At 68.5% G+C, this 42476-nt stretch carries 39 protein-coding genes; 24 read left to right on the top strand and 15 right to left on the bottom strand.

The genetic code is table 11. The features are described 5' to 3' along the window. The first annotated feature begins 138 nt into the window (after positions 1–138). The 4 genes from A9G05_RS22560 to A9G05_RS22545 are packed head-to-tail and all read left to right on the top strand — an operon-like array spanning position 139 to position 4871. Positions 139–1749: an acyl-CoA synthetase gene (locus A9G05_RS22560; protein WP_069563073.1), complete on the top strand. Its 1611-nt coding sequence runs from the start codon at positions 139–141 to the stop codon at positions 1747–1749. A 17-nt stretch (positions 1750–1766) separates the two neighbouring features. Beyond that, positions 1767–2534 carry a 3-hydroxyacyl-CoA dehydrogenase gene (locus A9G05_RS22555; protein WP_069563072.1) on the top strand — a complete coding sequence of 256 codons (768 nt, stop codon included), beginning with the start codon at positions 1767–1769 and terminating at the stop codon, positions 2532–2534. Positions 2535–2544: 10 nt separating this feature from the next. Then, positions 2545–3732, top strand: a complete 1188-nt coding sequence (locus A9G05_RS22550) for an acetyl-CoA C-acyltransferase (RefSeq protein ID WP_069563071.1) — start codon at positions 2545–2547, stop codon at positions 3730–3732. A gap of 11 nt (positions 3733–3743) precedes the next feature. Continuing rightward, on the top strand, positions 3744–4871 hold the full coding sequence (locus A9G05_RS22545; protein ID WP_069563070.1) for an acyl-CoA dehydrogenase family protein: 1128 nt from the start codon (positions 3744–3746) through the stop codon (positions 4869–4871). A 26-nt stretch (positions 4872–4897) separates the two neighbouring features. Here A9G05_RS22545 and A9G05_RS22540 read toward each other — a convergent pair whose 3' ends face one another. Both A9G05_RS22540 and A9G05_RS22535 read right to left on the bottom strand, forming a co-directional pair. Next, on the bottom strand, positions 4898–5266 hold the full coding sequence (locus A9G05_RS22540; RefSeq protein ID WP_069563069.1) for a hypothetical protein: 369 nt from the start codon (positions 5264–5266) through the stop codon (positions 4898–4900). Between the two features lie 328 nt (positions 5267–5594). Continuing rightward, a complete protein-coding gene (locus tag A9G05_RS22535; protein ID WP_069563068.1) occupies positions 5595–6173 on the bottom strand; it encodes a GNAT family N-acetyltransferase in 579 nt (192 codons plus the stop codon). Positions 6174–6818: 645 nt separating this feature from the next. Here A9G05_RS22535 and A9G05_RS22530 point away from each other — a divergent pair. Further along, entirely contained in the window at positions 6819–7688 is an 870-nt protein-coding gene (locus tag A9G05_RS22530; protein WP_069563067.1) for a LysR family transcriptional regulator, read from the top strand. Between the two features lie 44 nt (positions 7689–7732). On the opposite strand, the gene A9G05_RS22525 is transcribed toward A9G05_RS22530, so the two are convergent. Both A9G05_RS22525 and A9G05_RS22520 read right to left on the bottom strand, forming a co-directional pair. Next, positions 7733–9568, bottom strand: a complete 1836-nt coding sequence (locus A9G05_RS22525; protein ID WP_069563066.1) for a zinc-dependent metalloprotease family protein — start codon at positions 9566–9568, stop codon at positions 7733–7735. Positions 9569–9589: 21 nt separating this feature from the next. Further along, positions 9590–10261, bottom strand: coding sequence for a hypothetical protein (locus tag A9G05_RS22520; RefSeq protein ID WP_069563065.1), 672 nt, complete (start codon positions 10259–10261; stop codon positions 9590–9592). Positions 10262–10594: 333 nt separating this feature from the next. Here A9G05_RS22520 and A9G05_RS27455 point away from each other — a divergent pair, with 333 nt between their 5' ends. From A9G05_RS27455 to A9G05_RS22480, 9 genes are all read left to right on the top strand, one after another. Then, positions 10595–10867, top strand: a complete 273-nt coding sequence (locus tag A9G05_RS27455; RefSeq protein WP_139131227.1) for a hypothetical protein — start codon at positions 10595–10597, stop codon at positions 10865–10867. A gap of 195 nt (positions 10868–11062) precedes the next feature. Further along, positions 11063–11752 (top strand): hypothetical protein, encoded by a 690-nt coding sequence (locus tag A9G05_RS22515; RefSeq protein ID WP_139131226.1) that lies wholly within the window; start codon positions 11063–11065, stop codon positions 11750–11752. A gap of 20 nt (positions 11753–11772) precedes the next feature. After that, positions 11773–13620, top strand: a complete 1848-nt coding sequence (locus tag A9G05_RS22510; protein ID WP_069563063.1) for a zinc-dependent metalloprotease family protein — start codon at positions 11773–11775, stop codon at positions 13618–13620. A 544-nt stretch (positions 13621–14164) separates the two neighbouring features. Continuing rightward, positions 14165–15214 (top strand): putative 2-aminoethylphosphonate ABC transporter ATP-binding protein, encoded by a 1050-nt coding sequence (locus A9G05_RS22505; RefSeq protein ID WP_069563062.1) that lies wholly within the window; start codon positions 14165–14167, stop codon positions 15212–15214. Then, positions 15214–16926: a putative 2-aminoethylphosphonate ABC transporter permease subunit gene (locus tag A9G05_RS22500; protein WP_069563061.1), complete on the top strand. Its 1713-nt coding sequence runs from the start codon at positions 15214–15216 to the stop codon at positions 16924–16926. Before A9G05_RS22505 ends, A9G05_RS22500 begins: the two co-directional genes overlap by 1 nt. A 15-nt stretch (positions 16927–16941) precedes the next feature. Continuing rightward, positions 16942–17769 carry a phosphonoacetaldehyde hydrolase gene (gene phnX / locus A9G05_RS22495; RefSeq protein WP_069563060.1) on the top strand — a complete coding sequence of 276 codons (828 nt, stop codon included), beginning with the start codon at positions 16942–16944 and terminating at the stop codon, positions 17767–17769. Between the two features lie 49 nt (positions 17770–17818). After that, positions 17819–18838, top strand: coding sequence for a putative 2-aminoethylphosphonate ABC transporter substrate-binding protein (locus A9G05_RS22490; protein WP_069563059.1), 1020 nt, complete (start codon positions 17819–17821; stop codon positions 18836–18838). 32 nt (positions 18839–18870) lie between these two features. Then, a complete protein-coding gene (locus A9G05_RS22485) occupies positions 18871–19326 on the top strand; it encodes a lysozyme inhibitor LprI family protein (RefSeq protein ID WP_069563058.1) in 456 nt (151 codons plus the stop codon). A gap of 104 nt (positions 19327–19430) precedes the next feature. Beyond that, positions 19431–20561 carry a TIGR03364 family FAD-dependent oxidoreductase gene (locus A9G05_RS22480; protein WP_069563057.1) on the top strand — a complete coding sequence of 377 codons (1131 nt, stop codon included), beginning with the start codon at positions 19431–19433 and terminating at the stop codon, positions 20559–20561. Between the two features lie 98 nt (positions 20562–20659). Here the strand turns inward: A9G05_RS22480 and A9G05_RS28565 are convergent, their stop codons facing one another. From A9G05_RS28565 to A9G05_RS22455, 5 genes are all read right to left on the bottom strand, one after another. Beyond that, entirely contained in the window at positions 20660–21364 is a 705-nt protein-coding gene (locus A9G05_RS28565; protein ID WP_371850582.1) for a methyl-accepting chemotaxis protein, read from the bottom strand. A gap of 1284 nt (positions 21365–22648) precedes the next feature. Then, positions 22649–23728: an ABC transporter permease gene (locus A9G05_RS22470; protein WP_069563056.1), complete on the bottom strand. Its 1080-nt coding sequence runs from the start codon at positions 23726–23728 to the stop codon at positions 22649–22651. Then, the gene (locus tag A9G05_RS22465; protein ID WP_218187206.1) at positions 23725–24672 is read right to left on the bottom strand and encodes an ABC transporter ATP-binding protein; all 948 of its coding nucleotides are present in this window, start codon (positions 24670–24672) and stop codon (positions 23725–23727) included. The genes A9G05_RS22470 and A9G05_RS22465 overlap by 4 nt, the downstream gene beginning before the upstream one ends. Continuing rightward, positions 24669–25619, bottom strand: a complete 951-nt coding sequence (locus A9G05_RS22460) for an HlyD family secretion protein (RefSeq protein ID WP_069563055.1) — start codon at positions 25617–25619, stop codon at positions 24669–24671. The genes A9G05_RS22465 and A9G05_RS22460 overlap by 4 nt, the downstream gene beginning before the upstream one ends. Then, a complete protein-coding gene (locus tag A9G05_RS22455; RefSeq protein WP_069563054.1) occupies positions 25616–26254 on the bottom strand; it encodes a TetR/AcrR family transcriptional regulator in 639 nt (212 codons plus the stop codon). The genes A9G05_RS22460 and A9G05_RS22455 overlap by 4 nt, the downstream gene beginning before the upstream one ends. Before the next feature lie 145 nt (positions 26255–26399). On the opposite strand from A9G05_RS22455, the gene A9G05_RS22450 reads away from it, so the two are divergent. Then, on the top strand, positions 26400–26627 hold the full coding sequence (locus A9G05_RS22450; protein ID WP_069563053.1) for a hypothetical protein: 228 nt from the start codon (positions 26400–26402) through the stop codon (positions 26625–26627). Positions 26628–26761: 134 nt separating this feature from the next. On the opposite strand, the gene A9G05_RS22445 is transcribed toward A9G05_RS22450, so the two are convergent. After that, positions 26762–26980, bottom strand: coding sequence for a DUF2188 domain-containing protein (locus A9G05_RS22445; RefSeq protein WP_044403112.1), 219 nt, complete (start codon positions 26978–26980; stop codon positions 26762–26764). Positions 26981–27449: 469 nt separating this feature from the next. On the opposite strand from A9G05_RS22445, the gene A9G05_RS22440 reads away from it, so the two are divergent. Then, positions 27450–28148 (top strand): hypothetical protein, encoded by a 699-nt coding sequence (locus tag A9G05_RS22440; protein WP_069563052.1) that lies wholly within the window; start codon positions 27450–27452, stop codon positions 28146–28148. 42 nt (positions 28149–28190) lie between these two features. Here the strand turns inward: A9G05_RS22440 and A9G05_RS27450 are convergent, their stop codons facing one another. The 4 genes from A9G05_RS27450 to A9G05_RS22420 form a co-directional block, all read right to left on the bottom strand. Further along, on the bottom strand, positions 28191–29639 hold the full coding sequence (locus A9G05_RS27450; protein WP_139131225.1) for a hypothetical protein: 1449 nt from the start codon (positions 29637–29639) through the stop codon (positions 28191–28193). Positions 29640–29938: 299 nt separating this feature from the next. After that, entirely contained in the window at positions 29939–32050 is a 2112-nt protein-coding gene (gene egtB / locus A9G05_RS22430; RefSeq protein ID WP_069563050.1) for an ergothioneine biosynthesis protein EgtB, read from the bottom strand. Positions 32051–32662: 612 nt separating this feature from the next. After that, the gene (locus A9G05_RS22425) at positions 32663–33271 is read right to left on the bottom strand and encodes a prepilin-type N-terminal cleavage/methylation domain-containing protein (protein WP_069563075.1); all 609 of its coding nucleotides are present in this window, start codon (positions 33269–33271) and stop codon (positions 32663–32665) included. Beyond that, complete coding sequence (locus A9G05_RS22420; RefSeq protein ID WP_069563049.1) at positions 33271–33708, bottom strand: GspH/FimT family pseudopilin; 438 nt, start codon at positions 33706–33708, stop codon at positions 33271–33273. Before A9G05_RS22420 ends, A9G05_RS22425 begins: the two co-directional genes overlap by 1 nt. A 57-nt stretch (positions 33709–33765) precedes the next feature. Here A9G05_RS22420 and A9G05_RS22415 point away from each other — a divergent pair, with 57 nt between their 5' ends. Further along, positions 33766–34191 carry a type II secretion system protein N gene (locus A9G05_RS22415; RefSeq protein ID WP_069563048.1) on the top strand — a complete coding sequence of 142 codons (426 nt, stop codon included), beginning with the start codon at positions 33766–33768 and terminating at the stop codon, positions 34189–34191. A gap of 5 nt (positions 34192–34196) precedes the next feature. On the opposite strand, the gene gspI is transcribed toward A9G05_RS22415, so the two are convergent. Then, a complete protein-coding gene (gene gspI / locus A9G05_RS22410) occupies positions 34197–34589 on the bottom strand; it encodes a type II secretion system minor pseudopilin GspI (protein ID WP_069563047.1) in 393 nt (130 codons plus the stop codon). 245 nt (positions 34590–34834) lie between these two features. Here gspI and gspG point away from each other — a divergent pair, with 245 nt between their 5' ends. The 7 genes from gspG to A9G05_RS22375 form a co-directional block, all read left to right on the top strand. Then, entirely contained in the window at positions 34835–35263 is a 429-nt protein-coding gene (gene gspG / locus A9G05_RS22405; RefSeq protein WP_069563046.1) for a type II secretion system major pseudopilin GspG, read from the top strand. Between the two features lie 20 nt (positions 35264–35283). Further along, on the top strand, positions 35284–36129 hold the full coding sequence (gene gspK / locus A9G05_RS22400) for a type II secretion system minor pseudopilin GspK (protein ID WP_069563045.1): 846 nt from the start codon (positions 35284–35286) through the stop codon (positions 36127–36129). Further along, positions 36126–37262 carry a type II secretion system protein GspL gene (gene gspL / locus A9G05_RS22395; protein ID WP_069563044.1) on the top strand — a complete coding sequence of 379 codons (1137 nt, stop codon included), beginning with the start codon at positions 36126–36128 and terminating at the stop codon, positions 37260–37262. Before gspK ends, gspL begins: the two co-directional genes overlap by 4 nt. Continuing rightward, entirely contained in the window at positions 37252–37782 is a 531-nt protein-coding gene (gspM, locus tag A9G05_RS22390; RefSeq protein ID WP_069563043.1) for a type II secretion system protein GspM, read from the top strand. The genes gspL and gspM overlap by 11 nt, the downstream gene beginning before the upstream one ends. Next, positions 37779–40115, top strand: a complete 2337-nt coding sequence (gene gspD, locus A9G05_RS22385) for a type II secretion system secretin GspD (RefSeq protein WP_069563042.1) — start codon at positions 37779–37781, stop codon at positions 40113–40115. The genes gspM and gspD overlap by 4 nt, the downstream gene beginning before the upstream one ends. Next, the gene (gspE, locus tag A9G05_RS22380) at positions 40112–41530 is read left to right on the top strand and encodes a type II secretion system ATPase GspE (protein WP_069563041.1); all 1419 of its coding nucleotides are present in this window, start codon (positions 40112–40114) and stop codon (positions 41528–41530) included. The genes gspD and gspE overlap by 4 nt, the downstream gene beginning before the upstream one ends. Positions 41531–41538: 8 nt before the next feature. After that, positions 41539–42476, top strand: a 938-nt coding sequence (locus A9G05_RS22375; protein WP_069563074.1) for a type II secretion system F family protein, incomplete at its 3' end; no start/stop codon positions are given.

Below are 42476 nucleotides of genomic sequence, written 5' to 3'. Positions count from 1 at the left end.
GGTAGCGCTGTAGGGGATTCCTGCAGTGCGGGCTGTCAAAAACGCTCGCCCTGATCGGTGGCTTTCGACATTGCCCGTGCTGCGGGTGCGCCGGATCATCCGCCCACGCTCCCCCACAAGAACAAGACGGAGTTACCCATGCGCGACTATTTCTCGGCTGCCTGTTCCTTCGACCTCGACGCCGCCTGGGCCGGTCTGGCCGGTGATCCGGCGGCGCTCAACGCCTGCATCGAATGCTGCGACCGCCACCCGCCGGAGGCCCTGGCGCTGGTGTGGGAGGGCCGTGATGGACAGCGGGCGCGCTGGACCTTCGGCGAGCTGCGCGCGGCCTCCGCCCGTTTCGCCAACCTGCTGGCCAGCCGGGGCATCGGCGCGGGTGACTGTGTGTCGGGCATGCTGCCGCGCACGCCGGAGCTGCTCATCACCGTCCTCGGCACCTGGCGCGCGGGGGCCGTCTATCAGCCGCTGTTCACCGCCTTCGGGCCCAAGGCCATCGAGCACCGGGTGCACAGCGCCGGGTCGAAGCTGGTGGTTACCGACCTGGGCAACCGCAGCAAGTTGGATGAGGTGGAGAACGCGCCGCCGGTGCTGACCGTGGGCGATGACTTCTGGCCGGAGCTGGAACGCCAGGCGACTGCCTTCGAGCCGGTGCTGCGCCGGGCCGAGGACCCCTTTCTGCTGATGTTCACTTCCGGCACCACCGGCCTGGCCAAACCGCTGGAGGTGCCGCTGAAGGCGATTCCCGCCTTCGTCAGCTACATGCGTGACGCGGTGGACCTGCGCGCCGAGGACCGCTTCTGGAACCTCGCCGACCCCGGTTGGGCTTACGGCCTGTATTACGCCGTGACCGGTCCGTTGGCCATGGGACAGGCCACGACCTTCTTCGAGGGCGGTTTCACGGTGGAGAGCACCTGCCGGGTGATCCGCGAGTACGGCATCACCAACCTGGCGGGCTCGCCCACCGCCTTCCGCCTGCTGCTGGCCGCCCGTAACGAAGTGGAAGCCGCCCTGAAGGGACGCCTGCGGGCGGTGAGCAGCGCCGGCGAGCCGCTGACGCCGGAGGTGATCCGCTGGTTCGCCGAGGGCCTGGGTTGCACCATCCATGACCACTACGGGCAGACCGAGCTGGGCATGGTGCTGTGCAACCACCACGCCCTGGAGCACCCGGTGCGCCTGGGGGCCGCCGGCTTCGCCATGCCCGGCCACCGCGTGGTGGTGCTGGACGAGCAGCACCGCGAGCTGCCGGCCGGCCAGCCGGGCATCCTCGCGTTGGACCGGGCGCGCTCGCCGCTGTTCTGGTTCCCCGGCTACCGCGCCATGCAGACCCGCGCCTTCGTTGGCGACTACTACCTGAGCGGCGATACGGTGGAGCTGAACGAGGACGGCAGCATCAGTTTCGTCGGCCGTGCCGATGATGTGATCACCACTTCCGGCTACCGGGTCGGCCCCTTCGATGTGGAGAGCGCGCTGATCGAGCACCCGGCGGTGATCGAGGCGGCGGTGATCGGCAAGCCCGACCCGGAACGCACGGAGGTGGTGAAGGCCTTCGTGGTGCTGCACGCCGGCCACGCGCCGGACCAACCTCTGGCCGAGGCGCTGCAGCAGTACGTGCGCAAGCGCCTCTCGGCCCATGCCTACCCCCGCGAGATCGAATTCGTCGCGGAACTGCCCAAGACCCCGAGCGGCAAGATCCAGCGCTTCCTTCTGCGCAACCAGGAGATCGCCAAGGCCCAGGCCGCCGCCCACTGATTCGAGGAGAACACAACGTGCGTATCGAACAATCCGTATTCCTGGTGACCGGTGGCAGCTCCGGCCTCGGCCTGGCCACCGCCCGTGAGCTGGTGGGGCAGGGCGGCCGCGTGGTGCTGGTGGACATCAATGCCGATGCCGGTGCAGCGGCCGCCGAGGCACTGGGGGCGAGCGCGCGCTTCGTGCGTGCCGACATCACCCGCGAGGACGACGCCCGCCAGGCCGTTGCCAGCGCCAAGGAGGCGTTCGGCGGCCTGCACGGGCTGATCAACTGCGCCGGCATCGCCCCGGCGGAGAAGGTGGTGGGCCGCAACGGCGCCCACGGCCTGGAGAGCTTCCGCCGGGTGATCGAGGTAAACCTGATCGGCAGCTTCAACATGCTGCGCCTGGTGGCCGAGGCCATGGCGGCTGCCGAACCCAATGCCGAGGGCGAGCGCGGGGTGATCATCAACACCGCCTCGGTGGCGGCCTTCGACGGGCAGATGGGCCAGGCGGCCTATTCCGCCTCCAAGGGCGGTGTGGCCGCCATGACCCTGCCCATCGCCCGTGACCTGGCGCGCTCGGGCATCCGTGTGATGTGCATTGCCCCCGGCATCTTCGAGACGCCGATGATGGCCGCCATGCCCCAGGAGGTGCGCGATTCCCTGGGCGCTTCTGTGCCGTTCCCGCCGCGCCTGGGGCGCCCGGCGGAGTACGCGGCGCTGGTGCGCCACATCATCGAGAACGTGATGCTCAACGGCGAGGTGATCCGCCTCGACGGTGCCATCCGCATGGCAGCCAAGTAAGGAGAACCCCATGAACCATGACCCCATCGTGATCGTCAGCGCCGCCCGCACCCCCATGGGCGGCTTCCTCGGTGACTTCAAGGACATGACCGCCGCCCAGCTCGGCGCCGCAGCCAACCGCGCCGCTCTGGAGCGTGCCGGGCTGGCTGCCGACGCGGTGGACGAAGTCATCACCGGTTGCGTGCTGCAGGCCGGCCAGGGCCAGGCACCGGCCCGCCAGGCCGCGCTCGGTGCCGGGCTGCCGGCTGGCGTGGTCTGCTCCACGGTCAACAAGATGTGCGGCTCGGGCATGAAGGCGGTGATGCTCGGCCACGACCTGCTGGCCGCCGGCAGCGCCGAGGTGGTGCTGGCCGGCGGCATGGAGAGCATGTCCAACGCGCCGTACCTGCTGGAGCGCGCCCGTTCCGGCTACCGCATGGGCCACGGCAAGGTGCTCGACCACATGTTCCTCGACGGCCTGGAGGACGCCTACGACAAGGGCCGCCTGATGGGCACCTTCGCCGAGGACTGCGCCCAGGCCTACGGTTTCACCCGCGAGCAGCAGGACGCCTTCGCCATCGCCTCCCTGACCCGTGCGCAGAAGGCCATGAGCGAGGGGCGCTTCGCCGCCGAGATCGTCGCCGTGGAGGCCAAGGCCGGCCGCGAGACCCGTACCGTCGATCAGGACGAGCAGCCGCCCAAGGCGCGCCTGGAGAAGATCCCGACCCTGAAGCCGGCCTTCCGCGACGGCGGCACGGTGACGGCGGCCAATGCCAGCTCCATCTCCGACGGCGCCGCCGCGCTGCTGCTGATGCGCCAGTCCGAAGCGGAGAAACGCGGCCTCAGGCCCCTGGCCCGGGTTGCCGGCCATGCGTCCTTCGCCCATGCGCCCAACCTGTTCACCACCGCGCCGGTGGGCGCCATCCAGCGGCTGCTGACGCGCACCGGCTGGAGCCTGGCGGATGTCGACCTGTTCGAGGTCAACGAAGCCTTCGCCGTGGTGCCCATGGTGGCCATGCGTGATCTGGACATCGCCCACGAGCGCATCAACGTCCACGGCGGCGCCTGCGCCCTGGGGCACCCCATCGGGGCGTCCGGCGCGCGGGTGCTGGTGACCCTGCTCAATGCGCTGGGCCAGTACGGCCTGAAGCGCGGCGTGGCCTCGGTGTGCATCGGCGGCGGTGAAGCCACCGCCGTGGCCCTCGAACTCATCGGCTGAAGGAGCCCGTCATGATTCCCTCCGAAGACGACATCCAGATCCGCGACGTGGCCCGCCAGTTCGCCCAGGAGCGGCTGAAGCCCTTCGCGGCCGACTGGGACCGCGAGCACCGCTTCCCCGCCGAGGCCATCCGCGAGATGGCCGAGCTGGGCTTCCTCGGCATGCTGGTGCCGGACGAATGGGGCGGGGCGGCTACCGGCCACCTGGCCTACGCCATGGCCCTGGAGGAGATCGCCGCCGGTGACGGCGCCTGCTCCACCATCATGAGCGTGCACAACTCGGTGGGCTGCATGCCCATCCTCAAGTTCGGCAGCGAGGCGCAGAAGGCCCGCTTCCTGCGGCCACTGGCGGAGGGGCGGATGATCGGCGCCTTCGCCCTCACCGAGCCCCAGGCCGGCTCCGACGCCAGTGACCTGCGCACCCGCGCCCGGCGCGATGGTGACCACTACGTGCTGAACGGCGCCAAGCAGTTCATCACCTCCGGCAGCCAGGCCGGGGTGGTGATCGTCTTTGCCGTGACCGACCCGCAGGCCGGCAAGAAGGGCATCAGTGCCTTCATCGTCCCTACCGACACCCCCGGCTACCAGGTGGTGCGGGTGGAGGAGAAGCTCGGCCAGCACGCTTCGGACACCTGCCAGATCCAACTGGATGACGTGCGCATCCCCGCCGACCTGCGCCTGGGCGAGGAGGGCGAGGGCTACCGCATCGCGCTGTCGAACCTGGAAGGCGGGCGCATCGGCATTGCCGCGCAGGCGGTGGGCATGGCGCGGGCAGCCTTCGAGGCGGCGCGGGACTATGCCCACGAGCGCAAGACCTTCGGCAAGCCGATCATCGAGCACCAGGCAGTGGCCTTCCGCCTGGCGGACATGGCCACGAGGATTGCCGTGGCGCGGCAGATGGTCCATCACGCCGCCAGCCTTCGGGAAGCGGGTATGCCCTGCTTGACGGAAGCCTCCATGGCCAAGCTGTTCGCTTCGGAAATGGCGGAAGAAGTGTGCTCGGCGGCCATCCAGACCCTGGGGGGCTACGGCTACCTGAAGGACTTCCCGGTGGAGCGCATCTACCGCGACGTGCGGGTGTGCCAGATCTACGAGGGGACGTCGGATGTGCAGCGGATGGTGATAGCGCGGAGCCTGTAACGGGCTCCTCAGGCTCCGCGCGGGGCTCAGACGGTGGGTTCTTCCGCTGAGCCTCTGTCGATCTGGCTGCGGGCGAACATCAGGTAGGCGTCTACCAGCAGGGCCTCCAGCCCTGAGAGTAGGCGCTCGGCGTGCGGTTCGCCGGCCGCTTCGAACTCATCGCGGATGCGTTGCACCAGGTGAGTGGCCTGTACCAGGCGGTAGTTGCCGAGGTCTCGGCAGGCTTCCGGCGGAGAGCCCCGGTGTACGTCCAGCACCTCGTCGGGGAAGTCCTCCAGGCTGGGGAAGCGGATGCTGTCGTTGACCGGCGCACCGTCGAGTGCGGGGTGTGCGGAGGGGCGCAGGCCACCCGGCAGCAGGGCCAGGCCAGGGGCCCGTGACGCAGTGTCAGGCATGAGCGGGCTCCGGCAAGCGGTCAGCCGCTGTGGCTGAAAGGATCCAGTGGGTACGCATGGCAGGGTGTCCTGTCCGGGCCCTTGGGTGGGCCTCTGGGGTTTGTGGGCGTTGACAGACGGTCAGGGGCGGTGGTCGCTCGGTGAAGGTGGGGGGCGCAAAAATGCGAACCCGATCACGAATGACCACAGGGCGAGCGACTCTAGCGAGGGCCCAGGCGGACGCTCAAGAAGGGCAGGGCGTTTTCAGATTTATCTGATCGATAGGGCGCCGAGGGCCGCGTTCTGCAATGAAAAGCCCCGGCAGGTGCCGGGGCTTCTGTGGCTGTAATCAGAGCGCGAGCGTATGCACCACCTGGGTGGGGTCGTCCTCGTCACGGCGGCGCTGCATGCCGAAGCGGCGGGCCAGCCCGCGCATGCCGGCATTGCTGGCCGAGTCGATGGAATAGAGGCTGCGAATGCCGTTGCGCTTGGCGGCTTCGACCAGGTGGCGCAGCAGCACGCTGCCCAGTCCACGGCGCAGCCATTCATCCGCCACGGTGACAGCGAACTCGCCCTTCTCATCGCCGACCCGTGCATACCGGCTGATGCCGACTTCCAGCAACTCGCCGTCCACATGGGCCAGGGCCACCAGGGCCACGCGGTCGTGGTCGTCCACGTCCATCAACTGTTCCAGCAGGGCGGGGGCCACCTCGCGGAATTCGCCGAGAAAGCGGTTGTGGCGAGCCTCCGGCGACAGGCGGTTGATGAAGGTACGCTCGCGCTCGCGGTCATCCTCGCGCAGCGGGCGGACCAGGACGTGAGTGCCGTCTTCCAGGGGCTCGATCCAGTACTCGCCACGGGGTGTGGCGTGGAGCGGCAGCTCGGGGTGGGGCTGGGCGATGGCGGTATTGAGCGCGGACATGGGCATGTCTCCCTGCAGGTTCGAAAACGGTGCGCGCGTCGGGCGCGGCGAATGGCTCCTGTTTACGCCCCTGGCAGCGCCCGTGCTTGACCAGGATCAATCCCGGCAGGAAGCGCGCTGCGCCGGGTTGTCGCAGGCGCGGCGACGGCGGAAATGATCCAGATCAAGGGAAGGCGCGATGGGAGGTTCAGCATGGCTCCATCGGATTGAATGACTCCTGGAGAACGACCATGGCTACGCCTCGTGACTGCTCTTCCGCACTGGCCCTGCTGGACCTCCTTCTGCTGGGCTGCGACGGGCCCGAACTGCCGGAATCCAATAGCGTCCATTCCAGTCCGTCGGTTCGCCGGCCGTTGGCCGGGGGTGTGCTTGGTGTGTCCGGTGACGCTCCGATGCCGGGGCATCGCCCCGGGTTGCTGGCCTCGCGGGCCGGGCTGAGCAAGCGTCACTGACGAAGGACCGGGGCGGGCCTGGACGCCGTGGCCGGAAAGTCTGCGCGGGCGTGCTAGCCGCGGTGGCCGGGTTGGCATTCCCGGTGCGTCCCTGCACGTTCCTCCGGGAACAACCTGTACCTGCTGCGCTCGAACGGCGGTGAATCCCGCGTTCTTCGTGCCTATAATCGGCGCCTTCCCGCAGTCCGGAACCTTCCCCATGCTCTGTGCCGAGCTCAAGGCCTTCCACATGGTTGCCCGCCTGGGCAGCATCACCCAGGCTGCCAAGAAGCTTGGGCTGAGCCAGCCCACCGTCACCACCCAGATCCGCAACCTGGAGAGCCGCTACGCCGTGGAACTGTTCCATCGCGGTGGCCGGCGGTTGACCCTGAGCGAGGAGGGCGTGCGGCTGCTGCCGATGGTGCGCGAGCTGCTGCAACAGGAAGCGGACATCGAGTTCTTCCTGCGCAACAGCGGGCAGATGCAGGGCACCCTGCGCATCGGCGCCACCTCGCCTTACTACGTGCTGGGGTTGGTGCGTCGCTTCCGCGAGCGTTTCCCGCAGATCGAGGTATCGGTGGAGATCGGCAATTCCCAGCAGGTGCTGGAGGCACTGGACGAGTACCGGGTGGACCTGGCGGCCTCATCGCAGCCGGTAGAAGACGCGCGCCTCACGCGCCTGCTGCTCGGCCGTGATCCGCTGGTGCTGGCGGTGCACCGCAGCCATCCCCTGGCCGGTGCAGGTCATGTGCAGGTGGCGGCGCTGCGGGGTCATGACCTGCTGATGCGTGAGCGCGGTTCCATCACCCGGCAGATCACCGAGCGCCTGCTGGCGGAGGCGGGCGTCGACGCGGGGCCGCTGCTGGAGATCGGCAGCCGCGAGTCCATCCGCGAGGCGGTGATCCGCAACATCGGCATCAGCATCATTGCGCGGCACGAAGTGCCGGATAACCCGGAGCTGCGGGTGGTGGAGCTGGAAGGCGCGCCGGTGATCGACGAATACCTCTATTGCCTCAAGGACCGCCGCCAGGCGCGTCTGCCGGCCGCGTTCATGGCCCTGGCGCGTGAGGCCTGCGAAGAGGGCCGCTGACGGGCCCCAGGAGGGATGCCCCCGGCAGTGCCGGGGGCGGTGGCTCAGAGCCGGTTGAAGCTGACGTTGTCCAGGTACAGGGACTGGTCCTTGCGGGTGCCCAGTATCAGCAGTTCCACGCGGCGGTAGGTGCCGGCGGGTATCTGCACGTCCTGCTGCAGGCGGCTCCAGGTGCCGCCCACGGTGCCGCTCATGCCCAGGGGCAGGTAGCGACCCTGGCCGCTGGTGTCCTCCAGGTACAGGTAGCCGTAGGTGAGGCCCTTGATGGCGGCGTTGCGGCCGATCATCACGTTGGCTGCCAGGCGATAGCCGAAGCCGCCCTGCACCTTGCCCTGCAGCGGGATGCTGGCGCCGCTGCCTTCATACAGGCGTGCGTAGCTTTCCAGCGAAGTACCGGTGTTGCCGCCCAGGCTGACGAGGCGGGTGCGACCGTGGAAGCCGGCCCAGCCAGCCACGCCGTTCTCGAAGTTCCACGCCAGCGTCGAGGGGACGGTGGGGGTGGTCGGGGTGGTGGGCTTCGGCTCGCTCACTTCGGTCAGTTCCACTTCATCCACCAGCACGCTCAGACCGTCGCGGCTGATCAGGCCGACGTAGGTGGTGCGCGGCGGGGTCTGGGCGCGGGTGTAGGTGAAGGTGCGCTCCAGGGTGGTGAATTCGCTGCTGGTCACCGACTGGGTCACGCCCGAGGCGCTGCCGTAGCTGATGCGGTCATTGGCTTCGTGGAGGATGCCCAGGTAGAGGTTGCCGCGGGCATTGGCGCCCTTGAGCATGACCTTGGCGCGCAGGCGGTAGCGCGTGCCTTCGCGCAGCGCGGTGACCGGGGTGGCGAGGATGTCGCTGCCGCCGTTGGCCAGGTCGAGCAGCAGGGCGTTGTCGCGGCAGGTCTTGCCGACGTTCACCAGGCTCGTCGTGGCGTTGCCCAGCAGGGCCTGCCAGCCGTCCTCGGTGCGGAACTCGCCATTGGCCACCAGCCCCTTGAGCGCCGGCTTGTTGCACCAGGCCGGGGTCGGCGTGGGGGTGGTGGGTGGCGTGGTCGGCGGGGTGGTGGGGGTGCCCGGGTTGGTGGGGTTCTGGGTCTCCGGCACCTTGGTGGTGCGCAGGGAGGCGATCTGTGCCGCCATGGCGTTCAGCGCACGCGCGGCGTCGGCGTGTTCTGCCTGGCCACAGGCCTGGTTGGCGCAGGTGCGGTCGACCACGCGCGGCGAGGAGAACAGCGGCGCCTGGACGCGGGCGTTGAACACATGGGGGTAGCCCATGATGGTGGAGAACTGGCCCTGCACGCCGTAGCCACGGCTCCACTCGAAGGTGCCCTGGTGCCAGTCGGACTGGTAGTAGCCCCCGGTCTGGTCCTGCTCGTAGGAGTGGCGCAGGCCCATGTTGTGGCCGATCTCGTGGGCCATGGTGCTCAGGCTGCAGTCGACGCCTGTGATGGCGTAGGCGCTGTTGGCGGAACCGTAGTTGAAGGTTCCGCTGTTCTTCGGCCCGGAGAGCACGTAGCCGATGCCGCACACGCCGTAGCCCTGGCCTTCCTGGGTGCGGCCGATCAGGTGGACCATGTCGGCGCCGTAGGTTTCGCGCAACTGCTGCACACGACTGTCGGCGGCGAAGGCGGCAAGGTCCTTGCTGGAAACGGTGGGGTAGCTGGCCCAGTCCAGCAGCTGGCGATGCACCAGGCGCAGGCGCAGGTCGACGTTGCTTTTCTTGAAGGCGTTGTTGGCGTACTCGATGTAACTGGCGATGCGTGCATCCATGTCACGGCCGTTGGGCAGTGCCTGGGCATCTCGGGTGTAGAGCACCAGCAGGTCGACGGTACGGGGTTCGGCGGCGTGGGCGGCCTGTACGGCGACGGCCAGCAGGGTGCCGATGAAGAGTCTTTTCATGGTGGGACGTTCCTTGTGGGATCAGCCTTGGGCGGGCGGCGGCAGGGGAGGCAGTTGCTTGGCGTCGGGGGTGACGATCGGGTCCGGCGTGGCGCGCATCAGCAGCTCGTTCTGGTCGGTCACCTGGGTGGCGCCGGTGGCGTTGTCCACCACGAAGGACAGGGTCTGTTCGGTGGTGGCGAGGGTGATGTGGGTTTCCAACTGACCCTTGACCACGGTCAGGGTGTCGGCATCGTTGCCGCCTTCCACCGGGCCACTCCACACGGCGGTGCTGCCGGTGTTGTGGGTCTCGTCCAGTGTGGCGCGCAGCGGTTCCTGGCGACCCGGTACGCCCAGTTGCAAGGTGCGGCCCACGGCCAGCGCCCCCAGCAGGTCGGGGGAGGTCTGGGTGTGGTAGACGGTCATGCCGTCCTGGTCGTTGGCTTGCAGGGTCTCAGGCGCCCATAGGGCCAGGGTGGCGGCGTGGTGGGCGTCCTGCGGGGCGGCTGTCGAGACCTTGGCCGCGGCCGGAGCACCGGCCAGCGGCAGGCTGCCGGCGTCCGCCGAGAGCGACGACGGGGCAGGGCGGGTGTCGGACGGTGCCGAGGCCACCGGCGCCTGATCGCTTTGTGCCGGTGTGTCCTTGAGCAGGACGGCAAGGGTCGTGCCGGCCGTCACCAGGGCGACGGCCGAGTAGAGCCAGGTTTTCCGCATGGGGTTCTCCTTCTTCACCCGGTCTGGGCCGGGTATCTCGTGATCCGCCGGGGCACGTCCGTGATGCACAGGCGGGGTCAATCAACGGGCAGGCAGAGGCCGGCCATTGAATTCAATGACGACGCAAGGGAAGTTCGGTTGAACAGGTGAAGTAGCGCCGGAATCAGGTGCGTATTACTTATTCAGAAGCGAGGTATTTGTTTGAAATTGAACGTTCGGTTCAGCCATCAGTTTGCCCGTGTCCGAAGGTGTGGAAGTTGAACTAATGAATTATGAAAAAGTGAAGTTGCAAGTGATTTGAGCTGCTTCACAAGCTCTTGTAACCAAAGGGTTTTGTCGAACAATTCGGTTGATGATGGCGACGTGTTATCAGCTGTTTGCGACCAGAAGTCGCCGGACTTGGCAATTACCCATGATTGGCGCCTGGGCTGTCAAACCAGCAATGTGCGAGAAATCCCAATTATCCCGATGGCCATTGAAGAACTGTTTAAGGTGGTGGGTGGTTCACTGGTGGAAGTTGAACGTGTTCAACTTTCCTGGCGCCACACAACTTGCTTCGGTAAGCCAGGGGGCGGCAGCGGACGGGGCAGTAGCGCAATGGTGTGATCCAGCGCTTTGCTAATAGCGAAAGCGTATTTATGCCGCATGCAGGCACCGTGATATCAATTTTCCGGCGTCAAAAAATCGAACGACTGGCCGTCATGCCCCGCGACGGTCGAACCTGTTCCACGGGTCGTCAGGGATGCTCTTCCGTGGTTTCGCTGCCACCCGTTCATTCGGGTGAAACATGGGAAGGTGGTCATGCCCCGAACGCTCCTCTACCTGGCGGTTGCCCTGGCCACATCAGGTGTCACCCTCGCCGTTCTTCTGCGCGATGCCCCATCGGCTCCGGCCGTTACTCAGCACACCCCGTTGCCAACAGAGCCGGCTGCACAGCTTGCTGTTCCGGTCATGGCCGCCGCGCCCCAGGCCCTGAGCTCCGTGCCGGTTGCCGTGAACGTGGTTGCGCCACCCCAGGTTGTCACACAGTCACTGGCGAGCACCTCGGCCGATACCGTGGTCGAGCTTTGGGACAGCCATTCGCTGGTGCCCGAGCAGCAGCAGGAGATGACCCTCTACCGCACCGAGGTGGCGATCACCTCCCTGGGTGAGCTGGCCGTCGGCAAGACCCTGCAGCTGGGCGTGCCCGGCCGCCAGGCACCGCTGCGCGCCACGCTGGACGAGACCCACAACACCGGCGGTGCTGCCGTCTGGAGCGGCCCGGTGGAAGGTGGCCAGCCGGAAGACACCCTCACCGTGGTGCAAGGCCAGTTGGAGACCCACATCACCCTCGCCACCCGCGAGCAGACCCTCTCCATGGTGGTGGACAACGCCACCGGCGCCACCCTGGTAACCGACCAGAACCAGTTGCTGATGCGTGCCACCCCGGACGTGATCATCACCCCCGACTCCACGCCGCTGCAGCCCCTCCCGCCGCCGGCCCGCGGCTGAGCGTTACAGGAACGAAGACCATGAAGAAACTGCTCGCCTGCCTGGCCGTGATCCTGCTGGCCCCGTTTGCCCAGGCCGCCACCGAACCACGCACCGTCGACCTGTTGGTGCTCTACACCAAGGACGCCCAGGCCCTGCCCAACGGCCGCGACATGAACGCTCGCATCGCCAGCTACATCGAGTACGCCAACAACGCCTTCAAGAAGAGCAACGTCAATTTGCGCCTGCGCCTGGTCAACAGCCAGCCGCTCACCTGGGCCAGCTATCCGACCATCTCCTCCAAGGACCTGGCCGCCTTCGCCGCCGATCCGCGCGTGCAGCAACTGCGTGAAACCTACGGCGCCGACGTGGTGCAGCTCATCAGCCGCACCCAGGTGGGGCAGGGCTATGGCGTTTGCGGCATCGGCTACGTGCTCTCCGGTGCGAAGAACAGTGGCACCTTCCAGAACGGCTCCTGGGCCAGTGCCTATGGCATCACCGGGGTGGACTGCAGCCTGAGCACCATGGCCCACGAGATCGGCCACAACCTGGGCCTGCGCCACTCCTACGAGCAGGACCAGACCGAGGGCTATTACGCCTACCTGGCCCGGGGCATCCACCAGGGCACCTACGAATGGGGCCGGGGCTACGGCGTGCAGGGGCGTTACTCCACCATCATGGCCTACCCCCAGGTGTTCAACGCCACCGCGCAGGCGCCGCTGTTCTCCACGCCGGCAGTGGTGGACAGCACCTGCGCCAACCAGGCCTGCGGCCGAACCGGCTTCGCCGACGCGGCCCGGGCACTGAACGACATGGCGGCGCAGATCGCCACCTTGCGGCCGACCAAGGTGCCGGAGACGGTCAACCCGACCTCGACGCCCAAGACTCCGGCCACACCTGCCACGCCGACCAAACCCGTTACGCCGAAACCCCCAGTGACGCCGGCCTGGTGCAGCAAGCCGGCGCTGAGCAGCCTGGTGGCCAACGGTGAGTTCCGCACCCTGGACGGCTGGAGGGCACTGCTCAACCTGGCCAAGCTCAGCACGCTCAACGTCGGCAAGACCTGCCGTGACGACGCCCTGCAGTTCGAGCTGCCGGCCGGCCGCGATGACGTGCTGGCCACCTCCGTGGGCGCACTGAAGGTCGGTGCCAGCTACCGACTCAAGGCCAAGGTGATGCTCAAGGGCACCAACGTGCGCGGCAACGTCTACCTGGGCATGCTTCACGAGCAGAACGCCGGCATCAGCTACAGCACCGCCAATGGTGTGATCAAGTCGGTGACCAGCAGTGAGTTCACCCCCATCGACGTCACCTTCGTCTACCAGCCGCCGGCCAGCGTCATCCGCAACACCTACCTGGGCCTGGTCAGCGTCAATCGCCTGGCCGTGCTGCTGGATGAAGTCGAACTCCGCGAGGTGACGCCCACCAAGCCGGTGGCCCCGACGACTCCGGCTGCTTTCGGCTGGAACTTCAACAGCGCCATCGGCGAGTGGAGGGGCTTCTACGGCAGCACCCGGCTGACCGCACTGGCAACCACTGGCAAGTCCCTGGAGGTCTATGCCCGCCGGGCCGACGGCACCGGCGCCAGCCTGCTCCTGGCCGGCAAGGTGCAGCCAGGGCTGTCCTACCGCTTCGCCGCCGACGTGATGGTGAGCCGCACCACCAGCGTCGCCGCGCTGGCTTATGCCTACCTCTACCTGGAAGACACCGCCGGCCGCGGGCGCCTGCTGTCCCTGGGTGTGGTCAATACCAAGGGCGGCGCCTGGGGCAAGCTGCAGCAGAGCTTCCAGGTGCCGGCCGGGACCTACCGGCGCATGGAGCTGTTGGTGCTCAGCACCCGTGCCGACCAGTCGCTGTACCTGGACAACGTCAGCCTCAACCGGCTTTAAGCGCTAAAGCCCGGTCCCTGCTGCAGGGGCCGGGCTGTACGCGCGCAGCAACGCCCAGACGTTTATTGAGTACTGCGGATGGCCCTCCCGGGCGAGTCCCTTTTCCAATCGCTGGATCGCCAGCCCGGTGAAAAGGAACCAGAAAACTTGCCCCTGCATCCGAACTAGGCGTCTCCGCCCGACTGCGTCGGGTTCCCTCACTTCATCGTCGTTACTCGCTTCGCTCGCCCTTCGGGCCAGCCTTCGGCTGTTACTCGGCTGCGCTGCGTTTCACGACGATCCCGCTCGGCCTTCCGAAGAGGCGTTATCTGCTGCCTCACCCTCTTGGATAGGTGACTGCTTTCGAGCAGAAGAATTGCCCTCAGGCCCTTCACGACGCCGCTGCGCACACGACCCGAGCGCTGGCCTATACCAAATCCGCCAATGCCACTATCGGTGGGCTTGGGGTTATCGCCACATGGATTTCGCATTTGCTCCCTAGCATCAGCCTCGTCGAGCCGTACCGCGCTTCCTGCGGTGCGCCAGTGTTCTGCGAGGTCCTGTCATGTCCGCCACCCCCTATCTGCAGGCTTGCGAAGTGCGCAAGCGCTTCGGCAGCTTCACCGCCCTGGACGGGGTGTCCCTGGACATCGCCGAAGGCGAGCTGGTGTGCCTGCTGGGCCCCTCCGGCTGTGGCAAGACCACGCTGCTGCGCTGCATCGCCGGGCTGGAGCGCCAGGACAGCGGCGTTCTGTACATGGGCGGGCGGGACATCTCCCACCTGCCGCCCCAGGCCCGTGACTACGGCATTCTGTTCCAGTCCTATGCGCTGTTCCCCAACCTCAGCGTCGAGCAGAACATCGCCTACGGCCTCACCGGCGCCAGCCGTGAAGAGGCCCGCCAGCGCGTGGCGCAGATGCTCGAACTGGTGGGCCTGACCGGCAGCGAGAAGAAGTACCCCGGCCAGCTTTCCGGCGGCCAGCAGCAGCGCGTGGCCCTGGCCCGCGCCCTGGCGCCGTCGCCGTCGCTGCTGTTGCTGGACGAGCCCATGTCGGCGCTGGACGCCCGCGTGCGCGAGCACCTGTGCACCGAGCTGCGCCAACTGCAGAAGCGCCTGGGCATCACCACCCTGATGGTCACCCACAACCAGGACGAGGCCATGCTCATGGCCGACCGCATCGCGGTGATGAACCACGGCCGGGTCGAGCAGTACGACACCCCCGAGACCATCTACCGGCGCCCGGCCACGCCTTTCGTCGCCAGCTTCGTCGGCCAGGGCAACTGGCTGCCCTTCGAGGGTCGCGAGGGGTGCCATGCCCGGGTCGGCGACCTGCGCCTGTGCCTGCCCGAGCAGGCGGGCGAGGGTGCCAGTGGCCAGTTGTTCTGCCGCCCCGAGGCCATCGCCGTGGAGCCTGGCCAGGACGACGACAACCGCTTCCGCGCCCAGGTGCGCGAGATCACCTTCCTCGGCAACCGCTGCCGGGTGAGCTTCGAGCTGGACGCCTTGCCCGGCCACCCGCTGCTGGCCGAGCTGGACCCGGCGCAGATGCCGCGCCTCGGCGGGCCGGACATCTGGGTGGCGCTGCCGTCCCGCAGCCTGCAGGTGTTCGCTTGATGGAGCGCACCCTGGCCCTGCCGCAGAGCGCCCGCCGTCGCTCCGGCAACCTGGGCGACCGCCTGTTCATCCAGGGCGGCAAGTGCCTGTTCCTGGCCTTCCTCGCTGTCGCCGTGGTGCTGCCCCTGGCGGCCATCTTCTGGCGTGGCTTCAGCGGTGAAGCCGGGCAGGGCGGTGGCCTGGTGGCGGCCCGTGAGCTGCTGGCCAGCGCCAACTTCCACTGGCTGCTGGGCAACAGCCTCAAGGTCTCCCTCAGCGTCGCCGCCCTGGTGGTGCCGGTGGCCTACCTGTTCGCCTACGCCCTGACCCGCACGCTGATCCCGGCCAAGGGCCTGTGGCGCGGCATTTCCCTGCTGCCGCTGCTGGCGCCCTCGATGCTGCCGGGGATCGCGCTGATCTACCTGTTCGGCAACCAGGGCCTGTTGCGCGGCTGGCTGCCGGACAACATCTACGGCTTCTGGGGCATCGTCCTGGGCGAGGCCATCTACACCTTCCCCCATGCGCTGATGATCCTCATCTCGGCGCTGTCCCTGGCCGATGGCCGCCTGTTCGACGCCGCCTCCAGCATGGGCGCCGGGCCCTGGAAGGCCTTCCGCAGCATCACCTGGCCGGCCACGCGCCAGGCCGTGTTCGCCGCTTTCTGCCTGGTGTTCACCCTGACCATCACCGACTTCGGCGTGCCGGTGGTGGTGGGCGGCGACTACCAGGTCCTGGCCCTGGAGGCCTACAAGGCGGTGGTGGGGCAGCAGCAGTTCGGTCGTGGCGCGCTGATCGGCATGGTGCTGCTGCTGCCGGCCCTGCTCAGCTTCGGTGTCGATGCCTGGCTGCGCCGGCGCCAGGGCGATGCCATGAGCGGTCGCGCCCAGGTCCACCAGCCCAAGCCCTCGCGCCTGCGCGATGCCGGCTTCCTCGCCCTGGTGCTGCTGGTCTGCGCCGTGCTGCTGGGGGTGCTGGGCATGGCGGTGTACTCCTCGCTGGTGAAGTTCTGGCCCTACAACCTGTCGCTGTCCCTGCGTCACTACGCCTTCGAGGAGGGCGCCGGCGGCGGCTGGCTGGCGTACCGCAACAGCCTGACCCTGGCGACCTGCACCGCGCTGTTCGGCGGCGCGCTGATCTTCACCGGCGCCTGGCTGATGGAGAAGACCCACGGCCAGCGCGCCCTGAACCAGGTGCTGCGCCTGCTCAGCTTCGTGCCCATGGCGGTGCCCGGCCTGGTGCTGGGCCTGGGCTACGTCTTCTTCTTCAACCTGCCGGCCAACCCGCTGCACGGCCTCTACGGCAGCATGACGCTGCTGGTGGTGTGCTCCATCGCGCACTTCCTCACCACCGCGCAGATGACCGCCAGCACCGCGCTGCGCCAGCTCGACGGCGAGTTCGAGGCCGCTGCGCTGTCGCTGAAGATGCCGCTGTACCGCCACTACCTGAAGGTGACGCTGCCCATCTGCCTGCCGGCGCTGCTGGACATCGTCCGCTACCTGTTCGTCTCGGCCATGACCACCGTGTCCGCCGCGATCTTCCTCTACAGCCCGAGCAGCGTGCTGGCCGCCGTCGCCGTGCTGAACATGGACGACGCCGGCAACGTCGGCGGCGCGGCCGCCATGTCCACCCTCATCCTGCTCACCTCGGCGGCCGTCTCGCTGCTGCTGGCCGGGGCCTCGCGCGGCCTGCTGCGCCGCTCCCAGGCCTGGCGCCAGACCGCGCCCGGCCACTGATCCACGGAGATCCCCATGCATTACCAGACCCCCACGCACCTGCAGGCCGCCATCCTCGACTGGGCCGGCACCGTGGTCGACTTCGGCTCCTTCGCCCCCACGCGGATCTTCGTCGAGGCCTTCGCCAGCTTCGACGTCGAGCTCAGCCTGGAGGAAGCGCGCGGCCCCATGGGCATGGGCAAGTGGGACCACATCCGTACCCTGTGCGACGTGCCGGCCATCGCCGCGCGCTTCGAGCGCCGCTTCGGCCGGCTGCCCACGGACGCGGACGTGACCGCGATCTACGAGCGCTTCATGCCGCTGCAGATCGCCAAGGTCGGCGAGCACTCGGCGCTGATCCCCGGCGCCCTGGACGCCATCGCCGCCCTGCGCCAGCGCGGGCTGAAGATCGGCACCTGCTCCGGCTACCCCAGGGTGGTGATGGACAAGGTGGTGGAGCTGGCCGCCGAGGCCGGCTACCGCCCGGACCACGTGGTCGCCACCGACGAGGTGCCCAGGGGCCGCCCGAGCCCGGCCCAGGCCCTGGCCAACGTCATCGCCCTGGGGCTGGACGACGTGGCCGCCTGCGTGAAGGTGGACGACACCGAGCCCGGCATCCTCGAAGGCCGCAGCGCCGGCATGTGGACCGTGGCGCTGCGCTTCTCCGGCAACTTCCTCGGGCTGGACTTCGCCACCTACCAGGCCCTGCCGGCCGCGCGCCTGGCCGAGGAGCGTGCCCGTATCGACGCACTGTTCGCGCCGAGCCGCCCGCATTACCTGATCGACACCATCGCCGACCTGCCGGAGGTGATCGACCTGATCAACGCCCGCCTGGCACGAGGCGAAACCCCTGCCAACGCCTAACCACAGCAAGCCAAACCCGACCCCAGCACACCAACCCAAGGAGCTTCACATGTTCAAGCGTCTCGCCTTCGCTGCCGCCGTTGTCGCAGGCTTCGCCCTGCAGGCCCAGGCCGCCACCGAGCTGACCGTCTACACCGCCCTGGAGGCCGAGCAGCTGGCGGCCTACAAGAAGGCCTTCGAGAAGGAAAACCCGGACATCGAGATCAAGTGGGTGCGTGACTCCACCGGCATCATCACCGCCAAGCTGCTGGCCGAGAAGGAACGCCCCCAGGCCGACGCTGTGTGGGGCCTGGCCGCCTCCAGCCTGGCCATCCTCGACACTCAGGGCATGCTGGAGCACTACGCGCCCAAGCACCTGGACAGCATCGGCGCCAACTACCGTGACGCTGCCAATCCGCCGGCCTGGGTCGGCATGGACGTGTGGGCCGCCACCATCTGCTTCAACACCGTCGAAGCCGAGAAGCAGGGCCTGACCAAGCCCGGTAGCTGGGAAGACCTGACCAAGCCCGAGTACAAGGGCAAGATCGTCATGCCCAACCCGGCGTCCTCCGGCACCGGTTTCCTCGACGTCAGCGCCTGGCTGCAGACCTTCGGCGAGAAGCAGGGCTGGGCCTACATGGATGCGCTGCACCAGAACATCGGCCAGTACGTCCATTCCGGCTCCAAGCCGTGCAAGCTGGCCGCCGCCGGTGAGTTCCCCATCGGCATCTCCTTCGAATACCCGGCCGTGCAGCTCAAGCGCCAGGGCGCGCCGCTGGACATCGTCCTGCCGAAGGAAGGCCTGGGCTGGGAGATCGAAGCCACCGGCATCGTCAAGGGCACCGACAAGCTCGACGCCGCCAAGAAGCTCGCCGACTTCTCCGCCAGCCCCGCCGCGATGGACCTGTACAAGGAGAACTTCGCCGTCCTCGCAGCCCCCGGCATCGCCAAGCCGCAGACCGAACTGCCCGCCGACTACGAGCAGCGCCTGATCAAGAACGACTTCGCCTGGGCTTCGAAGAACCGCGATAGCATCCTCGCCGAATGGCGCAAGCGGTATGACGGCAAGTCGGAGAAGCTGCCGCAATAAACGCTCGTCCACCCAGCAAGGAGTCACCTGCGATGCGCCCGGTCATGCTGTTCGGCTTCACCTCACTGTTGGTCCTGACGCTGCCCTGCGGGGCGGCTGACGAGGGCCTCGTGCCCAGCCAGCGCCAGTTGCGTGAAGCCTGCAGCATGAGCGGTTCGCAAGCGGCCCTGAACGCCTGCCTGCACGAGAAGCTGGGCGACAGCCAGCACGCCGTCGAGCGAGCCGAGTCGGCCCTGTTCGCAGCGTTCGAGCGGTGGGACGAGGACGCTGAACAGGTCCGCACCGGCCAAGGCCGCGCACGTGCTGCCCGCCAATCATTCATCGAGTACCGGGAGCGCCAATGCGCCCTGGCCGCGTCGGTCGGTGGCGGTGCCATCGGCCATGCGCTGGAGGCCCGGCGCCTGGCCTGTACCGCCGAGCTGAACTACCAGCGCGCGCAGCAACTGGAAGCGCTGGCCCGTGAACTGCCGGCGAGGCTGTCTTCCTGACGTGAACGCTCCTGGGCGGACTCGATGATCCCGTGTCGTCACGCGCCTGTCCCGTTCCCGGGGCAGGCACGTGACGGTCACACCTGACCCATAGGATTCCCGCAATGCCCATCCACGACACCGATATCGCCATCGTCGGCGCCGGTATCCTCGGCCTTTCCCACGCCTATGCCGCTGCACGGCGCGGCCTGCAGGTGACGGTTTTCGAACGCAGCGAGCACCCCCTGGGCGCCTCGGTGCGCAACTTCGGCCAGGCGCTGATCACCGGCCAGGCACCGGGCCCGATGCTGGACCTGGCCCGGGAGGCCCGACCGATCTGGGCGCACCTCGCCGAGTCGGCCGGCTTCCACATCCGCCGTCAGGGCTCGCTGCTGTTCGCCCGCGACGAAGCCGAAGAGCAGGTGCTCGACGCCTTCTGTGCCGGCCGCGCGCGGGAGCACGGCTACACCGTCGAACTGCTGCGTGGCGAACGCCTGGCGGCGCTGTACGACGGCCGCTTCGCCCACCACCGCGCCGCGTTGCACGGTGCCGATGACCAGCAGCTCTACTCCCGCGAGGCGCTGCCGGCCCTGGTGGCCTACCTGCGTGAGCAGATGGGCGTGACCTTCCACTTCTCCACCCTGGTGCGCGACGTCGAACCCCAGCGTGTGCACACCAGCGCCGGCAGTTGCCGCGCCGAGCAGATCATCGTCTGCTCCGGCCATGACTACCTGACGCTGCTGGCCGAGCCGATGGCCGCCCTGCAGCCCCAGGTGTGTCGCCTGCAGATGCTGCGGGTGCGCCCCGCACGTGCCATCGGCCTCGACCATGCCGTGCTGACCGGCCTGAGCTGCACTCACTACGGCGCCTTCGCCGACCTGCCCGAAGCCATTGCCCTGCGCGAGCAGATCCAGGCCCGCCGGCCGGAACTGATCGAGCACGGCATCCACCTGCTGGTGAGCCCCACGCCCCACGGTGACCTGATCGTCGGTGACTCCCATGACTACGGCCGCGATGCCTCGCCGTTCAATGCCGAAGCGGTGGACAGCCTCATGCTGGACCTGGCCGAGCACACCCTCGGTGAACGGCTGCAGGTGGTGGAGCGCTGGCAGGGCGTGTACGGCGCCCGTGGCCCGGCGCCGTTCAGCGTCATCCAGCCCGAGCCGGGCATCACCGCCGTGCTGATGCACACCGGCCTGGGCATGAGCATCGGCCCTGCGCTGGGCGAACGCACCGTCGCGAGATGGATGGCGTGAAACCAGAGGTTTGCACCCAGGCTCCGGGGCCTGGGTGCAGGTTCAAACAGCGCTTGAGTTGTTGATGCCGGCGTTGTCTTGAGCCGCCGCGTGGCGGCCTACAGCCGGAAGGCAGACATTTCCTGCGCCAGCTCCTCCGAGAGCTGCCGCAGTGACTGGCAGCTCTCGACGCAGCTCTGGAGATCGCTGCGGGCCGCTTTTGCCAGGTCAGCTACGTTGGTGATGTTGTGGCTGATGTCATCGGTGGTGATGGATTGTTCCTCGGTGGCGGTGGCTGCCTGCCGATTCATGTCACTGATCGCCTCGATCTGCTCGGCGATAACCTTGAGCGATTGACGGGTCTTCAAGGCTTCCTGAACGCCGTTGTCCGTGGCGCTCTGGCCGGTCTGCATGGACGCAACAGCGTCTTCTGCGCCCTTCTTGAGGCCAGCGATCATTTGCTGAATCTCGTCGGTGGACCCTTGGGTCCGGCCTGCGAGGGTGCGCACTTCGTCGGCCACCACGGCGAAGCCACGTCCCATTTCGCCGGCCCGAGCAGCCTCGATTGCGGCGTTGAGGGCAAGCAGGTTGGTTTGTTCGGAAATGCTGCGAATCACCGCGAGCACCTGATCGATCGACGCTACCTGAGAGGCCAATTGGCCCACCGCGTCCGATGCATGGCTGATGTCGCTCGCCATGCTTTCAATGCGCCGGCTGGATTCGTTCACGGCGTTTCCCGCCGACTGCACCTCAGTCAAGGCCCTCTGGCTGGCCTTCGCGGCCTGGTTGGCGCTACCGGCAATCTCTTGCACCGTCGCTGCCATTTCATGCACAGCGGTGGCCATCATTTCGGACATCTCGGATTGCTGCCGACTTCTCTGGCTCGCACTGGAGACCGAGTTGGAAATCTGCTCGATCGAACCAAGCAGGGATCTGCTGGTTCTCAAGGATTTCTCGATCATGGCTTTGAGGGTCGTGTTCATGGTGTGGAGGTTTTCCATGACGCTACCTGAGCCGTAGGCCGGAAACCTGATGGCCAGATTGCCCTGACTCAACGCCGTTACCACTTGATCCAGCTCGGTTGGAGAGGCTCCCAGCAATGCTTTCAGCCGGAGGCTGTTGACGAAGATGAGTGCGGCGATCGCCGCCAGCAGCCCTGCGAGTACTCCGATGAAGAGTTGCTTGGCAGCCGTCATGGCATGGAACGAATCATTCACGGCGGCCTCGGTCCGGGCATTCAGGAGTACGAAGAAGTCGTCGACCGGCTTCATGATCCTGGCCTTGTAGCGGTGATAGTCCTTGCTGTGCAGCAGATCCCGCGCCAGGGCAAGATCGGGCTCGCCTTTCACGACGTAGTTCCCGGTGCTGTCGGCAAAAAGGCCTTTCACGGCACTCATCGCCTTGACCTCTGTTTGCACCAGGTCATTCGAGTTGGCTTGGGCTTCCTGCAACTTGGCGAACTCTTCGGGCGTGAATCCCGCGGCTTTCATCAGGTCGGTGAGGGCAACCGCTGAGGTGTCCTCTCGCGGCTTGGTATCCCCAGCTGCAACGAAGTCCCAGTAGATCCGCTCATAATTCCGCGGGCGTGGGGCCTTGCCATTGCGGATGTCCAGCACCTGCATGTACTGGCGCTCGTACTCTGGGTCAGCGGTCACAACGTAGGTGCGTGCCAGTCGTGTCAGGTCATCCGAGCTCTGGCGCAGCTCGTCAGCCAGCAGGTAGGACTGGTAGCGGTTCTCCGCGACAGAGATGAAGGCATTCATCGCTTGGGTCATGGAGTAGTAGGAGTAGAGCAGTAGCAGTGCGCTCACTCCGATAACCCCAATCAAGGTCTTCAGCCACAGGTCGATTGTCTTTCGTGATCTAGACATGATGCTTTCCTGTCGTGGGTAAAGCGTGAGTCGCTAATCCCCAGGCTAGACCAGTTCCCGCAGGTGGCGAGCTTTGCCGAGTGAGCGTCATGAGGTGGAGCGACCATCGGTCGACGTCAGATGGGCGCGTGCGCCGGTGCTCCCGATGCACGCTGCCGTTGTCGTTGTGGCGTCGAGAACACCCTCAATGCCCATCAGCTTGCACAGGCTGGCTTGCCCGGGTGTTCCGAAAGCCAGCTAGTCCAGGCGCTTGCTCACGCGCTTGACCGCCACCCCCAGCACCACCAGGGTGAACAGCAGCAGCGCGGCGATCTCCGGCCAGAGGTCCGCGAGGCTGGCGCTGCGCAGCATGATGCCGCGTGCCAGGCGCAGGAAGTGGGTGAGGGGCATCAGCTCGGCGAGCCACTGGGCGAGGCGCGGCATGCCGGCGAAGGGGAACATGAAGCCGGACAGCAGGATCTGCGGCAGGAAGATGAAGAAGGCCATCTGCATGGCCTGGAACTGGCTGCGGGCGAGGGTGGAGATGAACACCCCCAGGCTCAGGCTGGCGAACACGAACACCAGCGAGGCGCCATAGAGCGCCAGCAGCGAGCCGCGCACCGGCACCTCGAACAGCCAGCGTCCCACCAGCAGGATCACCGTCACCTGCAGCAGGCCGATGCCGACGAAGGGCAGCACCTTGCCCAGGGTCAGCTCCCAGGGCGACACCGGGGTGGTGATCAGCAGTTCCATGTTGCCGCGTTCCCGCTCGCGGACCAGGGCGATGGCGGTGAACAGCACCATGGTCATGGTGAGGATCACCCCGATCAGTCCCGGTACCGTGTTCAGCGGCGCCAGGCGTTCGGGGTTGTAGAGGTTCACCACCTCCACTCCGGTGGCGCGGGGCCAGCCGGGCAGCGGGTAGGCGGCCAGTTGGCGGGCGGAGGCCTGTACCACCTGGTCGGAACCGTCCACCACCAGTTGCAGGGGCGGCCGGTCGCGCCGTTGCAGGCGCGCCTCGAAGTCCCGGGGGATCACCAGGGCCGCGCTGATCGCGCCTTCGGCGAACAAGCGGTCGAGCTGCTGCGCCGTGGCCAGGTGGTAGCGGAAGTCCAGCACCTGGCTGGCGCCCAGCTCGGCGATCACCTCCCGCGAGCGGGCGCTGTCGGCCTGGTCCAGCACGGCGGCATGGAGGTTGCGCACATCCATGTTGATGGCGTAGCCGAACAGCACCAGTTGCAGGATGGGGATGCCGACGATCATGGCGAAGGTCAGCCGGTCGCGGCGCAGCTGGCGCAGCTCCTTGAGCACGATGGCCCCGAGCCGGCGCAGGTTCATGGGCGGGCCTCGGCGTGGGAGGTGGGGCGCTGGGTGACGGTGACGAACACGTCCTCCAGGTTGGCGTCGGTGTCGCGCACGTTGGCGTCGATGCCGGCCTTCTCCAGCAGCCGGACGATGCAGTCACGGGCATCGGCCGCGGCGCTGAGCACCCGCAGGCTGGCGCCGATCTGCGCCAGGGCCAGCACTTCCGGCTGCCCTTGCAGCGCGCGCTGGGCCTGCCGGGGTTGGGCGCACTCCACCAGCAGCGGCCGGCCGGGCAGGGCGTCCATCAGCTCGGCGGGGCTGCCGTCGGCCACCAGGCGGCCGGCGTCGAGAATGCCCAGGCGGGTGCAGCGCTCGGCTTCGTCCATGTAGTGGGTGGACACCAGCAGGGTGGTGCCGGCCTCGGCCAGCTCGAACAGCGACTCCCAGAACTCCCGGCGTGACTGCGGGTCAACGGCGCTGGTGGGCTCGTCCAGCAGCAGCAGGTCGGGCTTGTGCAGCACCGCCCCGGCGAGGGCCAGGCGCTGCTTCTGCCCGCCGCTGAGGGTGCCGGCCAGTTGCCGACGGCGGTCGCCGAGCCAGTAGCGCTCCAGCAGTTCGTCGATGCGCCGGCGTGCTTGGGCGCGGTCCAGCCCCTGGACGGCGGCGAGGAAGTCCAGGTTCTCGGCGACGGTCAGGTCTTCGTAGAGGGAGAACTTCTGCGTCATGTAGCCGATGCGCCGCTTGAGGGCCTCGGCGTCCTCGGGGATGCGGCAGCCGAGCACCTCGATCTGCCCGGCGCTGGGCAGCAGCAGCCCGCAAAGCATACGGATGGTGGTGGACTTACCGCAGCCGTTGGGGCCGAGGAAGCCGAACACTTCGGCGCGGTTCACCTGCAGGTCGAGGCTGTCCACGGCGGTCAGCTCGCCGAAGCGCTTGGTCAGGCTCTGGGCACGGATGACCGCTTCGCTGCCGCTCATGGCGCGCTCCAGTAGGCCTGCAGGGGCAGGCCGGCGGGCAGGCGGCGCGCGTCGTCACCCTGCAGCAGCAGTTCGGCACGGTAGGCGAGGCGGCTGGCGTCGTCACCGGTGAGGGCGTAGTAGGGCGTGAAGGCGGCTTCGCTGGCGATGCGGCGGACCTGGGCGTCGAAGGGCGTGGCGATGCCTTCCACCTGCACCTGCAGGTGGTCTCCGATGGCCAGGCGCGGGCGCTGGGAGGCGGGCACGTAGACCCGCGCGTAGGGCGCCTCACCCACCAGCAGGCTGGCCAGTTCGGCACCGGCCGGGGGCTGGTCGCCGGGCTTGTAGGGCAGGGCGTCGACACGGGCGTCGCGCGGGGCGCGCAGGGTCAGGCGCTCGCGGGTGATGCGCAGTTGGGCGACGCGGCCCTCCGCCGCCTGCACCCGGGCTTCGGCCTGGTGCAGTTGTTCCGGGCGGGTGCCGTTGAGCAGCTCGCGCAACTGGGCGTTGGCGCTGTTCACACTGGCGCGGGCCTGGTCGCGGGCGGCACGGGCGCGGTCCAGGTCGGCGATGGCCACCTGGCGGCGTTCATAGAGGGCGGCGATGCGGGTGAAGCTGCGCTCGGTATCGGTCAGCTCGGCCTGGTAGCGGGCCAGGCTGGCGCGGGCCGCGTCGATGGTTTCTTCCCGGGAGCCGTTGCGCAGCTCGTCGAGGCGGGCGCGGGCGGCGGCCAGGTCGCCCTCGGCTTCGGCCAGGCGGGCATCGGTGCGGCGCGGGTCGAGTTCCAGCAGCACCTGGCCGGCGCTGACCTGTTCGCCTTCGGCCACGTGCCAGGCCAGGATCGGCTCGGAGGCCTCGGCGGGTACGGCGATGCGGTCCCATTCCAGGGTGCCGAGCAATTGCGGCGGCGCGGGCTTGCAGGCGGCCAGCAGGGCCAGGCCGAGCAGAAGGAGCGGGCGGGTGTTCATGGGCACATCTCCAGGCCCCGTTCCAGCAGGGCCAGTACGTGGTTGACCAGGGCCTCGTCGTCGAGGTCGTCACTGGCGAAGATGCCGCGCCAGAGCGAGCCGGCGGCGTAGGGCAGCATCACCAGGCCGAGCAGCGATACCACCAGCAGGCGTGGGTCCAGGTCCGGGTTGAGATGCCCGTCGTCGCGTGCGGCGGCGAAGCGCCGGGCCAGTTGCACCGGCAGCAGCGGGGCGAAGCGGGTCAGCACCACTTCGCGCAGGGCGCCGCCTTCGCAGAGCACTTCGCGCACCCACAGCGGCGGCAGCCAGGGGTGCTGCGAGAGGGTCGCGCTGAGCCCGCGAACGAAGGCCCGGACCAGTTCGCGGGGCTCGTTCCCAGGCGTCGCCAGGCGTTGCACCATCCCCATCAGCAGGGGCTGCAGGCGCTCCTCCACCACAGCGTCCAGCAGGCGTTCGCGGTTGCCGAAGTGGTAGTTGAGCAGCGCCGGGGTCACGCCCGCATGCTCGGCGATGTCGCGCAGGCGGGTGGCTTGCACGCCGGCCTGGGCGAAGCACTGGATGGTGCTGTCGAGCAGGCGCTCGCGCAGGTCGGGGGCGTCTCCGCTGGGGCGTCCGGGGGTACGGCTGCGGGTCATGGGGCAGGCTCCGGGGGCGAATGGGCTTAATTAAATCCTGATTTAAATAATTCGCAAGCGGGCTGATGCGCGTATTCGAGGGGGAACTCGGGGCGGGTTGGCTCAGTCAGCTCTGGGGAGACCCATCGAGAGGGGAGAACCGGCCATGACGCTCTGGATCATCAGCTACCACAAGGACAACAACACTTCGACGCTTGAGCTGGAGGCGCCCGAGCGGCCGACACCGGAACAGGCGTGCGCGGCGCTGCTGGACTGGGCGGAGGACCATCTGCCGGCAGGGGAATACGCCGGCAGCGAGGCGCCAAGCCGGGAGCCAGCGATGCGCCTGCTCAAGCGCTATGGCGTGACCCTCACGGGGATCGCGGCTCGCTAGCAGGTCGCTGAGAACTCGCTGCATTGCCACTTCGGCGTTGAAAACGCCCTGAAAATGCGCGCTCACCCTACAAAAACTGTGCTTCTCCGACGATTGCCGCCCCTTGCCCCGGTGGACCGGGGCAAGGGGCGGGTTCAGGCGCGGGATGGTCGACGGGGCGGTGGGTAGCTCAGTTCCTGCTCGACAGTGCCGTCTTCGCTGTGGATCAGCACCGTGCCGGCACGCTTTTCCATGAAGGCCTCGATGGCCTCCAGCAGTCGCTCCCGTTCGGCAGCGGTCTTCGACGGGCGGGTCGCGCCTTCCTTGCGCAGCTCCCAGCCCTTGTCCGTTGGGGTGATGTGGTAGCAGCCCATGCAACTCTCCTGGTGCTCGTATTGGTGTTTCCGGACTACGTGCCCCTCCCTGGGCATTGACTACCGGCGCTCATAAGAGTCGCCGGATGTTTCCGGGTTCCGCAAGCGATGCGACTCAGCGCTGCGACGAATGCGCCCGCGCTCCACTTCGCAGACGTGGCAGTGCAGGTGGCGTGCATCCGCCGGTATCCACAGGTCTTCGAGCCCGTCGCGGTCATCGCCCGGCGGGGCTTCCAGCATCCGCTCCAGTTCGCTGATGAGTTGCGCGCACAGGGTTTCGAACTGCGCCCGGTCGGCCCTGCGCCCGCGCGCTGCCTATCCACCGGGGCCGCTCGTGCCCCTGCACATCCAGCCCTGGCCGGCGTCGTCCCGTTCCTACGCGGTAATAGGACGCTATCCAGAACACCGCCCCTCATCTTCAACCCGCCCCGGCCGACCTTGATGGGAATACCCAAAAGGAGAGGTCGCCATGGAAATCAACAGCAGCCTGCCGCTCTGGACCACCCGCTCGGACACCCGTCTCGCTGAAGTCACCAAGGCGGCAGAGTCGACGCGCACGGTGGTCACACCTCAGGAGCGGCCGCAGGAGGATCTGGACAGCTTTATCGAGGCGCGAACCTATGACCGGCTGGGGCAATTGCCTTCAGGCCCGAACATCGCCAGCGATTTCGAGATATGGATATCGGAGCAGGTGAAGCGCCCACCCAAGGAGAATGCCCGTCCGCTGGAGCAGATAAATGCAGAACTCAATGCGACACATGCGGGTTTTCAGGAACTCTACGGCAAGATGCTGCGGGAACTGTCAGGGCGGGAGCCGGTCATGCCTGACGGGATGGTGGGGATATCGGTGGATGGTCAGGGGAAGATCATTGTGCGTAACCACAACGGACTGCTGCGGGATGATGTGGCGCAACGCCTGTCGGCACGGATGAATGCTTCTGAAGAGTTGCTACGGTACGCCAATCGATATGTGGAGCTGGCCATTGAGCGCGTTGAGTCAGACATGAACGTGAACTTTGATGGCTTGGGTCGTTACCACTTGGACAAGGAAAATTTCTCGAGTGTCGTAACGGCTATGGAGTTCAATAGCCTTCAAGGCCATCTGCTTTCATGGGGTGTTATACGTTACGGGTATTGGACGGAGCCAAAACTTTATACAACTGCGTAGAGTGGTTGTGCGGGCCGTTGCTGGCCCGCACGAATTAAAAGATCAGCGCTCACTTTTCAGTAGTGTTTGATGGCATAAGTGTCCAAGGAATATCGGGGTTTCGGGGTTGCCGACACCTATGCTCGGGTCTTCATTCAGCCTTAAGAACCATGCACCGTAGTCATAAGCAGTTCTCCACGTATTTTTATAGCGCCCAGAGTAATCAATGAAAGTGGTGTTCCACCCTCCGTGGCAAGCACCTAAATCAATTGTCCCTCTTGCCCAGCCGTTTACGTTTGTTCTGGATGGGTGGGCGATATAGGGTGTTTCACCCGAGCGAATACGCTGAGCTAAATACAAGGTCGGAGTGACGCCTGTTAAAGGGTTTCCAGTGCTATCCGTCAAAAGCATTGACCAACTTAATGTCTTGTAAGCTTGGGTGGTCATGTATTGTTGCCATGGCGCCAGAGGTGCGGAATAAGGTACGCGCAGTACGTCGGATTCTCCCCCTACGTAGTTATTGCGCATGTAAGGACGTGATCCGATTGTCAGCCGGTAAAGTGGATAGGGTCTCCAGGCGATTGCTGGATTAGGTCGTACTCGAACTAGCAGCGTTTGCTGTGGCGACATTTCATTGATATTGATGCCGACATCCACACGCTGCTGTTGCCAAGCGCCATCTTTATATATTTCCAAAAGCCAGCGATTACTCGTCCCAGCCTCTTTACCCGCCAACATAAGTCGCAGCGCTTGCCCGCGAACACTGGTGAATTCGTAATAGTCGTAGTCCCAGGCACTGTCCGAGTTGCCCGTGATGACGTTCAGGGTGTCGGGCAGGACGGTGGCCGACTCGGGGCTGTCGTTGGGTTCATAGGCATCGATTGGAGCGGCGACCAGTGCGCCGAAGCCGATAGGCGAGCCGTCCGAGACATGAGCATTCATCAGCCAGTAGTACTGGCCGGGAGGCGTGACGGCGAGGATCGATTCGTCTGCATTGCCGGGTTGGTTGGAATGCCCGACCAGTTGGAGGTTGCCGTTACCGACGTCTCTCAGCAGGAACAGCTCGAAGTCAGAACCAGCGCTCTGCCCGGTGACGACGGCTTCGGTCTTGGAGTACTGGCCGATTTCGAAGTGGTAGCAGTAGCTGCCGCCTTGCTGCACACCGGAAAGGGTGTACAGCTGGTTGATTGAGAGCGATGTGCAAAGAGGGGTGTAAGCGTTGTTGCGTGCTTGCAGGCCGTTGCTTCTGCTCAGGGGAGTCGAGTTGGTAGCTGGCGCTGCCTGATCAGATGCCTCCTGCGCCGGTACCGACGGGACCGGGGGAGTAGCGGGCAGGTTGCCGGGCAATGGCACCTGCCGCAGGACGGCGGGTGGCGCAGCATGGGACTCGGCAGTGAGGGTACTGCCCGAGGGGAGCTTGGGGGGATCGGCCAGCGAGTGGGAAGCATGGGCTCCAAGCATGGCCAGCAGCAGAAGCTGGGGCGCGTGGAGCGTGGTTTTGAGGGGTGACATCAGGTTCATCCTTGTCTCTGTTGGAGGGCGAACGCAGATGCTAGGGCGACCCTGTAGATCCCCATTCGGTGGGGTCACCAGTGGTTTTGGCCGCGGGATGTGGGGAAGTGCTTGCAGTACAAGGCGTCGCGGGAAATGCGTAAAGAAATCTGACTGGCAATTTGCCAGCAGGCACATCAGGCTCCAGCCTCATCCTTCACGCTGATAGGCGAAATGAAGGGGGGGCATGCCGCTGAGGTAGGCAAAGCCTGGTCCAACAGCGCATTTTTTGTCGTCGTCATGGCTGCCTTTCGGCAGCCTCACCCGCTCTCCAGCACAAACATCCCCACCTGCGGCGCCGGGCTCAGCCAGTGGCGGGCGAGGTGCCAGCCGGATTGGGCGGCCATGTCGGCGATGCCCTCCAGGCTGTACTTGTGCGAGCACTCGGTGTGCAGCCGCTCGCCGGCGGTGAAGTGGAAGTGCTGGCCGGCGGCGCTCACCCGTTGGTCCCGCTGGCTGACCAGGAACATCTCCATGCACTGCGCCTGCGGATTCCAGCGGGCCAGGTGCTGGAAGGCGTCGAGGTCGAAGGTGCCGCCCAGTTCGCGGTTGATGCGGGCCAGCAGGTTCTTGTTGAACTGGGCGGTGATGCCGTCCCCGTCGTCGTAGGCCGCTTCCAGGGTGGCCAGGTCCTTCTGCATGTCCAGCCCGAGGATCAGCCGTGAGTCGCGGCCCAGGTAGCGGCGCACCGAGCGCAGGAAGCGCAGGGCCTCCGGCGGGCTGAAGTTGCCCAGGGTGGAGCCGGGGAAGAACGCCACGCGAGGGCGCGAGGCCACGGCAGGCGGCAGGTGCGGCAGGTGACCGAAGTCGCCGACCTGGGGCAGGACCCGCAGCTTCGGGTAGGCCGCCTCCAGCATGACGGTGGCCTTGCGCAGGGCCGATTGCGAGATGTCGATGGGCAGGTAGACGCCCACCTGCGGGGCGGCGTCCAGCAGCAGGCGGGTCTTCAGGCTGGCACCGCTGCCGAACTCCACCAGGGCGGCGCCCCGTGGGATGACGCTCGACAGCTCCCCGGCAATGGACTCCAGCAGCGCCGTTTCCATGCGCGTGGGGTAGTACTCGCGGGTGCGGCAGATGGCCTCGAACAGCTCCGAGCCCGTGGTGTCGTAGAAATACTTGGGCGGCAGGCTCTTGTTCCGGGCGCCCAGCCCGGCGCGCACGTCCTCGGCGAAAGAGGTGTCGGCCCCGGCTTCCAGCGGTGCGCCGGTCAGATCCCGGGCCAGGCGCAGACCGGCGAACATCCAGCGCTGATGCGGGTAGAAGAAATTGCGATAGCTCACCCGGGCATGGCCGGCCGGGGTGATGCTGGCGCCGCCGCGCAGCACCATCTGGCTGACCATGAACTTGCCGTTGTATTCGCCCACCGCGCCTGCGGAGGGGCGGAAGCCGGGGTAGGGCGCGTAGGCGCTCGCTGTCCATTGCCAGGCACTGTCTTCCACCTGGCCCAGCACACCGCTGCGGGCGGCCACTTCCCATTCCGCTTCGCTGGGCAGACGCGCCTCGGCCCACAGCGCATAGGCACAGGCCTCGTAGTAGCTGATGTGGCGCACCGGCGCGTCGGGCGCCAGCGGGCGCAGGCCGCCCAGGCCCAGCTCCTGCCAGCCATCGCCCTGGCGCTGCCAGTACAACGGCGCCCGCCAGCCCTCGGCCTGGACCCGTGCCCAGCCATCGGCCAGCCAGAGGTCGGGGCGCTGGTAGCCGCCGTCGTCGATGAAGGCCTGCCAGTCGCCGTTGGTCACCAGGCGATCACAGATCTGGAAGGGCTGCAGGTAGGTGGTGTGCCGTGGCCCCTCGTTGTCGAACGCGAAACCGTCGCCATCGTGCCCCACTTCCACCAGCCCGCCCGGCAGCGAGACGAAGCGCCCGGGCCGGTCGCCCTCCGGCTCGTGCCAGCGTGGATCGTAGGCCGGCGACAGAGGTGAGCGGCTGAACAGGTGCAGCACGTCCATCAGCAACAGTTCCTGGTGCTGCTCCTCGTGGGCCAGGCCCAGTTCCAGCAGGGCCAGGTCGGGCTCGGCGAGCTCGGGGATGAGCCGTTCCATGTGCGCATCCACATGGGCCCGGTAGGCCAGTACCTCATGCAGGGGCGGCCGAGTCAGCAGGCCGCGCTCGGGGCGGGGCTGCCGAGGGCCGATTGCCTCGTAGTAAGAGTTGAAGAGGTAGGCGTAGGCCGGTTCGAACACCCGGTAACCCGTCAGGCGCGGTAGCAGGAAGGTTTCGAAGAACCAACTGGTATGGCCCAGGTGCCACTTGCTCGGGCTGGTGTCCGGCATGGACTGCACCACCATGTCCTCTTCGCCAAGGGGCGCCACCAGGTTTTCGCTCTGGCGACGGACGTGCCGGTAGCGCTCAAGGTACGGGGTGCTGTTCATCGCTGTTCTCTCAGTGCTGTGGGCAGGACTGTTGGATGCACGGCGGTGCGGCAGGGAGTGTGAGTGTAGTGCTGCGGGGGGAAGTTGGGGTGCGATGCGTCAGCGGCTGGATGGTTTATTGATAAATCAGGTTATGAATCTGATATAAATCATTGAAATACAAGCATTTAAATCTCAAGAAATGCAACAAACCAGTCGGCGGACCTCGATCGGCTCTCCCTATTCCGAGTGCTTTACTTGGTTATGGTGATCTTATGTGATGCTTTACATCACAAAATAATCATAACTAGTTGATTAAAATGATTATTATTCTTCGTGTGAAATGAGTGATGTCAGGGCTTGAGCAATCGCCGACGCTCCCGCTGGCCGTTCCTCGCTCAACCTGAATCTTGTCACCGGCCCCTGGTCCACTTAGAGGGCAACCGGAGGAAATCACCATGAAATCGAACAAGCCGAGCGCCCGTATCCATAACGTCAGCTCCTGCTGGCGCATGGCCAGGTGCGGCGCTTGGCGAAGCGGCAGGCGGCCAGGGCCAGGGTCGTGCCCGGCCACCTGATGAGTCCGACTGGGGCAGGGCGGTGGCGTTCGGGTTTTCTGCCCGGGCGGGCGGCTCAGTCCAGCGGGCCGAACACCTGGCGGTAGCGCTCGCGACTCTGGGGCGTTTCACGGCTGAAGCGCAGCTCCAGGCCCCGGGGGTTGCGCACCGGCGTACCGGCCAGTGCGTGCCAGCCGCTGCCGTCAGCCCAGGTGCGCAACTGGAAGTCGCCGATGCCCTCCAGCACCGTCACCGCGCGCCCCAGGGGCGGCAGTGGGTAGCGCTGCGCCGGGGCGGAGGTGGCGCGCCGCAGCACGCCGCCTTCCACCCACCAGCGCACCCGTTGCAGGGCGCCGGGCTGGCCGGGGGCACGGCGCACCAGTTCCAGTCGGGTGGGCAGCCGGCCGCCGCCGCGTACCTGCACCGCCGCCAGGCGCTCGGCGGGCGGCGGCGGCTCGTCCGCCCGGCGCGGGGGCTCCAGTTCCACCCCGGCGCGCTGGTCCAGGTCCCGCTGCAGTTGGTTCAGCGCCCGCAGCAGGGCGTCGTCCCGCTCCGTGGCCAGGCGCAGGTGCTCGTCGGCCCGGCTGACGCTGTCCAGGCCGCGCCAGGCGATCAGTGCCACCACCGCCATCAGCAGGATCGCCACCATCACCTCGATCAGGGTGAAGCCCCGCTGGCGCGCCATCATTCCAGCTCCAGGCGGCCGTCGGCGCCGCGCACCAGGGCGACCCGGTTCACCCCGTCGGACAATTCCACCCGTGCCGGGCTGCCCAGCCATTCGGCGTCCAGCAGCAGCCGAGGCGGGGTCGCCCGCACCCGCGCGCCGGCCAGTTGCCAAGGGCGCGGGCGCAGCGTGGCGTCGCCATCCAGGGCGCTACCGGCCGGTGCGCCCAGGCGGCGGAAGCGGTAGCCGCGCTCGTCCGCCTCCCAGGCGATCACCTCGCCGCCGCTGCGGGCCTCGTCCTGGGCCACCTGCAGCACCAGCACCAGGCGCCGCGCCTCGTCCCGCAGCAGGCGCGCCGGATCGGGACGGATGCTCAACCCCACGGCGGCGCTGGCGATGCCGATCACCACCAGCACCACCATCAGCTCCACCAGGGTGAAACCCCGAGCCCGTGACACAAAACCGTGAAGATCGCCTGCTAGGGTCGGCTGCCTGACCTCAGGGAGGACCGCCCCATGCACTGGACCCGCCGACCCGACCCCGCCGCCCTGGTGCAGGGCGCCGCCATTCTCGCCACCCTCGCGGGCCTGGCCACCTGGTACCTGCTGCTGAGCGACCCGCCGCCCCTGGAGGCCCGCGCCAGCAGCACCGTGGCCCCGCAGGTGGCGGTGCCGGAACAGCCGGCCCGCTGGTTCGCCCGGCGCAGCGACAGCGTCACCCTGCAGGTGACCGGGCTGTTCGCCGGCCCGCGCGGGCGGGTGGCGATCCTCGCCGTGGACGGCGGCAGCCCGCAGCCGTTCCTGGTTGGTGAGCGGCTGGCCGAGGGCGTGTGGCTGGAGGCCATCGAACCCGATGCCGTGGTCATCCGCCGGGGCGAGCGCCGCGAGCGCCTGGCCATTCCGCGCCTGGCCCGGGGGCCGGAGCTGCCGGACCTGCGCTGAGCGCCTCATGGGCGCACCGCCCCGGCGTCCGGCACCGGCAGGCGTGCGTTCAGGCGGGCCAATGGCGGCCCTTCGGCGTCCCGGGGGTGGACCTCCAGGCGCACGCTGAACAGCTCGCCGTCCCGTGTCACCTCGCGCACGCAGGCCAAGCGCAGCCGGCCCTGGTCGCAGTCGCGCACCTCGCGGCCGCCGCGCAGGCGGCCCTGCAACTGCACCTCGGCCAGCTCACTGCGTGCCGCCAGCAATGCCAGCGAACGGTCCCGCAGCAGGCCGCTGCCCTGGGTCGCCACCCCGGCGGCGCGCACCGCCGCCGACATGGCCACGGCGACGATGGCCAGGGCCACCAGCACTTCCACCAGGGTGAAGCCGGCCACGTGGCGGCGGGGGAATCGGGTCATCGCGCGTTCTCCAGGCTGTGCCCGCGACCCTAGCCGGGGTAGCTGACGAAACGGCGACCAATGCTCAGGAGAAGGCCGCTCCCTGGCGCCAGGCACAGCCCCGGAAGCCGCGTCCCAGGGCTGCCGGAGCCGCCAAGCTCCCGAGGATTTTCAATCGGTCTGACATATCCGCTTGGAACAATCCGCTGCATCTGATCGGGCGAGAGCCCGCCGACCGGCAAGGACTGCAGCGAGGAGTAACGGATATGGATGGCGTGCGCCTGGCCTCCCAGCGAGGCTTCACCCTCATCGAGATCATGGTGGTGGTGGTGATCCTCGGGGTCCTTGCCGCGATGGTGGTGCCCAAGGTGCTCGACCGGCCGGACCAGGCCCGCGCCACCGCCGCCCGCCAGGACATCGCCGGGCTGATGCAGGCCCTCAAGCTCTACCGCCTCGACCAGGGCCGCTACCCCAGCCAGGCCCAGGGCCTCAAGGTGCTGGTGGAAAAGCCTGCCGACGCCGCCAGCAGCAATTGGCGCGCCTACCTCGAACGCCTGCCCAACGACCCCTGGGGCCGGCCCTACCAGTACCTCAACCCGGGTGCCAACGGCGAAGTGGACGTGTTCTCCCTGGGGGCCGACGGCCAGCCCGAAGGCGAGGGCGTGAGCACCGACATCGGCTCCTGGCAGCTCTGAACGTGGGCCGGCAACGGGGCATGGCGGTGATCAGCGCGCTGCTGGTGGCGGCGCTGGTGGCGGTGATCGCCGCCGGCCTGCTGGCGCGCCAGGCGCGACTGGTGCGCCTGGCAGAGGGTGAAGGCGAGCGCCAGGCGGCCCAGTGGGTGGCCCGCAGCGCCACGGCCTTCGGCCTGCAGCGCCTGCGCCAGGCCTGGCAGCAGGACCCGGCCACACGCCTGGACCAGGGCTGGGCCCGTGGCTGGCAACTGCCGCTGACCGACAGCGCCACCTTCGACGGGCGCCTGCTGGACGAGCAGGGCCTGTTCAACCTCGCCAGCCTGGTGCACGAGGGCCAGCTCGACCCGGTGGAGCAGGCCGCCTTCCAGCGCCTGGGGGCCAGCCTCGGCGTCGCCCCGGCAACCCTCGCCGCCCTGGAACAGCGCCTGCTGGCCGCCTACGGTGAGGCCCGCCTGCCGCGCCCGCGCAGCCTGGAGGACCTGGCCAGCGCACCGGGGGTGGAGCCCCGCGCCCTGGCGCGGCTGGCGCCCTTCGTCACCGTTCTGCCACTGCCCGGTTGGGTGAACGGCAACACCGCGCCGGCCGAAGTGATCGCCGCGCGGGTGCCCGGCCTCGGCCTGGAGAGGGCCCGCGCCCTGGTGGCCGAGCGTGAGCGGGGCCAGGGCTTCATCAACAGCGGCGACCTGCTCAATCGCCTGCGCCTGCCGCAACTGGACACCGAGCAGGTGCGCCTGGGCATCACCAGCGAATGGTTCCGCCTGCAGGGCCAGGTTCGCGTTGGCAGCCGCCAGTGGCCGCTGGAGGCGCTGCTGTTCCGCCCTGAGGACGGCGCAGCGCGGGTGGTCTGGTCGCGGGTGGGCGCATGAAGCGTCGCCTGCGTCTGGCCCTGCCGCCCCTGCGCCTGCTGGAGCCGGGCAGCGTGCTGGAGGGCTTCTGGCTGGAGGCACGCGGGCAGGCCGTGCCCTGCTCGGTGGCGCTCCCGGCGCTGGCCGCCACGTTGCGGGGCGCGCCCCTGGAACTGCGCCTGCACCCCGAGGACAGCCTGCTGGCGCGGGTGGCGCTGCCGCCCTTGCCGGCCCCACGCCTGGCCGCCGCGGCCGCCTGTGCCCTGGACGGCCTGGCCCTGGAAGGGCGCGATGCCCTGCACCTGGCCCATGGCCCCCGCGAGGCCGACGGGCAGGTGCAACTGGCCTGGCTGGCACGCCCGGCCCTGGCACGGCTGCAACGCCTGCTGGCGGGGGTCCGCTTCCGCCTGGTGCCGGCACCGTTCTTCCTGCCGCTGCCGCCGCCCGGCCAGGTCAGCGCCCAGTGCCTGGACGACCACCTGGTGGCGCGCAGTGGGCCGGATCACGGCTGGGTACACCCGCTGCCGGCGCTGGCCCTGGCCGAGCAGCCCGATCCGGCCCGTTGGCACTGGCTGGGGCCAGGCGGCCCCGAAGAGGCCGCCATGCTGCCCGCCGAAGACGCCTGGCAGGGGCCGGCCGGCACCCTCGACCTGGCGGCCGGTGCCGCCCCCAGCCAAGACGGCACAGCGCGCTGGGGGCGGGCCCTGGGTTGCTGCGCCCTGGCGGCGCTGGTCTGGACCCTGGGCCTGAACCTCTACGCGGCGCAGCTCGCCGAGCAGGGCCAGGCCCTGCGCCGGCAGATGAGCGAGCGCGTGCGCCAGGCCTTCCCACAGGTGCCGGTGGTGCTCAACCCGCTGCAGCAGGCCCGCCAGCAGCGCGACGCCCGCCTGGCCGGGCAGGCGCCGGGGGTGGACGGCTTCGACAGCCTGCTGCGCCAGGCCGGCCTGGCCCTGGCACTGCCGGCCGGCAGCCTGGAAGGGCTGGACTACGCCGACGGCACCCTGCACCTGCTCCGCCCGGCGCGCAGCGCCAGCCCCTTGCCGGCCGACTGGCAGGCGACCCTGGCCCCGGTGGGCCTGGAGGGCGAGGCCGTGGCCGATGGCTGGACCCTGCGCCGCGCAACGGCCCCGGAGGCCCGCCGCGATGAACCGTGAAGCCCTGCAGCAGCGCTACGACGAGGCGCGCCAGGCCTGGCAGCGGCTGGCCCCCCGCGAGCGCCGCGTGCTGCGCCTGGCGGCCCTGGTGCTGCCGCCGTTGCTGTTGTGGTTCGCCCTGGTGGACCCGGCGTTGCAGCGCATCGACCACTGGCAGGCGGAGCTGCCGCGCCTGCGGGCCCAGGCGCAGACCCTGGAAACCGTGCTGGCGGAGGCGGGCGTGGGCCAGGCGCTGCCCCCCGGGGAGGCCGACACCCGCCTGCGCGAGACCCTGGAGCGGGCCGGGCTGACGGAACACGTGCGCCTCGGCGGCGACGCGGGGCGTTGGCAGGTGCAACTGGACGGCGCCCCGGCGCCGGCCCTGATGGAGTGGCTGCTGGGCGGCTTGCCCAGCGTGCCGGTGCGGGTGCGCGAAGTCCGCTTGCGGCGGGATGGCGAAGGCGATGGAGAGGCGGCGGAAGGCCGGCTCACGGGTGTCATCGAATTGGACAGGGCGCCAGGCACAGGGGAAGGATCATGACGAAACGTAATGGGCGCGGCTGGCAAGGCCCGGCGCTGCTCGGCCTGGTGGCGGCGCTGGCCGCCTGCAGCCAGGGCGGCGCTCAGGTGCCGCCGGTGCTGCCGGCCCCCAGCGAACTGGGGCGCCCGCTGGTGGCGCCGGGACCGGTGGTGGACACCCTGGCCGAGCGCCAGCGGCGCCAGGCCCAACTGGAGCAGCAGCAACGCGAGGCTCGGGCGCGCCAGGCCCACGCACCGGGGCCGTCGGCACCGCGCCCGTCAGCAGGCAGCGGGGCGCCCGGCCTGGGTGAGCAGCCGGTGCAGTTGAACTTCGTCGAAGCGGACATTCCGGCGGTGCTGCGGGCGCTGTCCCGTGCCACCGGCCGGCAGTTCCTCGCCGATCCCCGGGTCAAGGGTCAACTGACTCTGGTCTCGGAAGGGCCGGTGCCGGCAAGGACCGCCTACGGGATGCTACTGGCGGCGCTGCGCATGCAGGGTTACTCGGTGGTGGAGGCGGGCGAGGTCAGCCAGGTGGTGCCCGAGGCGGACGCCAAGCTGTTGGGCGGCCCGGTGGGCGACGGCGACCGCGCGGCGGGTAACGGCATGATCACCCGCACCTACCGCCTGCAGTACGAGAACGCGGTGAACCTGATCCCGGTGCTGCGGCCCATCGTCTCGCCGAACAACCCGATCAACGCCTACCCCGGCAACAACACCGTGGTGGTCACCGACTACGCGGAGAACCTCGACCGCGTGGCGGCGATCATCGCCAACATCGACGTGCCGGGCTCGGTGGACACCGACGTGGTGCCGGTGCGCAACGGCATCGCCACCGACATTGCCGCGATGCTCGGCGAACTGATGGACACCCCCGGCGGCGATGCCGGGCAGAAGGTCTGGGCGGTGGGCGACCCGCGCTCCAACAGCGTCATCCTGCGTACCGCCAGCCCGGAGCGCACTGCCCTGGCGCGGCAGTTGATCGACCGCCTGGACAGCGCTCAGGGCAACCCCAGCAACCTCCATGTGGTGTACCTGCGCAACGCCCAGGCCAACAAACTGGCCCAGGCCCTGCGCGGGCTGCTCACCGGCGAGGCGGAGGCCGGCGGGCAGGGCGACGGCACCCGCGAGCGGCTCAACGGCGGCGAGCTGGGTGGCCAGGGCCAGGCCGGCAGCTCGCGACAGACCGCCGGTACGGGCAGCGCGTCCCGCAGCGGCAGCCAGGCGGCAACGGCCACCACGGCGACCGGCAGCAGCCAGGCCCATGGGGTGGAAGCGCCGGTGGCGTTCTCCGCCGGGGGGGCCACGGTGCAGGCCGACACCACCACCAACACCCTGCTGATCTCCGCGCCCGAACCGCTGTACCGCAGCCTGCGGGAGGTGATCGACCTGCTGGACCAACGCCGCGCCCAGGTGGTGATCGAGAGCCTGATCGTCGAGGTCAGCGAGGACGACGCCAGCGAGTTCGGCATCCAGTGGCAGGCCGGCGACCTGGCCAACGGCTGGTTCGGCGGCGCCAGGCTGGGCGGCTCCGGCCTCACCACCACCGCGCGCAACAGCCTGGACGTGCTGCCCGGCGGGCTGAACATCGGCAAGGCCGCCGGCGGGGTGGACATCCCCGGTGTCGGCCGGGTGCTGGACCTCAAGGTGCTGGCCCGGGCGCTGAAGGCCAAGGGCGGCACCAACGTGCTGTCGACGCCGAACCTGCTGACCCTGGACAACGAGGTGGCAAGCATCTTCGTCGGCCAGACCATCCCATTCGTCACCGGCAACTACGTCACCAACGGCGGCGGTAACAGCAACAACCCGTTCCAGACCATCGAGCGCGAGGAGGTAGGGCTGCGGCTGAACGTGCGCCCGCAGATTTCCGAGGGCGGCACGGTGAAGCTGGACATCTACCAGGAGGTCAGCAGCGTGGACGAGCGCGCCTCCAGCGACGCCGGCACGGTGACCCAGAAGCGCGCCATCGACACCAGCATCCTCCTCGACGACGGCCAGATCATGGTGCTCGGCGGTCTGCTGCAGGACGGCTACACCGAGACCAGCAACGCCATCCCCGGGCTCTCGGCGCTGCCGGGCGTGGGGGCGCTGTTCCGCAGTGACCGGCGCACCCGCAGCAAGACCAACCTGATGGTGTTCCTGCGGCCCTACATCGTCCGCGATGCCGCCACCGGCCAAGGCATCACCCTAAACCGCTACGACTACATCCGTCGCGCCCAGGGCGCGCTGCAACCGGTGCGGCGCTGGTCCCTCGACGACATGCAGGCGCCGCAGTTGCCACCCGCCACCCAGGCCATGCCGCCCGCGCAGCCCAGGCCGATGCGTGCCGTGCCGCTGGCCCCGGGGGAGCAGCCGTGAGCAGCCTGCCCTATGCCTGGGCGCGGGCCCAGCGGGTGCTGCTGGAGGGCGGCGCGGACGAGCCGGTGCTGCTGATCAGCGAGGCCACTCCCGGCTGGGCCATCGGCGAGGCGCTGCGGCGGTTCGCCGGGGCGCGGCTGCAGCCGGTCAGCGACGCCGAGCTGGAGCAGGCCCTGGCACGGGCCTACGCCGACACCGGCAGTGCGGCGGCTGTGGTGGGCGCGGTGGAGAGCGAGGTGGACCTGGACCGCCTGCTGCAGGACATCCCCGAGGTGACCGACCTGCTGGAGGCGGAAGACGGCGCGCCGGTGATCCGCATGATCAACGCACTGCTGACCCAGGCCGCGCGGGACGGTGCCAGCGACATCCACATCGAGCCCTTCGAGAGCCACGCCGTGGTGCGCTACCGGGTGGACGGCACCCTGCGCGACGTGGTGGCGCCGCGCAAGGCGCTGCACCCGGCGCTGGTGTCGCGGATCAAGATCATGGCGCAACTGGACATCGCCGAGAAACGCCTGCCCCAGGACGGCCGCATCGCCCTGCGGGTGGCCGGCCGGCCCATCGACGTGCGCGTCTCCACGGTACCCACCGGCCACGGCGAGCGGGTGGTGATGCGCCTGCTGGACAAGCAGGCCGGGCGCCTCAGCCTGGAGCACCTGGGCATGGCGCCGGGGCTGCTGGCGCGGCTGGACGGGCTGATCCGCCAGCCCCACGGCATCGTGCTGGTCACCGGGCCCACCGGCTCCGGCAAGACCACCACGCTGTACGCCGCCCTGGCCCGGCTGGATGCCAGCGTGCACAACATCCTCACCGTGGAGGACCCGGTGGAGTACGACCTGCCGGGGATCGGCCAGGTCCAGGTCAACGCGCGCATCGACATGACCTTCGCCCTGGCCCTGCGGGCGCTGCTGCGGCAGGACCCGGACATCATCATGATCGGCGAGATCCGCGACCTGGAGACGGCGCAGATCGCCGTGCAGGCGTCTCTCACCGGGCACCTGGTGCTGGCCACGCTGCACACCAACGACGCGGTTTCCGCGGTGACCCGCCTGGTGGACATGGGCGTGGAACCCTTCCTGCTGGCTTCCAGCCTGCTGGGGGTGCTGGCCCAGCGCCTGGTGCGGCGGCTCTGCCCGCAGTGCAAGGCACCCGACCCGCTGCAACCCGGCGGCTGGCGCGCGGTGGGCTGCCCGGCCTGCAACCACACCGGCTACAGCGGGCGCACCGGCATCCACGAGCTGTTCGTGATGGACGACGGCGCGCGGGCGCTGGTCCACGAGGGCGCCGCCGAGCAGGTGCTGCGCCAGGCAGCGCGGGCAGCGGGGATGGCCAGCATGCGCGACGACGGCGAGCGCTGGGTGCTCGACGGCACCACCACGCGGGAGGAGATCCTGCGCGTGACCCGGGACACCTGAGCATGGACGTGCAGCGCTTTCGCTACGAAGCCGCCGACGCCGGCGGGCGCATCGAGACCGGTGTGCTGGAGGCCGACAGCGAGCGCGGGGCCCTGGCGGCCCTGCGCGGGCGTGGCCTGGTGCCGCTGGAGGTGGCCCCGGCAGCGCCGGCCGCTTCGGCGGGCTGGCTGGCGCCGCGCCTGTCGGAAACCGAACTGGCCGGCACCACCCGCCAGTTGGCCAGCCTGCTGGGCGCCGGCATGCCCCTGGAGGCGGCGCTGAGTGCGGCACTGGAACAGGCCGAACGGCGCCACGTGGCCGAGGCCCTGGAGGCGGTGCGGGCGGACGTGCGCAGCGGGGTGCGCCTGGCCGATGCCCTGGGCGCGCGGCCACGGGACTTTCCCGCCATCTACCGCGCGCTGGTGGCGGCGGGCGAGGAGTCCGGCGACCTGGCCCAGGTGATGGAGCGCCTGGCGGACTACGTGGAGGAGCGCAACGCCCTGCGCGGCAAGGTGCTGACGGCGTTCATCTACCCGGCGGTGGTGGGGGTGGTGTCCATCGGCATCGTGATCTTCCTGCTCGGTTTCGTGGTGCCCCAGGTGGTCAGCGCCTTCTCCCAGGCACGCCAGGACCTGCCGGGCCTGACCCGCGCCATGCTCCAGGCCAGCGACTTCGTGCGGGCCTGGGGCCTGGCCTGCGCGGCGGCCCTGGTGGCCGCCGGCTGGGGCTGGCGGCGCTACCTGCAGAACCCGGCGGCGCGCCTGGCCTGGCACACGCGGGTGCTGCGACTGCCGTTGGTGGGGCGCTTCGTGCTGGGGGTGGACACGGCCCGCTTCGCCTCGACCCTGGCCATCCTCGGCGGCGCCGGGGTGCCGTTGCTGCGGGCGCTGGATGCGGCGCGGGAGACGCTCTCCAACGCGCGCCTGGCGGCCTGCGTGGCTCAGGCGTCCCTGGCGGTGCGCGAGGG

The sequence above is a fragment of the Pseudomonas sp. ENNP23 genome, from assembly GCF_001728945.1.
GTDB classification, from domain to species: Bacteria; Pseudomonadota; Gammaproteobacteria; order Pseudomonadales; family Pseudomonadaceae; genus Metapseudomonas; species Metapseudomonas otitidis.
Note: the sequence above shows the minus strand (reverse complement) of the source record. Positions and strands in the feature narration are given on the sequence as shown.

Excerpts from the sequence above, each read along its gene's own strand:
- A9G05_RS22485 (WP_069563058.1), top strand. The coding sequence starts at position 18,871 with ATGCGCCCGGTCATGCTGTTCGGCTTCACCTCACTGTTGGTCCTGACG.
- A9G05_RS22545 (WP_069563070.1), top strand. The coding sequence starts at position 3,744 with ATGATTCCCTCCGAAGACGACATCCAGATCCGCGACGTGGCCCGCCAG.
- A9G05_RS22515 (WP_139131226.1), top strand. The coding sequence starts at position 11,063 with ATGCCCCGAACGCTCCTCTACCTGGCGGTTGCCCTGGCCACATCAGGT.
- gspD (WP_069563042.1), top strand. The coding sequence starts at position 37,779 with ATGACGAAACGTAATGGGCGCGGCTGGCAAGGCCCGGCGCTGCTCGGC.
- A9G05_RS22505 (WP_069563062.1), top strand. The coding sequence starts at position 14,165 with ATGTCCGCCACCCCCTATCTGCAGGCTTGCGAAGTGCGCAAGCGCTTC.
- A9G05_RS22425 (WP_069563075.1), bottom strand. The coding sequence starts at position 33,271 with ATGGCGCGCCAGCGGGGCTTCACCCTGATCGAGGTGATGGTGGCGATC.
- A9G05_RS22460 (WP_069563055.1), bottom strand. The coding sequence starts at position 25,619 with ATGAACACCCGCCCGCTCCTTCTGCTCGGCCTGGCCCTGCTGGCCGCC.
- A9G05_RS22535 (WP_069563068.1), bottom strand. The coding sequence starts at position 6,173 with ATGCCCATGTCCGCGCTCAATACCGCCATCGCCCAGCCCCACCCCGAG.
- A9G05_RS22510 (WP_069563063.1), top strand. The coding sequence starts at position 11,773 with ATGAAGAAACTGCTCGCCTGCCTGGCCGTGATCCTGCTGGCCCCGTTT.
- A9G05_RS22530 (WP_069563067.1), top strand. The coding sequence starts at position 6,819 with ATGCTCTGTGCCGAGCTCAAGGCCTTCCACATGGTTGCCCGCCTGGGC.
- A9G05_RS22500 (WP_069563061.1), top strand. The coding sequence starts at position 15,214 with ATGGAGCGCACCCTGGCCCTGCCGCAGAGCGCCCGCCGTCGCTCCGGC.
- gspI (WP_069563047.1), bottom strand. The coding sequence starts at position 34,589 with ATGACCCGATTCCCCCGCCGCCACGTGGCCGGCTTCACCCTGGTGGAA.
- A9G05_RS22470 (WP_069563056.1), bottom strand. The coding sequence starts at position 23,728 with ATGAACCTGCGCCGGCTCGGGGCCATCGTGCTCAAGGAGCTGCGCCAG.
- A9G05_RS22415 (WP_069563048.1), top strand. The coding sequence starts at position 33,766 with ATGCACTGGACCCGCCGACCCGACCCCGCCGCCCTGGTGCAGGGCGCC.
- gspK (WP_069563045.1), top strand. The coding sequence starts at position 35,284 with ATGGCGGTGATCAGCGCGCTGCTGGTGGCGGCGCTGGTGGCGGTGATC.
- A9G05_RS28565 (WP_371850582.1), bottom strand. The coding sequence starts at position 21,364 with ATGGCAGCGACGGTGCAAGAGATTGCCGGTAGCGCCAACCAGGCCGCG.
- A9G05_RS22445 (WP_044403112.1), bottom strand. The coding sequence starts at position 26,980 with ATGGGCTGCTACCACATCACCCCAACGGACAAGGGCTGGGAGCTGCGC.
- A9G05_RS22560 (WP_069563073.1), top strand. The coding sequence starts at position 139 with ATGCGCGACTATTTCTCGGCTGCCTGTTCCTTCGACCTCGACGCCGCC.
- A9G05_RS22480 (WP_069563057.1), top strand. The coding sequence starts at position 19,431 with ATGCCCATCCACGACACCGATATCGCCATCGTCGGCGCCGGTATCCTC.
- A9G05_RS22550 (WP_069563071.1), top strand. The coding sequence starts at position 2,545 with ATGAACCATGACCCCATCGTGATCGTCAGCGCCGCCCGCACCCCCATG.
- A9G05_RS27450 (WP_139131225.1), bottom strand. The coding sequence starts at position 29,639 with ATGTCACCCCTCAAAACCACGCTCCACGCGCCCCAGCTTCTGCTGCTG.
- A9G05_RS22465 (WP_218187206.1), bottom strand. The coding sequence starts at position 24,672 with ATGAGCGGCAGCGAAGCGGTCATCCGTGCCCAGAGCCTGACCAAGCGC.
- egtB (WP_069563050.1), bottom strand. The coding sequence starts at position 32,050 with ATGAACAGCACCCCGTACCTTGAGCGCTACCGGCACGTCCGTCGCCAG.
- gspG (WP_069563046.1), top strand. The coding sequence starts at position 34,835 with ATGGATGGCGTGCGCCTGGCCTCCCAGCGAGGCTTCACCCTCATCGAG.
- A9G05_RS22450 (WP_069563053.1), top strand. The coding sequence starts at position 26,400 with ATGACGCTCTGGATCATCAGCTACCACAAGGACAACAACACTTCGACG.
- A9G05_RS22455 (WP_069563054.1), bottom strand. The coding sequence starts at position 26,254 with ATGACCCGCAGCCGTACCCCCGGACGCCCCAGCGGAGACGCCCCCGAC.
- A9G05_RS22490 (WP_069563059.1), top strand. The coding sequence starts at position 17,819 with ATGTTCAAGCGTCTCGCCTTCGCTGCCGCCGTTGTCGCAGGCTTCGCC.
- gspL (WP_069563044.1), top strand. The coding sequence starts at position 36,126 with ATGAAGCGTCGCCTGCGTCTGGCCCTGCCGCCCCTGCGCCTGCTGGAG.
- A9G05_RS22440 (WP_069563052.1), top strand. The coding sequence starts at position 27,450 with ATGGAAATCAACAGCAGCCTGCCGCTCTGGACCACCCGCTCGGACACC.
- A9G05_RS22520 (WP_069563065.1), bottom strand. The coding sequence starts at position 10,261 with ATGCGGAAAACCTGGCTCTACTCGGCCGTCGCCCTGGTGACGGCCGGC.
- phnX (WP_069563060.1), top strand. The coding sequence starts at position 16,942 with ATGCATTACCAGACCCCCACGCACCTGCAGGCCGCCATCCTCGACTGG.
- gspM (WP_069563043.1), top strand. The coding sequence starts at position 37,252 with ATGAACCGTGAAGCCCTGCAGCAGCGCTACGACGAGGCGCGCCAGGCC.
- A9G05_RS22525 (WP_069563066.1), bottom strand. The coding sequence starts at position 9,568 with ATGAAAAGACTCTTCATCGGCACCCTGCTGGCCGTCGCCGTACAGGCC.
- A9G05_RS22540 (WP_069563069.1), bottom strand. The coding sequence starts at position 5,266 with ATGCCTGACACTGCGTCACGGGCCCCTGGCCTGGCCCTGCTGCCGGGT.